This is a genomic window from Candidatus Kuenenia sp., assembly GCF_027493735.1.
GTDB lineage: Bacteria > Planctomycetota > Brocadiia > Brocadiales > Brocadiaceae > Kuenenia > Kuenenia stuttgartiensis_A.
This window is the reverse complement of the sequence record NZ_JAOSKF010000012.1, coordinates 47,747-105,417: the sequence shown is the minus strand read 5'-3', so window position 1 is coordinate 105,417 and position 57,671 is coordinate 47,747. Positions and strand designations below refer to the sequence as shown.

At 40.1% G+C, this 57,671-nt stretch carries 47 protein-coding genes and 2 pseudogenes (1 of these 49 cut by a window edge); 19 read left to right on the top strand and 30 right to left on the bottom strand.

The features are described from left to right. The 11 genes from M5U24_RS07065 to ffh form a co-directional block, all read right to left on the bottom strand. On the bottom strand, positions 1-1,087 hold the 5' portion of the coding sequence (locus M5U24_RS07065) for an Rnf-Nqr domain containing protein (protein ID WP_099324169.1). It extends 332 nt beyond the left edge of the window; the window shows 1,087 of its 1,419 coding nt (coding positions 1-1,087); the start codon lies at positions 1,085-1,087; the stop codon falls past the left edge of the window. After that, positions 1,081-1,764: an FMN-binding protein gene (locus M5U24_RS07060; protein ID WP_099324170.1), complete on the bottom strand. Its 684-nt coding sequence runs from the start codon at positions 1,762-1,764 to the stop codon at positions 1,081-1,083. The genes M5U24_RS07065 and M5U24_RS07060 overlap by 7 nt, the downstream gene beginning before the upstream one ends. A gap of 75 nt (positions 1,765-1,839) precedes the next feature. Beyond that, on the bottom strand, positions 1,840-2,943 hold the full coding sequence (locus M5U24_RS07055; RefSeq protein WP_099324171.1) for an RnfABCDGE type electron transport complex subunit D: 1,104 nt from the start codon (positions 2,941-2,943) through the stop codon (positions 1,840-1,842). Beyond that, positions 2,940-3,986, bottom strand: coding sequence for a 4Fe-4S dicluster domain-containing protein (locus M5U24_RS07050; RefSeq protein ID WP_099324172.1), 1,047 nt, complete (start codon positions 3,984-3,986; stop codon positions 2,940-2,942). Before M5U24_RS07050 ends, M5U24_RS07055 begins: the two co-directional genes overlap by 4 nt. 367 nt (positions 3,987-4,353) lie before the next feature. Continuing rightward, a complete protein-coding gene (locus tag M5U24_RS07045) occupies positions 4,354-4,842 on the bottom strand; it encodes an N-acetyltransferase (RefSeq protein WP_230405765.1) in 489 nt (162 codons plus the stop codon). Next, positions 4,829-6,202 (bottom strand): TatD family hydrolase, encoded by a 1,374-nt coding sequence (locus M5U24_RS07040; protein ID WP_164994745.1) that lies wholly within the window; start codon positions 6,200-6,202, stop codon positions 4,829-4,831. The genes M5U24_RS07045 and M5U24_RS07040 overlap by 14 nt, the downstream gene beginning before the upstream one ends. A 286-nt stretch (positions 6,203-6,488) precedes the next feature. Next, the gene (locus tag M5U24_RS07035; protein ID WP_099324174.1) at positions 6,489-6,938 is read right to left on the bottom strand and encodes a YraN family protein; all 450 of its coding nucleotides are present in this window, start codon (positions 6,936-6,938) and stop codon (positions 6,489-6,491) included. A 137-nt stretch (positions 6,939-7,075) separates the two neighbouring features. Continuing rightward, positions 7,076-7,423, bottom strand: coding sequence for a 50S ribosomal protein L19 (rplS, locus tag M5U24_RS07030; RefSeq protein ID WP_099324175.1), 348 nt, complete (start codon positions 7,421-7,423; stop codon positions 7,076-7,078). A 40-nt stretch (positions 7,424-7,463) separates the two neighbouring features. Next, a complete protein-coding gene (trmD, locus tag M5U24_RS07025) occupies positions 7,464-8,144 on the bottom strand; it encodes a tRNA (guanosine(37)-N1)-methyltransferase TrmD (RefSeq protein ID WP_099324176.1) in 681 nt (226 codons plus the stop codon). A 3-nt stretch (positions 8,145-8,147) separates the two neighbouring features. Continuing rightward, positions 8,148-8,405, bottom strand: a complete 258-nt coding sequence (gene rpsP / locus M5U24_RS07020) for a 30S ribosomal protein S16 (RefSeq protein ID WP_099324177.1) — start codon at positions 8,403-8,405, stop codon at positions 8,148-8,150. 21 nt (positions 8,406-8,426) lie between these two features. Beyond that, positions 8,427-9,779 (bottom strand): signal recognition particle protein, encoded by a 1,353-nt coding sequence (gene ffh, locus M5U24_RS07015; RefSeq protein ID WP_197705324.1) that lies wholly within the window; start codon positions 9,777-9,779, stop codon positions 8,427-8,429. A 405-nt stretch (positions 9,780-10,184) separates the two neighbouring features. Here ffh and rpmE point away from each other — a divergent pair, with 405 nt between their 5' ends. The 4 genes from rpmE to murA all read left to right on the top strand — a co-directional run bounded on the left by rpmE (position 10,185) and on the right by murA (position 13,870). Then, positions 10,185-10,415, top strand: coding sequence for a 50S ribosomal protein L31 (gene rpmE / locus M5U24_RS07010; protein ID WP_099324179.1), 231 nt, complete (start codon positions 10,185-10,187; stop codon positions 10,413-10,415). 12 nt (positions 10,416-10,427) lie between these two features. Further along, the gene (gene prfA, locus M5U24_RS07005; RefSeq protein ID WP_099324180.1) at positions 10,428-11,507 is read left to right on the top strand and encodes a peptide chain release factor 1; all 1,080 of its coding nucleotides are present in this window, start codon (positions 10,428-10,430) and stop codon (positions 11,505-11,507) included. A 136-nt stretch (positions 11,508-11,643) separates the two neighbouring features. After that, positions 11,644-12,615 (top strand): peptide chain release factor N(5)-glutamine methyltransferase, encoded by a 972-nt coding sequence (prmC, locus tag M5U24_RS07000; protein WP_099326971.1) that lies wholly within the window; start codon positions 11,644-11,646, stop codon positions 12,613-12,615. After that, positions 12,596-13,870: a UDP-N-acetylglucosamine 1-carboxyvinyltransferase gene (gene murA, locus M5U24_RS06995; protein ID WP_099324181.1), complete on the top strand. Its 1,275-nt coding sequence runs from the start codon at positions 12,596-12,598 to the stop codon at positions 13,868-13,870. The genes prmC and murA overlap by 20 nt, the downstream gene beginning before the upstream one ends. Positions 13,871-14,135: 265 nt before the next feature. Here the strand turns inward: murA and M5U24_RS06990 are convergent, their stop codons facing one another. The 3 genes and pseudogenes from M5U24_RS06990 to M5U24_RS06980 all read right to left on the bottom strand — a co-directional run bounded on the left by M5U24_RS06990 (position 14,136) and on the right by M5U24_RS06980 (position 15,882). Then, on the bottom strand, positions 14,136-14,462 hold the full coding sequence (locus M5U24_RS06990) for a hypothetical protein (protein WP_099324182.1): 327 nt from the start codon (positions 14,460-14,462) through the stop codon (positions 14,136-14,138). A 123-nt stretch (positions 14,463-14,585) separates the two neighbouring features. Further along, positions 14,586-15,077 (bottom strand): annotated as a pseudogene (locus M5U24_RS06985) (ISNCY family transposase); the annotation flags it as partial. A 184-nt stretch (positions 15,078-15,261) separates the two neighbouring features. Continuing rightward, the gene (locus M5U24_RS06980; protein WP_099324183.1) at positions 15,262-15,882 is read right to left on the bottom strand and encodes a Druantia anti-phage system protein DruA; all 621 of its coding nucleotides are present in this window, start codon (positions 15,880-15,882) and stop codon (positions 15,262-15,264) included. A 96-nt stretch (positions 15,883-15,978) separates the two neighbouring features. On the opposite strand from M5U24_RS06980, the pseudogene M5U24_RS06975 reads away from it, so the two are divergent. After that, positions 15,979-16,992: pseudogene (locus M5U24_RS06975) on the top strand (IS4-like element ISCku4 family transposase); the annotation flags it as partial. Between the two features lie 379 nt (positions 16,993-17,371). Here the strand turns inward: M5U24_RS06975 and M5U24_RS06970 are convergent. From M5U24_RS06970 to M5U24_RS06950, 5 genes are all read right to left on the bottom strand, one after another. Then, a complete protein-coding gene (locus M5U24_RS06970) occupies positions 17,372-17,935 on the bottom strand; it encodes an HAD family hydrolase (protein WP_099324184.1) in 564 nt (187 codons plus the stop codon). Then, positions 17,932-18,531 carry a D-sedoheptulose 7-phosphate isomerase gene (locus tag M5U24_RS06965; RefSeq protein ID WP_230405764.1) on the bottom strand — a complete coding sequence of 200 codons (600 nt, stop codon included), beginning with the start codon at positions 18,529-18,531 and terminating at the stop codon, positions 17,932-17,934. The genes M5U24_RS06970 and M5U24_RS06965 overlap by 4 nt, the downstream gene beginning before the upstream one ends. Positions 18,532-18,634: 103 nt before the next feature. Next, on the bottom strand, positions 18,635-20,158 hold the full coding sequence (gene rfaE2 / locus M5U24_RS06960) for a D-glycero-beta-D-manno-heptose 1-phosphate adenylyltransferase (RefSeq protein WP_099324186.1): 1,524 nt from the start codon (positions 20,156-20,158) through the stop codon (positions 18,635-18,637). Positions 20,159-20,195: 37 nt separating this feature from the next. Next, positions 20,196-20,825, bottom strand: coding sequence for a response regulator (locus M5U24_RS06955; protein ID WP_164994744.1), 630 nt, complete (start codon positions 20,823-20,825; stop codon positions 20,196-20,198). After that, positions 20,815-23,187 (bottom strand): ATP-binding protein, encoded by a 2,373-nt coding sequence (locus M5U24_RS06950; RefSeq protein ID WP_295102018.1) that lies wholly within the window; start codon positions 23,185-23,187, stop codon positions 20,815-20,817. The genes M5U24_RS06955 and M5U24_RS06950 overlap by 11 nt, the downstream gene beginning before the upstream one ends. 457 nt (positions 23,188-23,644) lie before the next feature. Between M5U24_RS06950 and M5U24_RS06945 the strand changes: the two genes are divergently transcribed. From M5U24_RS06945 to M5U24_RS06925, 5 genes are all read left to right on the top strand, one after another. Further along, positions 23,645-24,205, top strand: coding sequence for a hypothetical protein (locus tag M5U24_RS06945; RefSeq protein ID WP_128705479.1), 561 nt, complete (start codon positions 23,645-23,647; stop codon positions 24,203-24,205). A gap of 148 nt (positions 24,206-24,353) precedes the next feature. Further along, positions 24,354-25,868, top strand: coding sequence for an SUMF1/EgtB/PvdO family nonheme iron enzyme (locus M5U24_RS06940; RefSeq protein ID WP_164994742.1), 1,515 nt, complete (start codon positions 24,354-24,356; stop codon positions 25,866-25,868). 208 nt (positions 25,869-26,076) lie between these two features. Continuing rightward, positions 26,077-27,696: a murein biosynthesis integral membrane protein MurJ gene (gene murJ, locus M5U24_RS06935; RefSeq protein WP_099324191.1), complete on the top strand. Its 1,620-nt coding sequence runs from the start codon at positions 26,077-26,079 to the stop codon at positions 27,694-27,696. A 99-nt stretch (positions 27,697-27,795) separates the two neighbouring features. Beyond that, the gene (gene rlmN, locus M5U24_RS06930; protein WP_099324192.1) at positions 27,796-28,902 is read left to right on the top strand and encodes a 23S rRNA (adenine(2503)-C(2))-methyltransferase RlmN; all 1,107 of its coding nucleotides are present in this window, start codon (positions 27,796-27,798) and stop codon (positions 28,900-28,902) included. Between the two features lie 432 nt (positions 28,903-29,334). Further along, positions 29,335-29,520, top strand: a complete 186-nt coding sequence (locus M5U24_RS06925; RefSeq protein ID WP_099324193.1) for a ferredoxin — start codon at positions 29,335-29,337, stop codon at positions 29,518-29,520. A 68-nt stretch (positions 29,521-29,588) separates the two neighbouring features. On the opposite strand, the gene M5U24_RS06920 is transcribed toward M5U24_RS06925, so the two are convergent. Further along, entirely contained in the window at positions 29,589-29,726 is a 138-nt protein-coding gene (locus M5U24_RS06920) for a 50S ribosomal protein L34 (protein ID WP_099324194.1), read from the bottom strand. Positions 29,727-30,077: 351 nt separating this feature from the next. On the opposite strand from M5U24_RS06920, the gene M5U24_RS06915 reads away from it, so the two are divergent. Both M5U24_RS06915 and M5U24_RS06910 read left to right on the top strand, forming a co-directional pair. Next, the gene (locus tag M5U24_RS06915; protein WP_099324195.1) at positions 30,078-30,389 is read left to right on the top strand and encodes an HU family DNA-binding protein; all 312 of its coding nucleotides are present in this window, start codon (positions 30,078-30,080) and stop codon (positions 30,387-30,389) included. Between the two features lie 16 nt (positions 30,390-30,405). Then, positions 30,406-30,873, top strand: a complete 468-nt coding sequence (locus tag M5U24_RS06910) for a SoxR reducing system RseC family protein (protein WP_157820373.1) — start codon at positions 30,406-30,408, stop codon at positions 30,871-30,873. Positions 30,874-31,301: 428 nt separating this feature from the next. Here M5U24_RS06910 and M5U24_RS06905 read toward each other — a convergent pair whose 3' ends face one another. Next, positions 31,302-34,343, bottom strand: a complete 3,042-nt coding sequence (locus M5U24_RS06905) for an MXAN_5808 family serine peptidase (RefSeq protein ID WP_099324202.1) — start codon at positions 34,341-34,343, stop codon at positions 31,302-31,304. A 497-nt stretch (positions 34,344-34,840) separates the two neighbouring features. Between M5U24_RS06905 and M5U24_RS06900 the strand changes: the two genes are divergently transcribed. The 5 genes from M5U24_RS06900 (at position 34,841) to M5U24_RS06880 (ending at position 42,749) form a co-directional block, all read left to right on the top strand. Further along, positions 34,841-36,589: a SurA N-terminal domain-containing protein gene (locus M5U24_RS06900; protein ID WP_099324203.1), complete on the top strand. Its 1,749-nt coding sequence runs from the start codon at positions 34,841-34,843 to the stop codon at positions 36,587-36,589. A gap of 332 nt (positions 36,590-36,921) precedes the next feature. Next, positions 36,922-37,878 (top strand): bifunctional riboflavin kinase/FAD synthetase, encoded by a 957-nt coding sequence (locus tag M5U24_RS06895; RefSeq protein ID WP_157820375.1) that lies wholly within the window; start codon positions 36,922-36,924, stop codon positions 37,876-37,878. A gap of 486 nt (positions 37,879-38,364) precedes the next feature. After that, on the top strand, positions 38,365-39,402 hold the full coding sequence (locus M5U24_RS06890) for an IS630 family transposase (protein WP_164995463.1): 1,038 nt from the start codon (positions 38,365-38,367) through the stop codon (positions 39,400-39,402). A gap of 202 nt (positions 39,403-39,604) precedes the next feature. Beyond that, the gene (locus M5U24_RS06885) at positions 39,605-41,080 is read left to right on the top strand and encodes a nicotinate phosphoribosyltransferase (RefSeq protein ID WP_172953470.1); all 1,476 of its coding nucleotides are present in this window, start codon (positions 39,605-39,607) and stop codon (positions 41,078-41,080) included. A 25-nt stretch (positions 41,081-41,105) separates the two neighbouring features. After that, positions 41,106-42,749: an NAD+ synthase gene (locus tag M5U24_RS06880; protein WP_099324207.1), complete on the top strand. Its 1,644-nt coding sequence runs from the start codon at positions 41,106-41,108 to the stop codon at positions 42,747-42,749. A 435-nt stretch (positions 42,750-43,184) separates the two neighbouring features. Here the strand turns inward: M5U24_RS06880 and M5U24_RS06875 are convergent, their stop codons facing one another. The 3 genes from M5U24_RS06875 to M5U24_RS06865 form a co-directional block, all read right to left on the bottom strand. After that, the gene (locus M5U24_RS06875; RefSeq protein WP_157820377.1) at positions 43,185-43,436 is read right to left on the bottom strand and encodes a hypothetical protein; all 252 of its coding nucleotides are present in this window, start codon (positions 43,434-43,436) and stop codon (positions 43,185-43,187) included. A gap of 92 nt (positions 43,437-43,528) precedes the next feature. Then, a complete protein-coding gene (locus M5U24_RS06870) occupies positions 43,529-44,038 on the bottom strand; it encodes a paraquat-inducible protein A (RefSeq protein WP_298201955.1) in 510 nt (169 codons plus the stop codon). Positions 44,039-44,440: 402 nt separating this feature from the next. After that, entirely contained in the window at positions 44,441-45,853 is a 1,413-nt protein-coding gene (locus M5U24_RS06865) for a choice-of-anchor V domain-containing protein (protein WP_298201953.1), read from the bottom strand. A gap of 990 nt (positions 45,854-46,843) precedes the next feature. Between M5U24_RS06865 and M5U24_RS06860 the strand changes: the two genes are divergently transcribed. Next, the gene (locus M5U24_RS06860; protein ID WP_298201951.1) at positions 46,844-47,017 is read left to right on the top strand and encodes a hypothetical protein; all 174 of its coding nucleotides are present in this window, start codon (positions 46,844-46,846) and stop codon (positions 47,015-47,017) included. 736 nt (positions 47,018-47,753) lie between these two features. Beyond that, positions 47,754-48,029 carry a PqqD family protein gene (locus M5U24_RS06855; RefSeq protein WP_164994734.1) on the top strand — a complete coding sequence of 92 codons (276 nt, stop codon included), beginning with the start codon at positions 47,754-47,756 and terminating at the stop codon, positions 48,027-48,029. A gap of 209 nt (positions 48,030-48,238) precedes the next feature. On the opposite strand, the gene M5U24_RS06850 is transcribed toward M5U24_RS06855, so the two are convergent. The 6 genes from M5U24_RS06850 to M5U24_RS06825 form a co-directional block, all read right to left on the bottom strand. Further along, positions 48,239-48,814 (bottom strand): signal peptidase I, encoded by a 576-nt coding sequence (locus M5U24_RS06850; RefSeq protein WP_298201948.1) that lies wholly within the window; start codon positions 48,812-48,814, stop codon positions 48,239-48,241. 306 nt (positions 48,815-49,120) lie between these two features. Beyond that, positions 49,121-52,375, bottom strand: a complete 3,255-nt coding sequence (locus tag M5U24_RS06845) for a C25 family cysteine peptidase (RefSeq protein WP_298201947.1) — start codon at positions 52,373-52,375, stop codon at positions 49,121-49,123. 18 nt (positions 52,376-52,393) lie between these two features. Then, positions 52,394-53,536 (bottom strand): hypothetical protein, encoded by a 1,143-nt coding sequence (locus M5U24_RS06840; protein WP_099324217.1) that lies wholly within the window; start codon positions 53,534-53,536, stop codon positions 52,394-52,396. Positions 53,537-54,012: 476 nt separating this feature from the next. Beyond that, complete coding sequence (locus M5U24_RS06835; RefSeq protein WP_261341082.1) at positions 54,013-54,144, bottom strand: hypothetical protein; 132 nt, start codon at positions 54,142-54,144, stop codon at positions 54,013-54,015. 124 nt (positions 54,145-54,268) lie between these two features. Then, positions 54,269-55,144 carry a hypothetical protein gene (locus M5U24_RS06830; protein WP_099324219.1) on the bottom strand — a complete coding sequence of 292 codons (876 nt, stop codon included), beginning with the start codon at positions 55,142-55,144 and terminating at the stop codon, positions 54,269-54,271. A 535-nt stretch (positions 55,145-55,679) separates the two neighbouring features. Beyond that, the gene (locus M5U24_RS06825) at positions 55,680-57,011 is read right to left on the bottom strand and encodes a hypothetical protein (protein WP_298201945.1); all 1,332 of its coding nucleotides are present in this window, start codon (positions 57,009-57,011) and stop codon (positions 55,680-55,682) included. Positions 57,012-57,671: the final 660 nt, after the last annotated feature.

Genomic DNA, 57,671 nt, shown 5'->3' with positions numbered 1-57,671 from the left:
CGGCAATGGTTACAATAAATACTGTCAGGTAGAAGATTTTCTCCAGCCGTATTGACATGGATGAATATTTTGCTAAAACATCGCTTCCCATTATCAACACCTTATTATATACCACCCAGTTTAAAGCAGTAGAAAGCGTCATAACGATAATTACGGCAATCCCCATTTTCCATGCCGCATCTATTTGCCGTGATTTATTGAGCAACGGGCATATGCCTAAAAGTTTACTGAGTACTATACCATCAAAGAAAAGGGCATTTAATAATATTGGCAAAAAAATAAGAAACTGAGTATGCAATGTCGGGCTGGTACGAATGTGTACAATGATACTTATAAACAAACAGATGCCCAGCCCGATGGTAATTAACGATTTTCGGGAAATTTCAAACTTTGAACGCGGGGCAGGAACAGGGCCTTCTTCCGGTGTCTCAACAGCGGCGCATTCACATGAAGCCGCTTCCTGATAGACAATCCTTGCCTTGAGCAAGAAAGGACGCATCATGAGGCGAAATCCCGCCAATGCGAAAAATCCTCCCACGGGAGTTATCATTAACACAACGCGAGGAAACGTTTCCGGAATTACGGAAAAGCCCATAATCGTGCCAAAACCCAGCGGTTCCCGCAGAAAGGCAAGCAATATCAGCGCAAAAGCATATCCCATACACGCCTTTAAAATCTTTTTCTGCGCTTCCCAGAATGGCACCGTTAACCCTTCAGAAATTACGGCAAGCACTATACAATTAGTGGTAATAAGGTCGATATATGCCCTGATACTGGCAGCCACCTCCGGCACAAATGCCTGGGCAAAGAATGCAAAAATGGTCACAAACACCGAAACAATAATCATTAAAAGCGAAATCTTGTGGTGTGATCCCGCTATGGTTATTAATCTTCGAAATGGATAAATTAAGGAAAAACTCCCCATTGCAACAAACAACACACCAAGTCCCATCGTCAGAGAATTTTCGAGTTTATTCGTTACCGCCAAAGCAGAACAAAACCCTAAACCGGCGCCTGCGGTTAAAATAAGATTGTCTCTCAAGAAAAATTTAGAAGTTTTTCGTATATGTCGCTTTAGTCCTACCATTTCTGTTCTCCGGATTTTCTCCAAAATTCCTGTACTGCGTCATTGATAAACTCCTCAATACCCCTGCTTGTATTGGTAGCACCGGTTATAGCATCAAATTCATTATCACCCGTAGCTTTCCGCTCCTTAACCATCTTGATTTGCGGTTTTAATTTCATTCCAACAAATTGCTTTTTAAATATATCTTCCGTCATTCTTCCACCAAGTCCAGGAGTCTCGCTGTGATCCAATACTTCTATCCCTTTCAGCGTTTCCATGTCAGGTTTCAGGCAAATAAACAAAGACATGGCGCTTGATTTATTATATCCATATCCTATCCTTGACCTGATAAACCCTATCCCTTGCAACTCTCCGTCTTTAATGAATTTATATACCTTCCCCTCTTCTTCGTTTTTTGCCCCGACAGCTTCGGTTTCATCAACGGTTATCGACGTATCAAATACTTCTCTTATATTATCTTTATCGTACCCTTTGATAGTAAAACCCATGATGGTTTTTTCAGTTGTACGGTATGGAATTCCAAAGATATCAAGAACAGCACGTTTTTCCTTTATTTCATGATATGCGGCAATTTTCGGTGCTGTATAAAAATATACCAAAAACAATCCGGTACACGGAATAAATGCAATGAAAAGGATCGAGAAAATACGGAGTATAAACGTCTTAAATTCTTCCATAAATTATGTTTCGCTAAAACTTTGTGATAGTTAAATTAGTGGCTGTAAACTATTTTGCCGTTATCTTTTGTTATTTCAGGTGCGGTATCTTATTTTTACCATCAACGATTGAATGGGTATTGCAAGCAAATTCATAAGCAATATAGCATACATTGCTCCTTCAGACAGTGTGGTATAATTCCTTAGCAACACGGTAATAAATCCACACCCTATGCCATATATCCATTTCGCCTTCTGATTATAGGTTGCTGTAATAGGATCTGTAATCATATAAAAAGCACCCAATACTAACCCTCCGCTCAGGAGCTGAAAAATAGGCGGGGCAACATTTTCCTTTGACAGGAGTGAAAACATACCTGAAAAGATAAACACGCTGCCAAAATAGGACACCGGCAACCGCCAGTTCGCAACCTTCATTTTTACAAGCCATATACCGGACAGTATAAGTGCTAATCGGCAGGTTTCTCCCAAAGAGCCATTCGCAGTACCTATGAGCAGGGAAAAATAAGAAGTGATGGTGCCGTCTGTCTTAAACGCGGTAAGCGGGGTAGCGTGGGTAATGGTATCAAGCCCATACCGCAAGGTATGAAGATCAGGTATACCGACAAAAGGCATCTGGTAGCCTGTCGCCAAAAGTGACGGGAAACATATTGTCAGGAACAATCGGCTAAATAGCGCAGGATTCACCAAATTGTACCCAACGCCTCCCAATATATTTCTGAAGATAATGGCCATTGCTGCGCCAAAGCCTATCAGCCAGAGAGGCGCTTGTGGTGGCAGAATGGCGGGAACGAGCAGGCACGAAACAAACCCTCCTTCACTAATGTGATCTTCCCTGGCAATTATTGCCCATATCACATCAACAACAAACACCCCAACAACAAGTGAAACAATCAATTTCGAAATCACACACTGCAACCCGTAAAAATACATCGCAGGAAACACCCATCCCATTGTCAGCGCAATAAGCACAGCACCCATAAACTTTTTCGTGTCCGTGTTGTTTCGGATAAAGGGCTGTGTCTGCGCTGTATGTTTGGAGCTGCGCAACAAACCGTCAAACGCTTCAAAAACTGCCCCAAAAAGGAAATTGACTGTTTCGTGGGTATGGATAAAGGTCTCTATCCTGTCAAGATTCTTATTAAGTGGCGATTCGAGTTTATTGAGTAATTTCTTCATGCTTTTTGTACATCCGGCGATTTACATTCCTTGATGATCCGCAACAATTCAATTTTCGAAGGGCATGCAAAACTGCACAGACCGCATTCAATACATTTTTCTATATCATAACTACGCACCTTCTGTTTTTCTCCTCTGTTGTAGGCCTGGTGGTACAAAGCAGGTTCTAAATTAACAGGGCAAATATCATCACAGAAGTTACAATACACGCAGGCTCGCAATTCCCCAAGCAAATTAGTGGTAAAATGCAGCCTATCCGTGTTAATCATAGGAAACATCTCTTTCTTATCCTGCGCCGCCAGAACAACAATGTCATTTACCGTCCAGCCAATTTTTTGAGCAAAATCGTTAACTTCCATTCCTCTTAACGGACCGTTTATAAACACACGATAAGGGGCGGTCTCCTTTACCCTGTTTTTTAGTATTTTTTCAAGGGTTGTTCCCAACTGCACCTTGATAAACTCATTTTCCTTAAGACCTGTGCCCGAAAGGGCAATAAAGCGGGAATTTACACTCTTATTAAGAATGCGGCTTTTGTGGATTGCCAATGCCGTTTGCGCGTCGAAAACTAGAATACCCTGGGACAGCGTATCCTGCCCAAAGTTTATATCTTTGTTTAAGATGGCTTTTGATAATACCACAGGGTCATCGTAAGGATATTTCGCATCTATAACAAAAACTTCCAACCATTCATTCATAGCCGCGTATTCTTTTGCTGCTGAAATATGTTCGGTTTCGTTATTGGTGATAACAACAGAACATTTCGCTTCAGGGAAGATGGTAGTCTGTAGCTCTTTTATTTTATCGAAGAAAACCGTTGTTTTATGTCCCAATGTTACCCAATTAGGCAATGCCCATGGTTCCGTGGGGCATAGGGTAACAATAATGTGTTTCACCGATTGTTCCGATGGCAGGGTAAAATTGAATACTTCAGGGGGGTTGTCAGATGAAATTTCCTCAACAATATTACAAAAACGTATTTTGTAGGCGTCAAAAAGATTTACGCCACCCTTGAAAACCATGTTTTGCTTTTTTTTAATCACTTTCTTACTTTTTCAAATAAAATAGAAGCTCTTGGAAATTCCATAAAAGTGTCCGGATAAAATATCAATCCGGACATCAGAAGTCAAGGTAATATTTTAGAACTAAATTATGCCGCCGATTGAACGGGTGAAAACAGAACACATTATCATTCAATAAACGTATTCCTGAAAACTATGCTTATTAAAATCTATAACTGGCGGCATTAAATGCAAATCAAATATATAGGAAATACAGGAAAAGAAGCTAAATACAGAAATGCTAAAAGAGAACAGAACCGTTTGGCATGACCGTTAAGCAAGGAAGTTTTTTGGCAAGCGACGGGGCAAGGGCAAGAGAAACCAGCCTTTTCTTTAATGCCAAAATCCATTATTTGCTTATATCAATAATAAGCGGTATTTCTCCGCAATCAGGGAATTTATGGCACTTTACACATTCTGACCATATTTTTTGAGGGAGTTCCGCTTTTTCTATCCTGCAAAATCCGCATTTCTCAAAAAATTCCGGCGAATACGTAAGAACGAACATCTTGGCGATGCGGAGTTCCTTCGCCTCCTGCATACACGCCGATACGAGTTTTTTTCCTATTCCTCTCCGCTGGTGTGAACCCAGAACTGCCAATGATTTTATTTCCGCAAGATCTTTCCAAAAAATATGCAAAGCGGCGCAACCAATTAATTGGGTATCCTCCATAAATACATAAAAATCCCGTATATTTTCGTAAAGCTCACTGAGGGAACGCGGCAACATTTCATCCTTTGACGCGAAACCGTTGATAAGCCTATATATCTTCTCTACCTCTTCTATTGTTGCTTTACGCAATATTAGTTTTTTTTCTTTGTTATCAGCCGAGGACATCGTGTTTTCTCACCCTAAAATCTACGCCCAACTCCACTGCAATTTCTCTACATTTCTTTATATCGATACCTGGAATTTCTACAACAGAGACCTGAACATTTGGAATAACCTTTTTCGCATCTTTAACAAACTGTATCAAAGCAAAATAGGCTTTTTCGCCAAATACCGGCTTGCAGATCGCAGCATATTTTTCCGCAGTTTCCGCATTTAAACTGATGCAGATGGTATCAATAAGGCCTTTTAATTCATTCGCTATTGACCTGCCATTGATAATATCCCCATGGCCGTTTGTATCCAGCCGGATGCGTTTCCCTTTTGATTTTAAATCCGCAGCAACGGCTTTTAAAACTTCCAGCCGTTCGGTCGGTTCTCCATAACCGCAAAACACCACTTCATCATATCTGCCAGGGTCTCCTATCGACTGCAGTACTTCTTCAATTGTCGGTTCCCGCTTTAAATGCAGATTATGCCCCTTCACAAAAGGATAGGTCGTCCTCATGCAAAATGAACACTCCATAGAGCATCGGTTCGTTAAATTTATGTAAAGAGAGTTTCTGATAGCGTAAGCTATTTTCCCCTCCAATTCAGGCTCCCCTATGCCGAATAATGCGTACGCATTAAAAGAAGTAATGCGTGCAATATCTTCGGGGGAAAGCCCGTATATTTCAGCAAAAACGGGGATAACTAAGGATAAATACGACGGCTCATTACGCTCCCCTCTTTTCGGATGAGGTGATAAAAAAGGACAATCAGTCTCCAAAAGAAGCCTTTCGACAGGAACAGTTTTGGCAATATCCCTCAAATTTTGCGCATTTTTAAAGGTAATCGGCCCGGCAAAAGACAAAAACATGCCCAGATCCAGGCATGCCTTTGCCACTTCAGCCGTTCCGCTAAAACAATGAACAACCCCCTTTAATCCACCATTTTTATATTTATTCAGAATTTTTAAACAGTCCTCACTGGCTTCGCGGCAATGTATTATCACCGGAAGATCATGCTTTTTCGCAAGTGCAAGGTGTTTCTCGAATAGTACCTGTTGGTCTTCATGAGGACTCTTGTTACGATAATAATCAAGTCCGGTCTCGCCGACCGCGACAATTTTTGATCCTCCAATCAACGACTCAAGCTCAAGCCACGTTTCTTCTGAAACCTTTGTGGCGCTATGCGGATGGATGCCAACGCTTGCATAAATATTTTCAAAACGATGCGCCAAAGCAATGCACTTTTTACTCGTAGAAAGGCTTGTTCCCACATTAATAATACTTCCGACGCCTGCCTCTCTGGCACGTGACAAAACGGAGTCCAAATCTGTTTTATATTCCGGAAAATCAAGATGCGCGTGTGTATCAATAATCATCATATTATTAAAATTCTTTACCAAAAAAGCGCCACTTAAAAACATAACCTTACGGCGATATTATCAATATCCCTTAAACGCCAGGGAACTGAAACGGGTTCATCAATCATCAAAAACACTGCTACTATAGTCAAACAAATAAGGTTTTCAAAAAAATTTACACACCCCAGTCCCCTCTATAAAGGAATTAAGGGGCGTGCTTGTATAGTATGCTTAGTCAAATAAATCTGTTTTTTAGAAAGCCATTTTATCGCCAAATTCATAAAATCATATTTGTTTGGCTATACTTTTAGCTACATGTTTTTGTAAACGCATTTTTATAGAGTGTAATAGCAGGATGTTTTTTTGCTGGCGGGTAAAAAACAGAAACTACATCAAAACGCAAATCTATGCCCTCTACTTTTTTTTCAGCAATATAGCGGGAAGCCATCTTTATAATTTGCTTTTTTTTTGCTTCTGTTACGGCTAATTCAGGAGGTCCATAACTATCGGATCCACGCGTTTTTACTTCTACAAAAACAATGGAACCGCGGTCATAGCAAATAATATCAATTTCTCCGGTCTTACGCCGGTAATTCCTCTGTAGTATCTTATATCCCTTTTTTTTCAGAAATTTCGCAGCGACAACTTCTCCCTTTTTACCGAGAGCTTTCTTGTGCGGTTGTACGTCACTGGTTTTTTTGAGTATATTTTTCAGGAAAAAAAGGGAACCTATTAGTTTTTTGAAAAATCCGTCCATGAGTTAAACCCTATGCTTCACAGACTGGGCCAAATAGGCAATTTTATACTATTCCTAGATATTCATTCCCTGCTTTTTAGAAAACAAGTTCATTTGACCAAGTCTGTTCAGCATATGGAATACCTCTATATATGTCCTTAATCCACCCTTTTTTCTTTCAACCTGGTACCTTTACTGGTTCTGTCCCTCATGTAATACAACTTTGCACGCCGTACTTTTCCTGATTTTTTTACCTTAACATCCAAAACCTTTGGGGAATGAATGGGGAAAACACGCTCTACGCCTTCTCCCTGAACAATGCGTCTTACGGTAAAGGTTTCCCGTATCCCTCCGCCATTTTTTGCGATTACCAACCCACTGAATACCTGCGTACGTTCCTTTTCTCCTTCTTTGATTTTGATCGAGACATCTACCTGATCGCCAACAGAATACTTTGGTATTTCTGTTTTCATGTGTTCTTTTTCTATTACATCGATAACATTCATGATCCCACTCCTCATAATTTATTACAGGGTAAATATAATACTATTTCTTGTTTAATAAATCGGGCCTTTTTTCCCGTGTCCTTTTTTCAGCTAAATATCTTTGCCATTCCTTTATTTTTTGATGATGACCCGAACGTAATATTTCCGGAACTTTCATGCCTCTGTATTCAGCAGGACGGGTATATTGAGGATACTCCAATAACCCGTCATGAAAAGATTCTTCGGTTATTGAGTTCTTATCTCCCAAAACACCGGGTATCAGACGGACTACCGCGTCAATAACTACCATTGCCGATAGTTCTCCACCTGAAAGAATATAATCGCCGATGGACAACTCAAACACATCAAGGCCGGTTCTGATTCTTTCGTCAAACCCTTCATAATGGCCGCATATCAACATAAGATACGCCTCTTTTGCCAATTCTTTAGCGATAGCTTGGGTAAAACAACGCCCTTGCGGCGTTAGTAAAATTTTTTTAGCGGGTATGTTAGTTTGCCGCTCAATCGCTTCTACTGCATTGAAAACGGGTTCCGGCTTCATTACCATCCCAGGCCCCCCGCCATAGGGTCTGTCATCTACACAACGTTGATTTTCTGCATAGTCTCTGATATTGAAAATATTGTATTGTACAAGGGCCTTTTCTCTGGCGATTTTCAAGATACTATGCCCCAGTACGTTTTCAAAAATACCGGGAAACAATGTCAAAATATCAATGCGCATGTATTATTTTTTAAACGCAATACCAAGTTTTTTAAATATGCTGGCAACCGTTTCCGTTGGTTTTGCCCCAACGCTCAACCAGTAATCAACCCTCTCTCGTTTCAGAGTCACCTGTTTTTCGTTGTTTGATTCCATAGGATCATAAGTGCCTAAATTTTCAATAGACATGCCATCCCGTTCCTCATGTGCATCGAACGCGCCAATTCGGTAAAAGGGCCTGTTTTTACGTCCCATTCGCATCATCCTAATTCTTACTGCCATTTTTTCTCCTTTTAGATAAAATTACCGTATCATACCCTTGCCAAAGGGCATACCCCCGGGAAACATCCCCTTTTTCTTCAGCCCCTTCTCGTTTCCCTTAAAATGTTTCATTAGTTTTTTCATCGATTTAAATTGTTTAAGCAGTTGATTAACATCCTGAACGGTCGTCCCGCTGCCTTTGGCTACGCGCTGCCTTCTGCTTCCATTTATCATATCGGGGATCAAACGTTCCTGAATCGTCATTGATTTGATAATCGCTTCAACCTTTTCTAATTGTTTTTCGTCAAAATTAAGTCCGTCCATCTTGTTCCCCAAACCGGGAATCATACCCATGATTTCTTTGATTGGTCCCATTTTTTTTATCTGTTGAAGTTGCATGAGAAAATCTTCCAGGCTGAGCGTATCACTTTGTATCTTCCGGCTAAGGTTCTGCGCTTCTTCAAAATCAATGGCCTGCTGTGCGCGCTCCACCAGTGAAACTACGTCGCCCATTCCCAGTATTCTGGAAGCCATCCTATCAGGATGAAACTCCTCAAGACGGTCGAGTTTTTCGCCAATGCCCACGAACTTAATAGGTTTTCCCGTAACCGCCCTTATTGAAAGAGCCGCACCGCCCCGCGTATCACCATCAAGTTTAGATAAGATCACCCCGTCAAAACCTAATTGCTCATCAAATTCCCTGGCGCTATTTACCGCGTCCTGACCTGTCATTGCATCACAAACAAAATATATTTGATCGGGTGTGAGTGTATCTTTTATTTCCCGCAATTCAAGCATCAGTTCATTGTCGATGTGTAATCGCCCTGCAGTATCTAAAATTACCACATCATGTCCGTTTTCTTTTGCATATTTTATCGCTTCACTACATATCTTTGTTGGTGGTAAATCTTTTTCAAAATATACCTGTATATCCAGTTGCCGGCCCAGCGTCTTTAATTGTTCAACAGCCGCAGGGCGTTGTATATCCGCTGCGGCAAGCAACGGCTTTTTTCCTTTCGAAAGCATCAGCCTGGCAAGTTTACCAGCCGTTGTTGTTTTACCGCTGCCTTGCAAACCCACCAACATCACAACCGTCTGCCCCCCTTCCTTGAAAGGAATAGAGGTATCAGACTCCCCCATCAATTTAATCAGTTCGTCGTGGACAATCTTGACCACCTGCTGGCCCGGCGCAACACTTTTGATTACCTCTTCACCCACAGAACGCTCGGTAACCTGCTTAATGAAGTTTTTTACTACTTTATAATTAACGTCCGCCTCAAGCAATGCCAGACGCACTTCGTGCAAACCGTCCTTAATATTTCCTTCGGTTAATCTTCCCTTCCCGCGGAATTTACCAAGAACAGCTTCCAAACTATTTGTGATTGATTCAAACATAATCGAACGATTTTAAAACAATACTTGCCTTATTAAAACAGTGCCCATCTTAAAGCCTAATTTAAATTTAAAAATAAATCTTTGACGTTTCCTTTTACCGCTTACGTAATTTCACAGTATAATTTTACTGATTCGCAATAGCAAGATAACAAAATAATACTATAAATTTTTCATTTTATAAAATAATACAAGATATTCAAATGAATTTTATGAATACCGTATAAGACAAAATGGCGTTTAGCTATGTAAGTATGGGTGTGCAGTACGTTTGATTTTAGGGTTAAGTCGAATATTTCTATTGCACAAGATTTGTTGGTTTGCTAATATTTTCCGTTTGTGTTAATATATTTTATATTATTTTTTTTATATTTGCAGGCGCTTTTTTATTGAGGAGATAACGTAGCAATGAAAAGCAGTATTCATCCAAATTATATAGAGGCAGTTGTAACATGCGGATGCGGAGAAACATTTAAAACCAGAGCCACAAAACCTAAAATAGCAGTAGATATATGCTCAAAATGCCACCCGTTTTATACGGGGAAACAAAGATTTATTGATAGTGCCGGCCAAATTGACCGCTTTAACAAACGATTGAAAAAGAGCAAAATAATTCAAGACCCAGGTACAACAAAATAATAGTGCTATTTGATGAATAATAACTTATTAAAAAGATTGGAAGATATGCAAAAACGGTATAACGAGCTGGAAAACTTGCTGGCCGACCCGCAGGTTATAGCTGATTCCGGCCGTTATATGTCACTCATGAAAGAACACGGATGCCTTTCCAAAATAGTTCATAAATATGCCCAGTTGACAAAAACCTACATAAGAAAACAGGATGCGGAAAACCTGTTATCTGACGGGGAATTTGCAGATATGGCACGCATGGAACTGGATGAACTGGAAGGCCATGAAAAGGCAATTATGGATGAAATCAAGGAATTATTTATTGCCGAAGACAAAACCGCCAATAAAAACGTTATTGCTGAAATCAGGGCGGGAACCGGGGGAGAAGAGGCAGCCATTTTTGCGGCGGATCTGTTTCGCATGTATATTAAATATGCTGAAAGTCAAAATTGGAAAACAGAACTGTTTGATTACAACGAAACTGATTTAGGTGGTTTCAAAGAGGTCACCTTTTCCATAGAAGGTCGTAATGTTTACCAGAAATTACGTTTTGAAAGCGGCACACATCGTGTTCAGCGGGTACCGCAAACGGAAGCAAGCGGCAGGGTTCATACTTCAACAGCAACGGTAGCCATCCTTCCTGAAGTTGAAGAGGTAGAAATTGACATTAATCCGGCAGATATCCTGATAGAAACATTCCGTGCCTCCGGACCAGGGGGGCAAAAGGTAAATAAGACGAGTTCCGCCGTCAGGATTACCCATATCTCCACCGGTATTGTTGTAAAATGTCTCGATGAAAAATCACAGCATAAAAACAAGGCAAAAGCAATGCGCATACTACGAAGCCGCTTGCATGAATCGATTGAAGAAAAAAACCAGCTTGAACGGGATCAAGTAAGGAGAATTCAGATAGGAACTGGCGACCGTAGCGAAAAAATTCGTACGTATAATTATTCGCAAAACAGGGTCACCGATCACCGGATAAATTTTTCCGTGTATAATCTTGAACATGTCATGCTGGGATATTTGGACGAAATTATTGCTGCCCTTGCTAACCACTACCGGGAAGATCAATTAAAACAGTTGATCACAAGTACATAACCACGTTAAAAATATCCCGGAAAATAGAGGGTTCACCTTAATACCTTTTTTAATAACAATTTAGTTTTTTGATAAATCCGCCCATGCGTTAATCCGTTGCTTCCGCATGGGGAATAGTTGAGAGGTATTTTCTCACGTGAAACCTTCTTTTCCTTTTGTTTCAAATCCCAATGACAAAAGTACTAAAGTAGAAAACAAGACGTCCACAACTAAAAACACTGTCGGAAATATCATTCAATGGGCAACAAGGGAATTGCAACGTTCCGGCATTGATACTCCCCGTTTGGACGCAGAGGTTATACTGTCACATCTGCTGAACTGTGATCGCATACAATTTCATACACACCCCGACAAACCCGTACAACGCATAATAGCATCACGCTATAAAAAGGCCGTTCAGAGAAGAGCCAAAAGGGTACCGCTCCAATACATTACCAACCATGCAGAATTTATGTCCTCAGACTTTTATGTTGACGAAAGGGTACTTATACCGCGTCCGGAAACGGAATTACTAGTGGAAGCGGTTATTAAAAAGGCAAAAAGTTTCATCCATGAAAATGAAATTGTAATCATTGACATCGGTGTTGGAAGTGGGAATATTGCAATTTCCCTTGCAAAAAATATAAGCACTGCGGGAATAATGGCAATAGACATTTCCCCCGAGGCGTTGGATGTCGCCAAAATGAACACACAAAAACACCATTTGCAGGAGAAAATTACGTTTCTCTGCGGCAATGTATATGAGCCGTTACAATCATGCAGCATCAAAACAAAGGCACATTTCATCGTATCAAACCCCCCCTATATAGCTTCCACCGAATTATCTGAGCTGCAACAGGAAGTAAGGGATTATGAACCGTACACCGCTCTTATCAGCGGCAATAGTGGTTTGGAAATGTTTGAACGTATCCTGGCAGAAGCAAATTCGTGGCTAAGGCCGGCAGGTTTTCTCCTTTTGGAAGTAGCCGAAAAACAAGCGCGTCAGGTCATAAAAATGATAAAAAATACAAACATCTTTACATCGATACAGCGCATAAAAGATTACCAGAACATATCACGCATCATCATTGCACAAAGGGAGGGCAACATTGGACAAGATCGTAATTGAAGGTGGACATCGTTTGGAAGGAAAAGTACGCATAAATGGCGCAAAAAATGCAGCATTACCTATTATGGCTGCATGTTTATTACTCCATGGCCCCTCGCGTATAAAAGGAATACCCAATATTGTCGATATTCAGACGCAGATAAAAATATTGAAAAATCTTGGGGGAGATATCCGGCACATCGAAGACGGTTCTCTTGGAATAATATTTCGGGATGGCGAGCATAAAGAAAAGATTACAGCGCCTTACGATTTGGTAAGAAAAATGAGGGCGTCCGTCTGTGTTCTGGGCCCACTACTCAGTAAACGTGGCAATGCAAAGGTTTCATATCCTGGAGGATGTGTTATCGGGCAACGTCCTATAGATTTACATTTGAAAGGACTTAAGGCATTAGGCGCCAGGATTGAAACGGATGAAGGATATGTAATCGCCTCAGCAGGCACACTGAAAGGCACACGTATTTCTTTAAAAGGGCAATACGGCACGACGGTACTGGGGACATGCAATGTTATGACTGCTGCTGTATTGGCAGAAGGCACAACGATCATTGAAGATGCAGCTTGCGAACCTGAAGTGCAGGATCTTGCTTATTTCCTTAACAAAGCCGGCGCTAAGATTTCCGGCATAGGAGGCAGCATACTCACCATTGAAGGCGTTAAGGAATTGCACGGTGTGGACTATGAAATCATACCTGATAGAATAGAGGCAGGAACATTTATGATTGCCGGGGCGATAACGAAAGGAGAAATTACGCTGGAGAATGTCAGGAACGATCACCTTGTCGCAACAATCGAAAAATTGCGCGAAATAGGCGTGGAAGTAACTGCAAATGGCAATACCGCCGTGGTGAAAAGCAATAATACCTACCGGCCCGCCAATATAACAACGATGCCATATCCATGCCTGCCCACCGATATGCAGGCACAATTTATGGCCTTGCTTTGTACAATATCAGGGAAAAGTGTAATTGCCGAAAAAATATTCCCAGACAGATTTATCCACTCCGCGGAATTAAGAAGAATGGGGGCAGATATTCGGGTAGACGTCCCGTATGCCACAATAAACGGGTCCCCTTTTCTTTCGGGTACTCACGTCATGGTTTCTGACCTCCGTGCCGGCGCCGGGCTAGTGCTTGCAGGTCTTGTGGCAAAAGGCACAACCCACATCCACCGTATCTACCATTTGGACAGGGGATATGAACAGATCGAAAAACGTCTGTCTCAACTCGGCGCTCATATAACACGGGTAAGCGAGTAAAACATTTCCGGCGCTTTGTTGTTAGACTGCAACGAGAATAAAACATTTTCCTTGTAGTAGCAAGGCGCACCTTGCCACTACAAATCATACCCCTATAGGTAGATTCTTTTTCAAAAAACTAAAATATTACTACAATTGTGTTCTCAAAACAGTAGCTTGAGAACAAGAATGGAGAATCTACAAATATTTGGGAATGCTCCCGCTCTTTCGGGTACTCACGTCATGGTTTCTGACCTCCTTTGAAATAGTTTAAGTATAGCTTATTTCAATAAGAGAAATTCCATTTCCGTATGAAGCAAAACACCACCAAGATCAAATCGGCAAATAGCCTGACGGCGCTATTTGCGATGTTTAGAGCAACAAAAAAAGTACCCGCTTCTGCTTCTTCAGTAAAAAACACCTCCAACCACGGTTTCAATAAATACTTAGAGAAGAAATAGAGAAGAAAACCGGCGGCTGCAATATAAAAAATATTTTTGCCCCATAAAACATAATCCCTGATTCTCATCAAAGAATCTTTCTTTGAGCCTTTTGCATCACAAAAGCCAAAAGCAATGTCGCCTATTTTGTCTCTGACAGTAGCAGAATTCATAAGAAGATATGCGGCTAAAAAAAGGATTATAATTAAAACATCACCGCATATATCCGGCAGGCTGGGTGTATGGAATTCAAAATGATGGCCATGTCTCCTCCAAATTGTAAAACATTAAAAAGAATAAGTATCCGTCTTTATGCGTAACTTCTCCTCCCTTCCGTTCTTTGCCAGCCTCTGTCCTGCCTTTACCACCACATCATTAATCTTGCCCAACGTCTCCTCATCGAGCAATCTTACGTTATCCCTGATGCTTTGCAGCGAATACTTCTTACCCCTCCCAAATACGGCATCTACTCCCATTATCTGGCGAATCAGACTATGGTGATTCACCATATCTTCCAACCTGTCATAATCCGCATCTAATCCCAATCTCACCACTCCTATTACCATTATCTGCCATAACTCCATCCCATTACGCCCTGTCTCTTTCTTCCCACACTTTACCTTTGCTTCCAATACCCTGAATACTTCCTCTCGTAATTCCTCTGTAACAAATATGTATTGTAATGCCCTCAATATCGGCGCTAACTCATCCCTGCTCTTTTCGGGAATTTCTACCTCTGATATTGGTGTGCTTCCAAGTCTCCTTTGCGGCTCGAATCTTTTTCTCATGGCGTGGCAGTTCTCCTTTTGATGACTCTGTTTTTCTGATGTTTTGGGCGAATGTTTGTCTCTTTTCACCCCTTGGTACCCTCGCTTCCCTTATTCTACGCCCTAAGTTTAACATCTACTCACTATACTTTCAACCCTTCATGCAGACACGGCAACGTCAAAGTCACCCTACGAAAGACGCGGATCAAGAATTTGTGCCAAAAGCTCCCGTCAATAGTTGTTTTTGGACTTGTGCTTTCAATGAGCGAACAAAGACCATCTTTGGCTTATTGTGCAGAAGATAGCCTTGTGATGATCTGGCAAAACCGGTTGAATGTCCTAAAAAAATCCATCCTGCGGCCTTATAGCAGACGCCTTTAAAAAAACGAGGATCGACAAAGGTCTCCACAAGCCAGATTGGATGCCCATAGACCTTAGTCCAGTCTTGTGATAAGCGTTTAAGGTTAAGAGAAAGAATACGGGAGGCAAGGTTTGGTACGTGTATCTGAGGAAGGATCAGGAAACGTGAGTTGTTTGCTATGAGTTTCAGTCGTTGCGATTTTAAAAATGGCGGCCATCCAATCCACTTATCGCGAACGGTACATTTTAATGCTGCGGCAGCCCAGCCGATCAAGGCAAGCCATTGTCCCTGTGATTCTGCTACATAGCGAATTGATTCTCCTACGAGAGAATGAAATACAAGGTAATGATGCTGGCGCATCAGTATGTCCCAATTTGCCTGGTCGTTTTGTGAAACAGGACGAACGGTAATTGAACAAAGTAGTTCATTGTGTGTGTTATCGATTGGTGTTGTATGCTGGTTCATGCCCTATAATATAAAATATTTTAGGGGGAATGTCCACGTTTTTTTACATATCTTTGTATATTATGCGCTTATGGAAAACTTTGACAGCGCCGTGACATTATGGGCCATTCCTGTCAGGTTGTTTCTCTTTTAGCTGAAGCCGGGAAAAGTTGTTTTGCTATTCCACTGGTGAGCAGAATTCATAAAGGCGTTGTCTTTTCAAACAGAGACCAAAGAACCTTACTCGACAAAATGGTTTTATTGATTAATTCTCTGGAGCTGAAAGAATTGTTCTACTTTATTGCAGACGCCTATTACGCATCCCATGCTATTATTAATGGCGTAGTTGCCCGGGGCAGCCACTTGATTAGCAGGGTAAGGAGTAATGCCGTTGCATACTTTCCCGTGGAACCGACTCCTGAAAAGAAAGGACGTGGACGACCCAAAAAATATGGTATGAAAGTAAAATTAAAAACATTGTTGAATGATCGCGCATCAATGAAGGAGGCGGAAAGTCCGGTTTATGGAGAGCAAGGCATAAAAATAAATTATAGAACCCTTGATCTGCTTTGGAAACCCGTGGGTATTCTTATTCGATTTGTATTGGTGGATCACCCTCAAAGAGGGAAAATTATTTTAATGAGTACGGATTTAACTATTAGTGCAATGGAAATTATCTGCCTGTATGGATTACGTTTCAAAATCGAAGTGTCTTTCAAACAGGCGCTTAGAACCTTGGGCACATATGCCTACCATTTCTGGATGAGAAACATGCAGCCAATTAAAAGGCGTTCCGGCAATCAACATGTACACAAAAGAAGCGCTGAATACAGAAATGCAGTTCGCAGAAAACTTGCAGCCTATCACAGACATATACAGGCCGGCGTTATTGCACAGGGGCTTTTGCAATATATTTCTTCAGCATTTCCATCGCTTGTTTGGAATTCCTTCGGGTCATGGTTGCGGACTATGAGGCCGGGAATTTGTCCTTCAGAACAAGTGACGGCCATTGCAATGAGAAATTGCCTTCCTGAATTTCTCGTGGATTCATCTCAAAAGTCAATCCTTACAAAATTTATTCTTGAACGAATCGATTTTTCCAGGGCAGAAGGGGCTCGATTGGTCGCATAGTTGCTTTTACTACACTTTTTAACTATTTTATTTTCACTCACAAGGTATTTTTACTCGTGAGAATGGGATTAGTGCCTACTGTAAAATACGGTACTCTCAAGTTATATATTTTATTATGCTATTAAAAATTAAATGTCAACAGTAAAAAAAACTGAATGTATAGATCGAATCTTCGTTACGTATTTTATTAGTTGAAAGTGTTGCTAAAAAAGCGGAAAAATGTATTGGATATGTGAAAAGTTGTGTGCATTTTAATGATTTCAGCGATCGCTCCAGGTCAGAATTGTCTGTTTGCTGTGCCATAAAATACAGCGAAACAGGGGGAAACTTCCCGGATTAATTTTTGAAATATGGGAAGTGTTCCCCTATTTACTCCAATTTACTCGGGGATAAAAAGCCGGGCAGCCTCTAAAAGATCTTTCACTACGTAGTCTGCCCCAAAGGGCGCATCCGGGTCAGCTTCCTGTTCATGATTTGGATTTATAATGAGCGCCGATTTACAACCGGCTTCTTTGCCAGCAAGAATATCCGCAGGGGAATCACCAATCATTATTGATTGCGACAGGTCGATATTGTATTGTTGTGCAGCATCAAATAACATCTTAGGCCGTGGTTTTCTGCAATCGCAATGCATCCTGTATTGTTCGACTACGCCTTCTGCATGATGCGGACAATAATAGAAGGCATCAACCTCAGCCTTTTCTATGATTAATATTTTTTTCAGTTTTTCATGGGTTTGTATTAAAGATTGTTCGTCAAAATATCCCCTGGCAATACCTGATTGATTTGTTACAACAATAATCAGATAATCATGATCCTTGAAAAGGCGTATGCCTTCAACCGCATGGGGTAATAATTTCAACTGTTCCGGTGAACTTAAATAGGGCGTGTGGACAACTATGGTGCCGTCCCGATCAAGAAATGCGGCTCTTTTCTTTTTCATTCAGGAACATGTCCAAAAATGTCTTTCTCGATAAGAGAACACAAAATATGCCCGATGGTAATATGGCATTCCTGTATCCTTGGCGTGTTTGAGGAAGGTACTTTTATGCAAAAATCTACCTCATTTTTTAAGAGACCCCCACCCATTCCGGTAAAACCCACGGTTATTGCTTTTAAGTCCCGGGCAATTTTGACCGCATTCAGTATATTTTTTGAGTTTCCGCTTGTAGTAAATGCCAGAACAATATCTCCCGCCTTTACCAGCGCCTCTACCTGTCTGGAGAAACACAAGTCATAGCCAAAATCATTTGCAATTGCGGTCATTACAGAACTATCCGTTGTTATGGCGATTGCCGGAAGGGGCCGCCGGTTCATTTTGAACCGGCCTATCATTTCTCCCGCTATATGCTGCGCATCTGCTGCGCTCCCGCCATTTCCCATCAAGTACATAAAGTTGTTATTTTTAAACGCCCTGACGATAACATCGGCAACGTCTCTGACAATCTCAACGTGGGTTGACAATAGTTTTTTTATTGTATCGATACTCTCTTGTAATTGGTATTCAATATCATTCATAAATAGTTCTTGTGTTTTCATATAAATCAGGCTGCCTTTGGCAGCGTTTATTCAGTTGTTGATGCTAATGTAGAGACGCATGCAATGCGTCTCTACAAAAAAGTAAGGTATAACTGCCTGTTTTTTAATGCGTCTGTGTGATTACGCCCTGTAACAATTCATCCCGGGTATGCTTATTAATGATTCTTGAGACAATGTTGGTGGTTGAAATTCCTTCCACTAAAGGAGCCAATACTACCTTGCCTCCGTAGGACTCCACAAACTCCTGCCCCACTACCCCTGCATCTTTCCAGTCTTCGCCTTTTACTAATATTTCAGGTTTTAAGGACGTAATAATGCTCATAGGTGTTAACTCATCGAACAACACCACGTACGAGACGTCTTCTAATGCCGCAAGCATTTTTGCACGCTCGTCCTGAGAAACAATAGGACGGTTAGGCCCCTTCAGTTTTTTTATTGAACTGTCCGTGTTCAGCCCAACCACCAGCAAATCGCCCTGTTTTCTTGCAAACTTAAGATACTCTATATGACCAACATGCAAAATATCAAAACAACCATTTGTAAAAACAACCTTGTCATTTCTCCTTCGGTGTTCTTTTAAAATATTTTCAAGCATTTCAACGGTTTTAATTTTCCCGGATTTCTGATTCCCTTCGCTTGCAAGTTCATTAAGTATTTCGTCTTTACTTACCGGAACAACGCCAATTTTCCCGACTTCAATTCCTGCCGCGATATTTGCCAGCAATGTGGCTTCCTCAAAACTATAACCCTCCCCGAGCACCAGGCCAAACATGCTAAGCACCATATCGCCGGCGCCGGTTACATCATACACCGCTTTTGGAGTAGTAGGGAATACCCTTCCTTCGCCTTTTTTATGATAAAGAAACATGCCTTCTCTGTCTATAGTGATAACGCAATACTCCAATTCCAGGTCAGAGACAAATTTACCCGCAGCCCTATGCAAACTCTCACTGTCGGTAATTTTGATTCCGGTAGCACATTCTGTCTCATGCCTGTTTGGAGTAACGGCGGTAACCCCTCTATAGCAGGAGTAATCTCCCGAAAGTTTTGGATCTGCAATTACTACTTTTTTGTGTTCCCGGCAAAGATGAATTATAGCCTTCAGTAGCGAATCAGAAAGCAAACCCTTGTTCATATCCGATATCAGGACAGTATCACAGTCCTTTATCTTTTCGCTCAGATAACCATTTAATTGTTGTTCTTTCTCTTTGGAAATGTAGTGGGTTTTTTCATAATCAACACGTAATAATTGTTGTATGCCTTTTCCTGCAGTTTGTAGATGTCCCATTAAACGCATCTTCATTGTTGTTGGACGGCTATTGTCAACAATGACCCCGTCAACGTCACATTTCATATTTTTAAGTATTTGCAAAAGAATAGTGCCATACGAATCATCTCCAATAACTCCGCACGCAAGCACCTGTGCCCCTAACATTTTTAAATTTGCAATAACGCTCCCCGCGCCGCCGGGCCGTATATCTTCTGAAGAAACGTTAATTACAGGTATAGGCGCCTCCTGTGATATGCGCCTGACCTCACCCCAAACATACTTATCAAGCATCAAATCCCCGATAACCAGGATTTTCGGGGATCCCAAATGTGAAACGATATGAAAAAGCTTATCCATAATATATTTAAAACTCCGGCAAAATACACGTTATATACTAGTAAGTATCCGCAATAATTTCCGTGGGATTTTCTTCCAGGAAATAGGACAACTTAACATTAAGAGACGCCGATAATTTATCAAGCGTATTAAGAGATGCAGCGATTTGACCGTTTTCAATCTGTGATAATAAGCTTGGAGACAGACCTGTCCGGTTTGCTAATTGCTTTTGGGTGATCTTTTTACTTTTCCTCAAAAACTTAAGCTTTTTCCCGACATCGCTCTTCAGTTTATCCTTCGAATTTTTGATAAGACAGTACGTCTTTTGTGCATTATGTAAAGCCTTTCTCAAGTCATTTAAGTCGAATGGTTTTTTTAAGTAATCAAATGCATCGAGTTTCATCGTTTCAACTGCCGTCTTAAAAGAGGGATAACCGGTCAATATAATAACACAAATATTCTGGAACTTTGATTTTATCTCCTTAAGCAACTCGGTACCGCTTATTTGCGGCATTTTTAAATCCAAAATGACGATGTTAAATCGGTCTTGTCCCAGGACGTTTATGGCCTCTGAAGGCATTGTAATACCTTTGGCGATGTAACCCTCTTCGCTTAAAAATTTGGTTAAATATAAATTATAGTCAATATCATCATCTACAACCAATACCTTTACGCCTTTATCCATCATATGTCACCTTTTCAAAGTTTGTGGGTAAATTAATTTCAAATTTTGCGCCTTTTCCCACGTCGCTTTTCACATGAATAGCGCCATTATGCCTTTTTATAATGCCATAAGTAATTGACAACCCCAGCCCTGTCCCTCTCCCTACTTCTTTGTCCGTAAAAAACGGGTCAAAGACTCTTGAAAGTTGATTTTCCGGAATACCTTTACCGGTATCCTCAAAAGTAATAGTAATGGTGTTTTTATTTTTAATGCCCGTTGTTATGGAGATGGTATCGCCGGAATCCGTTGCATCATCTGCATTAATCAGCAGGTTCATTATAACCTGTTGTAATTGCTCTGCAAATCCTTTAATTTTCGGTAGCCGGGAGGATAATTTCAAAACAATTTTCTTATTCTTTTTCGTAAAGGGTTCTATGATAAGCGCGACAGTGTCCTTTATAATTTTATTAATATTGGCAGGCCTTGGTTGTTCGTTTCCTTCAAAATGAGATAATTCCAGCAGGGAATTAACAATCTTTTCTATCCTTTTCGCCACCTTTTGCATCGTTTTAAATTCTTTTATTGTTTCATTGCTAAATCCCTTTTTTCTTTCAAGAAAGCCTTGTGTCATACCCGAAATGATTGCAAGGGGGGTATTGATTTCGTGGGCGACGCCTGCCGCAAGCCTTCCGATGGATATCAATCTGTCCGAATGTATTAACTGCTGCTGTAATTTTTTTTGCCGTTCTTCTTCCCGTTTTTTTTCCGTTATATCCTGAATCAGTTCCAGTACCTGCACAACATTTCCCTCCTTATCGAAAATCGGCGAGCTGATCACATTGCAAAATTTCTTTTTATTATGGTTATAAACCATGCGCTCTGTCTGGTTAATTTTTGCTGTTTTAAATACTTTAAACGAAGGGCAATCAACGGGATCTTCCTGAAAATTGCAAAAGGTATCAAAACAGGTATGATTTATTATACTTTTGCCGAGGGGATGATTATTGATTAATCGTTTGTTTGCCCAGCGAATTTTTTTGTCTTTGCCGATAACGAGGAGGTCTGCACCGATTTGACTTACAATATCATCCAGTTTCTCCTTTTCCCTTTTCAATTCCAGCTCCAGATTCTTCCGTTCGGTTATATCCCGAAAATGTGCTAACATATAAATAATATCATTTCTTTCTCTAACGGCAATAATATCCAGTTCCATCACCAATATCTGCTTATTTTTGCTGATTACCTCAATTTCAGTTGTCGGCGCCTTCTTATTGACCGCCATCGACAGTAGTGAGATAACTGTTATTTTTGACGGTATAGTCAGAAAATCAAAGACATACTTATTTACAAGCTCTTCCATCTGATATCCGATAATTTCTTCCTCGCGCCTGTTCACCGTAAGTATCTTTCCATTCAAATCTAACATCATCATCGAATCTGCCGCATAGTTAAACAACATCTTGTATCGTTCTTCCGAGGTTTTAATCCGGCTGAATAAAATAGTGTTTTCAAGCACTATTGCGAGCTGAGGTGCTATCTGCCAAAGATAGAAATAGCACTGTTCATCAAAACTGTTGATCTCCTTAGCGCCAAATGCAATTGCCCCAAGCACTTTTCCCTTAAGTATCAGGGGAAAACCCAGCCGTGAAAGTATTCCTTCACTATGCAACACCTTATCAGTCCAGAAATGTCCGGTGCTTGTATCATTCACCATGATGGGCTTGCCGGTTTGAATAATTTTTTCCAAAAGGCTGCCACCCATGGGAAATGATTCCCCCGCATCAATTTCACTAAAATCATACTTTTTTGTCAGCGCAAACACCTGAAACCATTGACCTTGTTCATTTGAAATAATTAAGCAGGCGCGAACAAATGGAATAATCTTTTTCAGCTCGCTGCACACCATTGAAAAACTTTCACGAATGTCAATGCTGGTAGCAATCGATTTGTTTATATTATTGATAATTTCTTTATCGAATAGCGTCTTTTTCAGATTCCATTCCAACTGTTGTTTGTAAAGAGCATTCTCAACCGTCTTTTTCAGGTAATCGGTGTCGAAAGGTTTCAAAATATAGTCAACAGTGTCCATGCATAGTTTTTTGATTACATTACCAACCTTTGCCCGATCAACCATAACAATAACATTTGTATCCGGCAAGGCATTCTTTGTCCTTTTTACTGACAAAAACTCATGTTCATCGCACAGGCAGAGGTCGAACAAAACCAAATCAATGTTATATTCCTTTATAAGGAGAACAGTATCATAGCCGTGACACGCCATGTAAACAAGATATCCGCATTTTAAGAGCATCTCCCTGAGTGAATTACCTGCCGGATGTTCATCATCATTGTTGACAACAATAAGAATTTTTCGGACTTTTTCCATAGAAAACGCAACTGGCTATTATCTTGTAAACACTTTCATAATAAAAATTTATTAACGCCGCTCATCTTAATATCATAAAAAATCTATGTCAAGAATAAAGAATCCCACCGCGCCGGCGATTCAATATTTTAAATTGTGTTGGGTTTTAAAAGACAAAAACCCAAGGCATTCATTTTTACCCACCCCTCAATTCCCTGCCCCAGAGGGACTTATCAAGTTCCCTTCTGGGAAGGGTAGGGGGTGTCCATTGCTTAACTAAAAATATTGAAATTCCTATACATAAAATGCATTGGCGAAAAGGCACCATTTTTCATGAACTTTCCTATCTTTTATTTTGTTTACAAAGGATATGCTCGTCCAATTTTACTTCTAAAAGAATTGACAAGCCCCGCATTCTTATGTAATATTTTTTGATTATAATTTAATTGTGGATTTTATCAGCAAAAGGAATTTTATCATGAAGGTTAAATCGGGCAGATTAGTTACATTACGAACGATGTCTCTGTTAGGGCTGTTTGTAAGTGTTTTTGTTATTTTTGCGACAGAAAAATGCGTTCTGGCACAACATTCAGGCGGCGGTATAATTGATACAACGCGGCAGCCAGGGGAACCTCACCCCAGCTTCCATCAGTCATTTGCCCCATATAGTGGTACCATTCCAATACCATGGATGGACGAAAAACCAAATGCTGTCTCCATTAAAGTAACTGATATTATCACTTATGAAATTCCCGTGGACGAAAAGAAAATTACGGGAAATAAATTATCCTTTAATGATCTTGAATTAAAAGAGGTTAAAAATAGTTCTGAAATAAATTTTCATCAGGTAGATTGTCATTTTTTTAAAGTGATAAAGCAAACGCAAGTGCGAAAGGCAGAAGGGTTAACTTGTGTAAGAGAGCGGGAAGGCACACAATATTGGTTATCTGACGATAAAAAATATATCGAATGGGGAAAGTGGTCGAACTGGAAACGGAAAAAACCGGGTGAAGTCGAGGCTGAGATAACAGAAGATTAAATTAACCGCAGATATTGAAGAATCATGCATGCCTTTAAATAAATAATGGTATACAGCTATATTACATACAACATTAGTTTTCTATACACCTCAAAATAACATTTCAATTGTAACGAATATCTATCATTTCTGAATGGGGGTCTTTTCTTTGAAATCTTTTTATCTGGCGACGTTTTCTGTTATCCTCAACTTATTTTTATGTAATATCCTTTTCTCTCAAAGCACTGATAAGAATAATTTAGAAAATACGCCAATAACAAAAGAAAATACGTCTAAAAACAGGATGTGTCCTGAATGCGGCAGAATATATCCCGGAGACGTAAGCTTTTGCAGTATTGATGGCAAACAGCTTGTCGAGTATACTGCGGCAGATCTTATATGCCCGACATGCAAAGAAAAGGCAGCGCCAGGAGAAAAATTCTGCAAAAAAGATGGCATGCCTTTGATTGTTCAACCTCTTACAGAGCAGAAGGACCCCGAAGGAAACATTGTTAATCTTACCCCAGCCGAAATAGCACGAAAGATACAAACCCACATAGAAGAAGGAAACCGGTTTAAAAATGAAGAAAAATATACCGATGCGCTAAATGAATTTAAACAGGCGGTATTTTTACATCCGGATAATATAGGAATACACTTTAACCTCGGTGGTATTTACTGGAAATTAGAAAATCAAAAATTGGCATTGTTTCACATGGATACATGCAGAGACTTATTAGAAATGCTGCCTGAAGAGAAAAAAAATCAGGAAAATTATCAAAAGATAAGTCAGGATATATATCTCTATATATATAAGCTGGAAAAAGGGCTTTTGCCTGAGGAAAAACAGAAGCGCGAAGCGCTAGTTTTGGAAAAAAGAAACAAAAAAATGAGCGCAGCGCTGGAGAAAAACCGTGACAAATGGAGTGAAATGGTTTTAATTCCCGCAGGAAAATTTGTTATGGGGTCAGGTGGTGAAGAATTTATTCCCGAGGAATCACCAATACACGAAGTATATTTAGATGCATATTATATCGATAAATATGAAGTCACAAACGCATTATACTGGGAATTCGTACGATATATAAAAGAAACGGGAGACCACAGCAAATGCCACCCGGAAGAGCCAAAAGATAAAAACCATGTGCCAGGTACTGTGCATACAAACTGGGACTATCCCTATTATGATTATCCCGGTTATCCCGTATCCCGTGTTGACTGGTATGATGCGTATGCGTACGCTGCCTGGGCGGGGAAGAGACTTCCCACGGAAGCAGAGTGGGAGAAAGCCGCAAGAGGAACTGACGGGCGCAGATACCCATGGGGGAATGTTTGGGATGCAACATTGGCAAATGTAGGGCCTAGTGGATCCCTGATTGTAGGTAGTTATGATATTGGAAAAAGTATTTACGGATGCTATGACGTTATTGGCAGCCTCTCAGAATGGTGCAATGATTGGTACCATGCCGAATATTACCACAAAAGTCCAAGTATGAATCCAAAAGGCCCTGATTACAGCACAGGGGTGAGAATTATCAAAGGTGCTTCCCTCTTTGCCCCCTACGCCTATAAAATGAGATGTGCTGTCAGAATGTTTGGTAAGCCGGAAGACAGGAATAAGAGCATTGGGTTTCGTTGCGCAAAAGACTATGTTCCTGAAGACGAAGAAAACAAGGCAAAATAGCCACAGAAAAGATTTTTGCAATATAGTTTCAGTCCCTTCCATTAAATCCACACATAAGAATTTATCCCCAACCTCTCTCGCCAGATGGGGAAATGCAAAAAGTTCCTATTGTGAGGGTATTTAGGGGCGGGATAATTATTACAGATTTTTCGGCAACACGTTTTAATCAAAAATAAATACACGCCCCTTATACCTCCATCAATTTTCCATGTCAGACATAAAAAAATTAATTTATTCCGTAAAAACCATAAGCAGTTGCACTTTTTTAAGCCGCATACTGGGGCTTGGAAGGGATATTATCTGTGCCAGTATTTTTGGAACAGGCCTCGTATGGGACGCCTTTACCGTCGCCTTTAAAATTCCCAATCTCTTTAGGCGTTTATTTGGAGAGGGCGCCCTTAGCGCTGCTTTTATACCGGTATTCACCGAACATATAGAAAAGCACGGAGAACGGGAGGCCTGGAAATTTGCAAATATTGTCATAACGTTACTCATTATCATCTTAGGGGGGATTGTATTCATAGGTGAAGGATCTTTTTTTGTGGTTCCAAAACTATTCAACATTCATGAAAAATGGCAGTTAATTTTTAAATTACTAATAATCTTGTTTCCTTATGTTTTTTTTATTTGCATTGTCGCTTTTATGGGAGCAATATTAAACACGGTTCGCCATTTTTTCATCCCCGCATTTGCCCCCATGATTCTTAATATATGCTGGATAAGCGGGGCATTTGTATCCTTTTATACGGGGAATGTGACCGAGAAAATGGTCTTTACAGTGGCAATTGCCATCCTTTTTTCGGGCATTATCCAGATGTATGTCCATCTGCCCTTTCTCAGGCAGAAAGGTTTTAATTACCGTCCATCATTCCAATTTACACACCCAGGCTTAAAATCGGTTTTTACACGAATGGCCCCCATCGTCTTCGGGTTGGCAATCGTACAGCTTAATGTTTTACTTGACAGTATAATTGCCGTTGGATTTGCCTCAACTAGTGATGGGCAGGGCTCTTTTGCTTTTGCCGGAATGAACATACCGTTTCCCCTGAAAGTCGGGGCAGCATCCGTGCTGTATTACAGCGACAGATTAATCCAGTTTCCTTTGGGAGTTTTCGGCGTTGCCATGGCTACCGCAGTCTTTCCTTTTTTTTCCACATATGCGGCAAGAGAAGACTGGGAAAACTTTTCAAGAACCTTCAACAAAGCTTTAAAATTCATTCTCTTTATGGGTATTCCTGCATCGATTGGTATTATCATGCTCCGGGAACCTATTGTAAGCCTGCTTTATAAAAGAAACCAATTTGACGCCGAATCGGCATTAAGAACATCTCGCGTCATCTTGTTTTATGCTATCGGCATATGGGCGTATTGTGGTCTACATGTACTGATCAGGGCATTTTATTCTCTCAAAGATACGGTTACTCCCGTCAAAATCGGTACATTGTGTGTCGGCTTAAACCTGGTGTTGAATATTTCGCTCATCTGGACTTTACAAGAAGGGGGTCTGGCCCTTTCCACTTCAATTAGCGCCATAATACAAATAATTATATTAACCCTGATATTGCAAAAAAAACTAAGTATAAAAATACAAAAAGAAGTTTTTGTCTCTCTTGTAAAAACGATAATCATCTCAGTTGCGATGGGGTTTGTATGCTTTTTTACGCTAAAAATGCTTCCTTATTCAGAGGAAAACACCTCGCTTTACTTTAAGGGAATACGGCTTTTCATTCCAATGTTGACCGCGAGCGCTACTTTTGCTGTCGCTTCTTTCTTAATCAAATCAGAAGATTTCAGAAATCTCATTAAAGGAGTATTGAAAAAGCCATAACAGTACTTTTATCATAATATTTACCGATTATGCAGTTTCAATCTCGTTTCCAGTCTCCAGCCTGGAAACGAACGTTTTTATTTTTTCAAAAAATTGGGTATGAATAAATTACAGTTAACTTCAATTACCGAATTAGATTTATCTGAATCGGTGGAACTTTGCCGCTCATTGGGAGAGCCTTCTTACAGGGGGAAGCAAATTCTTTCATGGATGTATAAAAAAGGCGCAACGGATTTTAATCAAATGTCCGATATTCCCCTGCCGTTTCGAGAAAAGCTTGAAGAAGCACACAATGTTTTTCAAACCAAAATACACACAATAAACACCTCGCAAGACGGTACAGAAAAATTTCTGATCCATTTGCCGGACAACAACTTAATTGAATGTGTGCTTTTAAGAGACGGCAAGAGGAGGACGGCATGTGTTTCAACGCAGGTTGGTTGTGCTATGGGGTGTAGTTTTTGTGCAAGTGGTGTATTAGGACTTACCAGAAACCTTAAAACCGGGGAAATAATCGAACAAGTTCTACATATCAAAAACCACCTCCCCGCAAATGAACACATTACCAATATTGTCTTTATGGGAATCGGAGAGCCACTGGCCAATTATGATAAGGTGGTCAAGTCTCTCAGAATTATGAATGCTGATTGGGGTCTGGCGATAGGTGCCAGAAATATCACTATTTCAACCGTTGGCCTGATAGAAGGAATCAGAAGATTGGCAAAGGAAGGGCTCAAAGTAAATCTTGCTATTTCTCTTCATGCATCGAATGATAATACAAGAAATAAACTCGTCCCATCAAACAGTAAAACAGGGATTAAAAACATCCTGGGTGCTGCGCAGGAATACTTTAATGCTACCCATAGAGATATTAGTTTTGAATATACCATGATTGACGGCATTAATGATTCAAAACAGGATGCCAAATTACTTGCACAAATATTAAAAGGAGTTCAGTGCAACGTTAATATTCTTCCTGTAAATCCAATAAAGGAAGGCAATTTTGCCCCCCCGGTACAAAAAACAGTGGAAACATTCTGCACCGTGCTAAAAAATCATGGCATCGTCGCCACGGTTCGTCAAAGAAGAGGAATTAACGTAAATGCTGCATGTGGACAACTTAGGCTACAAATTCAAAAGCATTGTCATGGAGAAAAGATATTACATACACCACCGTCATTGTTTCTCCCCGCAAATTATAAATAAAAGTGTGAAAGATACGGATATCGTGTTTTTCTTTGCGGCAAAGACATATCAAACAGATACATTTTCCTCTTCAAAGTTAAAAAAAAAGATTGTTGTATTTTATCTAATAACATGATAATTATTATGAATGAATTTAAGAGAGATACTAACCCCTGCGTTTGCCCCATGCTAATGATTTACAACAACCATCTTACAGAAAAGGGGCAAAAATTGGGGGTTAATCAACAGATTTATTTACTGACGTAGAAATATTTCTTGTAAATAAAAAGTATTATAAGAACATCATTTTCTGGCAAAATAAAAGGGATGCAAACTTTTACAAAAAAAAGAGCATCATTAGGAAGGAGGTGGGGGGGAAACTTGATATTTCTTTATTTAAGGAATTTTTAATACTTTTAATCACATTATTTTGTTTTTTCAAGGAGGTTTTTTATGCATGCAAAAGTAGATGCAGATACTTGTACAGGATGTGAACTTTGCGTACAAACATGTCCTGAAATTTTTTATATGAACGGTGATCTCGCCGAAGCGAAGGATATTGAAGTGCCTTCTGAGTATGAAGATACCTGTAGACAGGCAGCGGAAGAATGTCCCGTAGAGGCCATCAGCCTCGATTAGTTTCTAAACAAAAAGAGACCCTAAATAATGTATTCAATTTTTAGGGTCTCTTTCTTTTCTTTGTTCGCTCAAACATTCAGTAGCGGCCTTCTCCCTATGCGGCGTCTCCTATTTAAAATAGCACGCCCTCCCTTTGTCCGCATTCTTTTTCTAAAACCGCACATTCTCTTACGTTTTATCGAACTTTTCCTAATTCTTACTTTCATAATCTATCTCTCCTTAAATCAAAATTAACAGGACTATATTATCGTATTAGCTGTTTTATTGTCAAGGAATTTTATGTAAAAATAATACGGGAGTATCTGGTTTTTTAACCATGGATTTTTGTTGCAGAATAGTCGTAAATTCTTATTGACATTGATCTTTTGAATTGATACTATGTTCAAACTAGTCATAAGTGGCATGCCTAGAAGTTAGTTAAGATTAGGTCACAGCCTTTCAGTAATCCCCTAAACCCGAGAAAGAGATAATTTTTTTATTTTTAACGTATTCGCTCAGTTAAATACTTCTATAGGTTGCCAGTAATATACTTACCGTTATAATTAAGGAGATATGTAATGCAAACAACGACAAAAAGGGATCTGTGCGAAAAGATTGCCAGGAAAACAGACAACACGCATATGGTGGTAAAAAAGACAATTCAAATGTTTTTGGATGAAATTATAGGGGAGCTTTCACAGGGTAATCGCATTGAATTGCGCGACTTCGGCGTCTTTGAAATTCGCCAGCGTGCGGCACGCAAGGCAAGAAACCCAAGAACCGGAGAAGTTGCTTTTGTACCGTCAAAAAATGTCGTTGTGTTCAAGGTTGGAAAACTCATGCGGGAAAAAGTTGGCAACTCACCACAAACACAACCCCCGGCACAATAAATATATTGGAGCTTCCATGTTTAAACAAACACAAGTAAAAGAAGCAGGTATCATAAAACGTATTAACGGCAACAGAACTACCATCGAATTACTAAAACAAACAGCGGAGAACTGTAAGAGTTGCAGTGGTTGTGCAGAGGTAAAAAGTAGTCCGCACTATTTGGAAGTTGAAACAGTTCCCGGCACAAAGGAAGGGCAATTGGTAGTTACGCAAAAAACAATCCATTCACCTTACAAAAGTATAATACTCGTGTTTGTCTTTCCCTTAATTAGTTTAATAGCGGGTAGTTACGTAGGGCAAAATTACAACTTTTTTGGTATAACATCAAAAGACATAAGAATTATAGTTTGTGGATTTATTTTTTTTATATCTTCATTGGTTATAGCAGCTATTTACGACAAAATGTCAAAAAGTAAAACAACCACACCTCAAAAAATCATTCCTTATAATCTCCACAATAGCTACGACACCATTTTTAAATAGATTCCACTCCTTATGTTTAAATTTAAAAGGAGAAGGATATTTGATTGAAGCATTAGTTGTTGCATGTCTCTAATTATTTAAGACTTAGTTCTTATTTTGATTAATGTTGTTTTTGTATGTGGTAATGCTTTCTCAGCAACCAAAAAGAGACCGGTTGCAAAAGAACTTCCACATCGTTCCTTTTGCAACCGGTCTTTTTTATCGTCAAGATGTTCACAAAATGTGAATTTTATACAGGGTGGCACTGACACAAACTATGTTTATCCGTTACGAACGACAGTGAAAGAATCGTAAGTCTTTTTAGAACAATAGATTGTTTCGGGCCCCCCCTCACAAAGGTATTTATTTTTACATATACATTTCACCGAAACTTTATACGAGCGTTCCTGCTGTACACAAATGGCATAGGAAAAAAGCACAGTAACCCATTACATGCCTTTTGCTACCGTTATGCCCTTTGTTGCTACAAATGATTTTATGCTTACCAGATCATGATCATCGCGGGCGATGATAGTAATCACGTTTGGACCTTCTTTTAACGAATGTTTTGTATCAATCTTCAATGACGATTGTTGTCTTGGGCTTACATGTTTGTTTGATTTGAAAAAGATTTTATCATTGTTTATCAGTACATAAGCATGTTTTACGTGGGTATCGTCTTTTACAAGTGCAGAAATGGATAATTCTTCCTCGCCAAATAAAATGTTTGGCACGCCATCCAGAGAAATGGTGGGGGGGATTCGCTGTATAAACATTTCGAGTTCGTCGGATGATTTTCCGGCATCATTATTTACCGCAGTTACGTCCTTTGCAGAAACCCATCCGTATCTATTATTAGGAAGTTCCGCCCTGTACCAATCAGCGTTGCTGACGTCAGACTTGAGAATTGTGCCCTCGTTCATCATTGATAAAACAGGGGTGTCAAATGACATTCCACCATACAGTGGAATATGGTTTTTGTTTATCTTCAAAAGTTTGGAACTGGCCGTCAGCTTTTGGGGGACACCGGCAACCACGGAGAATTTTAATGTATTACTTAAAAAAGCGCCGAAGATAGAGTCGGAAATAATAATATCCACATTAAATTCATTAGAAGCAATTGTTTCTTTGACGTTAAAAGTTAATTCCGCCTCCTTGATTTCTCCCGGATTTAATTGACCAATTTCAACCCTGCCTTTTTCTACAAACACCTCTTTGTCACTCAAATTTCTGAGGGTAACAACCGTTTTTTCGGAAATCCCATTTCCCATGTTTTTTACCATGACAAGGAGATTAATATTTTCGCCTTTGTTTATTAATCCATCACCGTTATTTTTGCCTGAAGAGTTTGTTGCCTGATCTAAAATCTGATAAGAAAAGGCAAAAAGCGGCTGAGGCAATGCCTCTATTGCCACAGTTAAATTAAGATCTGCCGGGTTGTTTTTATTTAACTCTTCAAATTTAATAGTAATTTCATCTTCCCGATCAAGTGAATTTTTTGGTATTTCTATCGTTTTGGTGTACGTCTTTTTACTTCCTTTGCCTATTTTACCAAAAATAAATTCATGTTTATCGTACAGACCGTTTTTGCTGGAAGAAATTCCGCGCAATTGATAGAGAGGTTTATCCCCCGTGTTTTCAATAGTTACCGTAAGCGTAATTTTTTCTCCGGCCTTTACCCGTTTATTAATGGGGTTTGTTAAAAAAGTAACATTTGTTGCGGATGCCCCTTCATTTATCCCTTCAGACCAGTCAATACTCAAGCTATCAAGCGCCTGTGCTATTTTCTTTTCTTCCTCTTCGGAAATTGCGTCAATTACTGAAAGAGAATTTTGCAGAAAACCTTCCTCTTTTTTCCATGTAGAAGTGTTTGCCAGTAATTTTCTGGCGAAGACAATATGGAAATCTTTATCAAAATCAGGCAGTTTGTAAGGGTCTTCGTCTTCCGCAGGTTCCACCTCCGCCTCTTTCCCGGCAACCGCGTCCTCTTTTTTTTCCTTTATTTCATGGAAGTACTTAAGGGTAGCAAAGGGAAATGCATCTTTGTGGTGGTCGTCCAAATGTTTTTTCAGATCTTCTTCCCTGATTGCCGTGATGCCATGAAAAAGATTGATGTTGTCCTTTTCTACGGTCACCGGAACAAGCTGTATGTCCGGTGTAATGCCAAAAGATTGAATGTCGGTAAAAAGAGGGGTAAGATATTTTGCGATGGTTAATTTTAGCGCCGAACCGTCCATTAACTCTATAAGCTGCTGGACAGACCCCTTGCCAAATGTTCTGTCTCCGACGATTATCGCACGGTTATTTTCCTTTAGAGCGCCGGCAACAATTTCAGCCCCTGAGGCGCTTCCTGCATCGACAAGCACCACTATGGGGTACAGTTCCTCGTCAGTATCCGTTTTTTTTGCATCGATCACTTCTCTGGGATGGCCTCCAGGCCCAACGGTAACAACAATAGAGCCACTTTCCAGAAATTTGTCAGACACCTTGATTGCCTGGTCTAACAAACCACCCGAATTGTTCCGCAAATCGAGAATGAGTCCTTTCATTTTATCATTGTTTTTGTTTAATTGTTTTAACTGCTCATTAAGGCGCTGAGAGGTATCATCCTGAAAATTCCTGATTCTTACATAGCCATAACCTCCTTCAATAGATGCGGATTCTACCGTAGGAATTACTATTATTTCCCGTTTGAGGGCAAAAAGTTTTGTCTCTACTGCTTTATGTTTTAAAATGGAAAGTGTGACGGTTGAACCCTGATCACCACGCAGTTTCCCAACAGATTCGGTAAGGTCCATATCTACGGTCGATTCTCCATCAATTTCCACAATTTTATCTCCTGCCTTTATTCCTGCCACTGCAGCAGGGGTTCCTTCAATGGGAGAAATTACCGTCAGAACGCCATCTCTTATTCCTACCACCATGCCGAGTCCTCCGAACTTGCCGGTAGTGCCAATCTTAAATTCGGTAAATTGTTTTGGCGGTAAGATAATGGAATGCGGGTCAAGCTGCGTCAACATGCCGTTGATTGCCGTATATTCCACATCGCTGGCGGTAAGTGATGCGTTCTCTTCCCGATGCTTATTGATAAAATCCAGGGCATCCTGCAGCACTTTGAAAACATCCTTGGACCGGTGAACTTCTGACAAATCAAATGTCTTTGAAACAGTGTCAACCGTAACGGTGTTTATCTTCTTCTCCTCAGAGTAGTCTACCAAGACTTCAGGTATGACTCTTTCCTGCCAATCAAGAGCTCCCTTAACCATTTCAACATTATCAATACGGTCAGGGTCAACATACAGGCGGTTAATATAGGAAAGTACAATTCCGGGAAGGCGAAATTTATATTCAGTATCTTCTTTTACTGACAGATTTTCAAAATGGGGTTCCAGACCAAATGTTTTATTGAAAACAACAAAAAAACCGGAAATGGAAGATATAGAAATTATAATTATTATTAACACATACTTAAACGGATGCTTTAATCTCATGAATATTTCCTTTTTGATCAAAAAATCAAAGTAACTTTACACAATGTAACTAAACCCTTACTCAAAAATATAAAGATACGCCGTAAACTGTTGAATAGCAATGATTCGCTCATTAAAAAGGCGAGTAATACGGCAAGAGACCATGCATAACAATTACGATAAATGTAGTATCGATTTCATTTTTTGTAAAAGTCCAATACATAACATAATTTTAATGCATTGTGGGAGCTAATCCATGAATTGCCGCCACATAAGGCCAAAATAGTGTTTTCCGGTGGTCGATCTCCTTGAAAAACAAAACTCTCACTAACTGGCACTACTGTACACAAGTAGCAATTTGAGTATAGAGAGAAGGAACAGATTTATCAAGGAAATTTGCCTTGCCCAGTGATTATGAAAAAAGCATTTGATAATTATAGGAAGAACAGATAAAATGCTACGCTTGTCATAAATTTAGCTTCATTCATAGAGTTTTTAGAAAATTTAAGAGGGAAATAATGGTATCCACTTCCTGGCTACAAAAGAATAAAAAAATCGTTTATATCATAATGATATTTGCCGTTTCTGTTTGGGGCATAAGCTTTTCCGCGATGGAATTAATTCCCAAAAAACCTATCGCCAAAGTATTGGGAAGGAAGATTACACAGGATGAGTTTACCGAAATGGCAATCAGGTGGCAGAGGTTGTTTTTCCCTCAAACGCAGGAATCAATTATCCCTATAGTCTGGAAGCAGTTTCTGATGGTTGAAAAGGCAAATCAAATGGGATTAATGATAACAAGCCCTGAAGTTGAAGACGGTTTACGGAGAATTGCTTTTCAGGTTTTCGGGCAAACTCCTGAGCTTGAAAAAAGAAGACTAATGCAGTTTCTGTGTAATACTTTTAAACTTACTCCGGATCAAATACAACGTACTATCAGGGAAGCCCTGCTGGTTGAAAAGCTGGAATCTCTGTTGCGTTCATCCACAAAAGTAACAAGTGAGGAACTTTGGTACCGGTTTTCTCTGGAAAACGAGCAGGTAAAGTTAAAAATCATGGCATTAAAGGCGAGTGATTTTGCCGATACCGTTCAGGTAAATGAAGAAGAGCTAATAGCGTTTTATAATAAATACAAGAACAAAGAATATGATGCACACAGTGGAACTCCAGGCTACATGCTTCCTGAAATGGTAAAGATTGAATGCCTTATTGCTAAATTTGACGATATGCAGGCGCTTGTTGATGTTACGAAGGAAGATATAAAGAAGTATTATGAGGATAATAAGGAAACGCAATATAAAATCGATCCCGCAGAAATAACAACCGAAGAATCTTCTGTTCCTGAGGATAAAACGGAGACAATGTCAGAAGGCGACACAAAGGAAAAGGACCTTAGCCACGTTTACAAATCGTATGATGCGGTAAAGGATGAAATTCGGAAAATACTTGCAGGACAAATGGCAAGGGAAAAAGCATCAGAGGTGATACATAAGGTGGATGAGGAAATTTACGCAACAATAGACAAGGAAGACCGCCCGAATTTCAGCGATCTTGCCGTAAAATATAAATTAACCCGCACCATTCCTGCCGGAAAAGAATCGAAGCGCGAGTTTCTTGCAGAAAGCGATTTGTGGGAAATCTTCCCGGGGTCTGATAAGATTTCGAAGGTTGCTTTTGACAGGGAAAAATTTGAACCATCTATGCCGCTGGAGTTTGTTGAGGGGTTTGTTATTTTTCAGGTAATCGATAAGAAATATCCCGCTCCTGCCCCATTTGAGGAGATCAAAAATAAAGTTTTACGGGACATTACAATAGAAAAGGGATTGCAAAAATCGATAGAAATCGCAGAAAAATACACAAGTGGTTCCAATTCAGCCACTGCGTTTGAAGATATTGTAAAATTAATTGCTGGTGAGTATAGTCAAAAAGATTTTCTGGTATGTGAAACTGATTACATCAAGCGTCCTATGAAACTTTTTGACAGGGATTCGCGATATATAGAGGCGCTTGATGCAGACCGCCCTAACCTCACAAATAAGGCCTTTGAATTAAAACCGGGCGAAGTGGCCTTTGCTGTAGAAACTCTTGATGAAAAGGCGTGTTACATAATAAGTGTAATAGAGAGAAAACCTGCCGATACCGCTCTTTTTGAAAAAACCAGGGAAAACGTCATGAAAAGGTTTTTGTACGAAAAACAGGAGGCCTTTTTGACCGCATGGAAAGCCGACATGAACAAACAGATGGAAATTTACACAAAATTTCAATAGAAACGTACTTGTGGCAAAAATCCTGTTTGTGATGAAACCTTCATAATCTCTGGCCACAAAAGGAGGAGAAGATATCTCCTTTGCGGTCATTCTGGACATATTCACTTCGTTTAGAGTAACTCCGCCGGGCGTCTTTCAAGATTCCCCAATACAGTCTGGAGTAGCGAATAAATTCCAATTTCTTACCTTGTTACTACGTAAATGGTACTGCTTTAAATAACAAAAATTTGGGGGATATGACGATAGCTGATGGACATCCTTGTTTTTTTTAGTCCCTTCATCTCTCGTCCGTCGTTTTCCATGTGTTATGGCATATATTGGGGGAGCTATCATTGGAAAAGATTTACCGTATAAGCGAATTTAAAGGAAAAATTCATAATCCGGTAGTTACACTTGGTGTTTTTGACGGCGTACATCGTGGACATCAGAAAATTATTGAATACACAAAAAGTTTAGCCTCTAAAAAGAGCGGAGACTCTGTCATTATCACCTTTGACGTACACCCAAGAGTTCTTTTGGAAAACAAAACCCCTTTTTTCATCACTTCCCTGTCGCATCGTTTGGTATTGTTTGAAAGGCTGGGTGTTGATTATACGTTAATATTGCCATTTAACGATTCCCTTGCACAAACAAACGCAAAAGATTTTATAGAAAACATACTCGTAAAAGAGTTAGATTCAAAATGCATAGTGCTTGGTTTTAATTGCCATTTTGGAAAGAATAGAAGCGGGAATATCAAACTCGTAAAGGAATTGGCGGGCAAATACCATTATGAAGCACACGAATGCCCACCGGAAACCTATAAGGGGCAGGTTATCAGCAGCACTGTTATCCGTAAAGCCATTCAGGAAGGCGCATTAGAGAAGGCGGAAGCCATGCTTGGAAGGCCTGTCTCTGTTTTAGGCACTGTCGTAAGAAAATCCGGCAGAGGCGTAACTATGGGATATCCCACCGCAAATCTGGATTTGCACCACGAAATCAGGCCACCACAAGGCGTATACGCCACAAAGGTATGCTGGAAGGAAAGGGAATATCTGGCATTGACCAATATCGGCTCCAGGCCTACTTTTTTCAAAGAGTCCTTATCAAGCGAAGACGAAACCATGGAGATAGAGACACACATACTGGATTTTCACGAATCAATTTACGGAAAAAACCTTGAAGTGCAGTTTCTCTTCAGGATCAGAGACGAAATACCCTTCGGTTCCATTGAAGCATTAAAACAGCAAATAGAAAAAGATAAAGAAATGTTGTTGAAAAAGATGCTCTCTGGAGCCTTGACGAAATAGCCATATTCAAATATGTCGCTCCTAGAAATTTTCCCAAGAACAACTTGGCGCGGCCTTTGGCCGCAACCAAATTCAAAATACGAATATCGAAATACGAAACAAATTCAAATGACAAAAACCCAATGCTCCAAACTTTACGTAATCCTCATCTAATCAATGCCTTACGGTTATGCATTTTGAAAAACGAGCATAAAAAACAAGAAGTTGATGGATAGTAGTACAAAGAATAGCAAAAGAGATTGGTGTACCGTGGTAGGCATTTAAGAAAAAAATTAGCTGAAGGAGATTTGTTATACGTAAAAATTTTACTATTGATATAGAGAAAGACGGAAAGTTTTATATTGCCCAATGCAGAGAACACTCAAATTGTTTTACTCAAGGCAAGACCACAGCAGAAGCTAACCGTAATATAGTAAAAAGCATTTATTTTTATAAAAATCTGTTTTTTTCTTGCATTTGAATTGTTTCTAGAGTATTAAATTCTGCATGAATCCATTTCTCAGTGAAAAAACCCGAATAGAATTTAAAAAAGCACATAAGAAAGAGCCTCATAGACGTCATGCCGACCGAATCAAAGCTATACTTCTTCTTGATTCAGGATGGAGTTATGAAGAAGTAGCAGAGGCGCTCTTGTTAGACGATCAAACAATCAGGAATTACGAAAAACTATACAAAGATAAAGGTTTTGACGGGCTTTTATCTGACAATTATATTGGCTGTGTGCCAAAACTCACCTGCGAACAAGAAGAACAATTAAAAGATCATATCAGGAAAAACAACTATAGCGCGGCAAAAGAAATTGTTGAATATGTAAAACAGACATTCAATAAAATCTATACACCCGAAGGAATGGTACATACCCTCGATAGATTAGGCTTTACTTACAAGAAAACTACAATAGTTCCATGCAAAGCAAACCCTGAAAAACAAAAAGAATTTGTCGAAAAATACAAACAACTCAAAGAAGAGAAAGCCCCCGGAGATAAGATACTTTTTATGGATGGAGTTCATCCACAGCACAATTCTACGTCTGCATATTGCTGGATAGAGAAAGGCAAAAAGAAGGAAATACCCTCTAATACCGGCAGGAAAAGAATAAATTTAAACGGTGCTATTGACATAGAAACCTTTGAAGTAACAATCCGGGAAGATGAAAGCATCAATGCTCAATCAACAATAAAGCTTTTCCATGAAATAGAGTCAAGGTATGCTCAAGCCGGTACTATTTACATAATCTCTGATAATGCTAAATATTACAGGTCTAAGTTGGTCAAAGAATACCTTGCAAATTCGAGAATAAAGATCAAATTTCTCCCTTCCTATTCACCCAATTTAAATCTCATTGAAAGATTATGGAAATTCTTTCGCAAAAAAATATTGTATAACAAGTATTATGATACTTATGAGAAGTTTAAAAACAAATGTTTAAGTTTTTTCAAAAATATTAACGAGTATACAGATGAATTGTCTACTCTTTTAACTGAAAATTTTCAAATTATTGGCGAGCAAATTTCGAAAACCTGATTTGTTTGACTATATAAAAGAAGTAATAGGGCTTATCCTTGAAGTAAAAACTTATCAATATACACTATGATGGTGCGAAAAGAGTTAAATATTGACAAAAAAGGACTACTTATACCCTGCAATCAAACACGGATGAGCACTGCTAATCACAGATAGAACAAATAGTTATGCTTAGATGGTATTTCACCAAAAAGGTGATTTATTGTTTATACTTAACTCTTTGAAAGATCGGTGCAAATCTTACTGTCCGAATGCCTTTTTTAACTGGTGTAAAAATACGGACAAATCCTTTTTCCCTTCCATATCCATGAAAGAACCAAAATCCCTTTTTCTCTCCGAAGACTCACTTGGTATTGTTACTGATTTTTATCAGCTTACTATGGCTGCCGGATATTTTGAACACGGCATGCATGATATTGCCACGTTTGAATTTTATATTCGCCACCTGCCGGAAAATCGCAGTTACATAATTACCGCAGGACTAGAACAGGTGCTTCACTACCTAACCCATATCCGGTTTTCACCTGAAGCTATCCGGTTTATCAGGAAACAACCGGCTTTCAGTCATGTAGGTGATGCATTTTTTGCATATTTGAAAAAATTTGCCTTTAGCGGCGATGTATTTGCCGTTCCTGAAGGGACGATTGTATTTGCGGAAGAACCTATACTTAGGGTAACAGCCCCCATAATTGAGGCGCAAATTGTCGAAACATATCTGCTTTCCACCATTAATTTTCAGAGTTCCATTGCAACAAAGGCGTCGAGAGTCGTCTATGCTTCCCGAGGGCGTGATGTTATTGATTTTGGAACACGCCGCGCCCATGGTCCGCAGGCAGGCATCCTTGCAGCCCGCGCTTGTTTTATCGGAGGATGTAAAAGCACCTCTAACGTTTTTGCAGCATATGAGCTGGATATTCCCCCTGCCGGTACAATTGCCCACTCATGGGTAATGGTTTTTGAAAACGAAGCGGAGTCGTTTCGTAAATATCATGAGACATTTCCTGATGATACGGCGCTCCTTATTGATACCTATGACACACTCGTCGGGGCGAAACATGCCGCCGCTATAGGTGAAAAACTGAAAGGCGTACGTATCGATAGTGGAAACTTATTGGAACTAAGCAAAGAAGTAAGAAAAATATTGAATAGTCAAAGGATGCATCATGTTAAAATAATTGCAAGCGGCGATCTCAATGAGGAACGTATTGACGACTTGCTAAGAAATGGGGCTCCTATTGATTCCTTTGGCGTGGGCACTGAAATGGTAACGTCAAAGGATGCGCCTGCATTGGGAGGAATTTATAAACTGGTCGAACAGGAACATGACGGAAAGCCTGTCCCTAAAATGAAGTTCAGCAAAGATAAGCTTACTTATCCGTACAAAAAACAAGTCTACCGTCGTACAGACAAAGATACTCATTTTGTTGAGGATATAATAGGGCTTGAAAATGAGCAGGGAGACGCCATTCCTCTTTTAATACAGGTGGTAAAGGGTGGCGAAATATGTTATGCCCTGCCTGCTTTACAGGAGATTCAAAATAATGCACTGTGTAATATTGTCAAATTGCCGGAGCCATACAAACGTCTTAGAAATGCTGAAACCTATCCTGTTAAAAAAAGTCAGGCATTAGAAGCAAAAAAACGAGAGGCAGAGCAACTCCTGAGAAGGAATAACTGAAAAGAGGATCTTCAGGTGAAAAAATATGAAAGTAGCGCTGGCACAAATTAATACTGTCGTTGGTGACTTTGAAAACAATGTACGGAAAATATGTTCATTCATAGAACAGGCAAAAAGGAAACATGCAGACCTTGTTGTTTTCCCCGAACTTGCAGTTACTGGTTATCCGCCGAAGGATTTTCTTGATATTCCTGCCTTTGTAGGCCACAATTTGAAGGCGTTAAGGGACATAACTCAACAGGTATCAGGTATTGCCGCTATTGTGGGATTCGTTGACAGAAACAGGCAATCATACGGCAAACTCGTCCATAATGCAGCCGCATTTATTCAAGACAGACAAATTGTGTCGGTGCACCACAAGTCGCTTCTCCCGACATACGATGTTTTTGACGAATCCCGCTATTTTGAATCTGCATGTTCCATCGCCCCAGTCCAGTTTAATAACTATACGCTTGGAATATCTATTTGTGAGGATATATGGAACGATGAAGAATTCTGGATGCGTCCACTTTATGAAACTGACCCCATTGAAAAGCTCATATCGAAGGGTGCGAATGTTATTATCAATATTTCCGCATCTCCTTTTACGGTTGAGAAGCACGAATCAATACGGCTGAGGATGCTTACGCATGATGCAAAGAAGTACAAAGTCCCTTTCATTTACGTAAATCAGATCGGAGGCAATGATGAACTTGTTTTTGATGGGAGCAGTGCTGTTATCAATGCGCAAGGCAAGCGTATTGCTCAGGCAGCGGCATTCGGGGAAGATTTAATTGTCGTTGACCTTGAAAATACCGCAACACAGGTTGTCCCGCAGACCTTTACTCCAATCGAAACAGTTCAAAAAGCACTTCTTCTTGGGCTTCGGGATTATGTCGTAAAATGTGGTTTTGAGAAGGTGATTATTGGGTTAAGCGGCGGTATAGATTCCGCAGTAACCGCTGCCCTTGCCGTAGAAGCGCTGGGAAGCGAAAATGTAATGGGCATAATTATGCCATCTCAATTTTCTTCACAGGGCAGCGTTGATGATGCGGTGCAGCTTTCAAAAAATCTTGCCATTGACTACAGAATCTTTCCCATTAAAGATCTGTTTGATGGTTACCAAACGATCCTGCGTGAAGAATTCAGGGGGCTGCCTTTCGATATAGCGGAAGAGAATTTACAGGCGCGAATCCGCGGAAATATTATCATGACCTTGTCTAATAAGTACGGGTATCTGGTGCTTTCTACGGGAAACAAATCTGAGATGGCGATAGGGTATTGTACATTGTACGGAGATATGAACGGGGGGCTTGCGCTCATTTCAGACGTGCCAAAAACGATGGTGTATGAATTGGCTAAATACATGAACCGGGAAAAGGAGATAATACCGCAGGAAACACTGTCCAAACCACCTTCGGCGGAATTAAGACCAAACCAGCTCGATCAGGACAGCCTGCCTCCTTACGATATTCTCGATAGTATATTAAAGGCATACATTGAAGAAGCTAAATGTATAGAAGAAATTGTACGTATGGGGTTTGATGAAACAACCGTACGTGACGTTATTCAAAAAGTAAACAGAAATGAATACAAAAGGCGTCAGGCTGCGCCGGGGATAAAAGTAACGTCAAAGGCATTCGGCTCCGGCAGACGCATGCCAATAGCACATAAATTTACCGGCGAGTAAATGGCCATTAATAATGGGACACTTCCCATATTTCTTGCTTGATTTGTTGTGAAAATAAGGGAAATGTCCCCACATTTACAGTTCCTTAGTTGAAGGGGTGTATTCCCGATTTTTTGTAAAAAAGAAAGCCGTTGACTGATATTTTACTTGTGCAACAAATAAAAGTTGCCGAAGGCCTAATTAAAAGAAGGGTAACATTTTAGTTCTTTGAAAAATCCCAATAATCCCGAAGGGATGAAATGATTATAGAAATTATGCGAAAAACCCGTAATTAACCCCGAAGGGGTGATATAATTTTATCTGTGTTGCCTTTCATAAAATACCTAACCGTGGCGATTATATCATCCCTTCGGGATTAGGCGTGGTTTTACTGTGTTTTCTATAATCATATTACCCCTTTGGGGTTCTCCTTTTTTCCTGGAATTTTTCAAAAAACTAAAGTGTTACAAAGAAGGAGAAGTCGGGGGCAATACAGGAAGTTAAACTAAAATTGATCAGGAGATCGAAAAACTGGCTATTGTTTAAACAAAAATCATCTTTTATTTCAAAGACAATGTTGTCACCTTCTTCAAAATGAAGTCTGTCTCTAAAAGATATAGGGAGCATTCCCGTTTTTTTGTAACCGTTAATGATGGGGTCAGGACGAAACAACCCTGACAGGGTTTGAAACCCTGTCAGGGTTAACACTACTGCAACGTTTCATTAAAACATAGCGGAAGTTACAAAAAATCAGGAATGCACCCAAAGATATAAGAGTTCCGGAGAATCTTAAGGCTTTACTATTCAGTTGTGCCGTCTTTTAAAGTTACCATCTTTTCTATCATCATTGTAGCCGCGATAGAAAGCATAATTGCACAGGCAAAAAAATAAATACCTATCTGCGCGTTGGCATCTGCGATATCCCTGGTCTTGATCAGTATGACGAGTATTGCAACGATGAAAACATCAAGCATAGACCATTTTCCTAAAATACCCGACCAGTAAAGAAAACGTTTTCTCCCTTCCGGTTCTAATGGTACGAACCAAACAAAAAGTAGGCCAATAAGTTTTACACAGGGAAACATGATGGAAAAAAAGAAGATTATTACTGCCAGACCGATGTGGTTCGACTTCCATAATTCCCACACACCATCCCAAATAGAATACGTATTGGTGAAGAAAATTACTTTTGCCAGCTTGAGTGTTGGAAGGTTCAGCCCTGCAATGAGGAGTCCCAATGCTACCACTACCATCACGGGTATATCCCATCGATACGGCTTCAAGCGATAAATTGACTTTTTTTGCGGCATAATATAAGGGTGTACATTAAACAATTAGTTCGTTTATTAACTCTTAGGCATCCTGTCTGCATTCACTACTATACAGGCAGATGGTTGGTGCGGTTATAATGAACGTGTTGATTCGGGGGGGGAAATCGCTAATGCCGGGGTTATTAATATGCTTCTACTCGTCTTTAAAGACCTCAAATCCTTTCAGGTAGTCCTCATACTCTATTGGTGTTTCTATTCCGAGGAGGATATGGTCACATTTTGATTTGCGATTAAACCTATTAAGGAGGCACGTTGCAGCGTTCCACTAATATTATCCCATGTGTAGCGGAAATGCATTGGGTTAACTTCAGGGCTAAAGTCTTTTATTGTATTAACCCCATGCCAAAGCATGGGGTTAACACCTCGTTATCAAAGATTCTCCTATTCCACAAGCACTACTTTCAACGTTGTTTTTAGATTATTGTACTTAAATTTCACCTTTGAGGTTCCTTTCTTCTTTTTTGCAGTAATGGTAAACGCGGCCTCACCGTAGGTTTCTCCTGCAATTGTCATTGTTTTACGTGGAGACGCGGACACCTTCTTTTTGCCATCTTTATTTTTCTTCACAGTTGCTTTAACCTTCTCGCCTGATATTGGCAGACAACCTTCGGGGGTTATCAAATACACGGTAACTTCAGCCGTTTGCCCCTTCTTCAGCTCTATCTCTTCGGGAGAAACTACTATAGAGGTAACTTCACACTCCGAAGGGGTAGAAGTCTCAGTTGGGCTTGGAGTTGGGCTTGAGACTGGAGGTGTTGGTGTAACAATCGCTGCTGCTACCAATTCAAAGTTATGGCTAATGGTATCGCCTGCTACTATCGCCACTCCTGAAACCGGCGACCGGATATATCCTGCCGCAGAAACAATAAACGTATAAATTCCTTCCGGTATATTTTCTAATTGGTAATACCCTATTGTATCAGTGGTCGTTTTATATATACCCGAAATGCTTGATACCGCAGCTCCATTAATAACACCACCCGTGTCTTTGTCAGTTACGAATCCGGCAAGTACACCCAATGTTTCATCGGGAGGCGTAGGAGTTGCAACCGTCACCGGTGTTGATTCCGTTGTCGGCGTCGCTGTTGGAGTTGGAGTTGGAGTTGGAGTTGGAGTTGGAGTTGAAGTACTGCCACCACCGCTGCCACCGCCACCACCACCACCGCTGCCGCCATCGCCGCCGCCATCGCCGCCGCCGTTTGTTGGGGTAGGAGTTGGGGTTGGTGTAGCTGCCGGCAATTGGGACATCGTAAAGGTGTCGGTATAAACATAGTCTCCTTCATGCCCATTTTTATCACCGTTTTCTAGTACTCCTGCCGCATACAAGGTGACAGGATCATCTATTGTCGTAGAGGGCGGATTCCATAGTAACGTCACCGTCCGACTGCCTACTGAAAAATTTTGCGATATGTACTGGTCTGATTTAGCAGACGAGGTGCCAATAAGGGGGGTAAAAGTGCCAATGTAATTATTATTCGCATCTAACGCTGTCATATCATAGCCATAATTAGGGAAGGTACCGGAGTTTTCAAAGGATACCGTAATCTCTACGCTTTCCCCCGGAACATACGTTTCGGGGGCAGATATTGAAAATTCGGCACTTCCTGAATTCAGTTCAAATGCATTATGACATTCAGTACAATCGCCACCTTTAGGGGAGCCTGTATAGTCTTTCCACGCCTCCTCCAACGCCATCGTTGACTTGCAGATTTGTCCAAATATAGGACTTACCACAATGCACAACACACTACATGAAAGGATAAAATACATACACTGCATAAACTTGTTTCGCATGGTTCGCTGCACCTCCTTTAAAAAATTGTAATAACTTCCCCGGATAAAAACGGAAAGAAGGTCCTGTTGATTAAGCCTCCCCAGAACTCCCCTTTATGAAAAAACCGGTATCTCCTACCTATCGATAATGCCACATTTTATCGATAACATTTTTGGGAAACCGGAGTAGATCAATAGTGTCATATATCGTCTTGTAATCGAATCCTTCTAAAACGCCTTTTTTGTAACGCTCGTAACAAAGTAATCGCTTAGTTCTACAACTCTTGCAATCGAATCATTGTCGAGCCTTTTTTTTGCAACTATTTGCCTACCTGTGAAAAATATGACAACTGATAAACAACTATTGTGCCATTAACGAAATATTGTTTTTAAAATATCACAAGTCTTATTTTCAAAAGCAGTTATTAATAACATTGCCCCCTATGTGATAAATGAATCACAAAGACCTCCTGATATAACAAAACTAACACACGCAATATTTGCGCAAAATAAAACACGAGGTTTTCGTTTGCTGTAACACAGAGATTATAACCTCTTCGAAGCCTGCAAACGCAGGTTCTTTGTTTGTATAGCCAAACAAATTAGGTTTTATAAACATAAAAACATTGCATGCGCATTGAACAAGGGATTGCAGCCCCTTGTTTAAATTCAATTTTTTTAAACCTATACGCTTGTGGCTATACGCAGTATTTGCGTAAGGTACACAAAGGTGCATTCCTGATTTTTTGTAAATCTTCACACCTGCCTGTTGTCAGATATTGAATGGTGGATTCGCTATCGCTTCATCCACCCTACCTTTAAATTTTTTCACAAAGGATCGGGGATGCACCTGGATCAACCCCACAAGGGCATGAAAGCTGCGAGGGATGTGACAAGCCTGTCCCCCGCTGACGGGGGATTAAGGGGATGGAATTGTTTGTGTAGGAAATATTGTGAGGGTCTCGGCTTGTCATTGCATGGTCCTCCGCTTGTCATTGCGAGGGTACCCGCTTGTCATTGCGAGGGTCTTTTCCGAAGCAATCAGTATACTACGAGATACTTTGTGGCGTAAGAAACGCCATATCGCGGGAGAAACAAATTAAGGGTGGCGCAAGGGCTAAAAAAATAGAATTAATTAATGGAATGAATGATGCAGGATGGAAGGATATCTATGACGGTTTATGAGATTGCTTCGGAAAAGACCCTCGCAATGACAAGCTGAGACCCCCTTGCAATGTGACAAGCAGAGACCCTTGCAATAATGACAAGCTGATACCTTTTGGATGGCCATATACATTTGAACCGGTACAGAAACAGAAATGCCAGATGTTTCCGACTCAAAAGCAAGACTACAAAAAATAGCTTGAGTACATATACTACAACACGATATGGTTATAAAACCATTTTCATCGTTTCTGGGTGTTGCAAATGAAACATGATGACTGTTTGGAATTTTGGAATTTATTTGTCATTTGTTCTGCCAATAAAAGGCGGGATTGAAAGTATAAAACGTTTGGTTCAGGTTACAAACCTGAACCCACGAATGTAGTTTCCATTGCCATTACGTACCCAAACAGATACTTCACTATGTTCAGTACAAGGTTTGGGAACGAGTTGTGGTTCGCAAGTTTAATAGATTACGCTGAATAGTTGCGAAAATTGTCCATTTGTCCCAGTCTGCGGAGCATGGGAAAGAGGTGTAAATTTGTTTTCGTAATAAAGGGGGTAGTTGAATCGATGGAGAAAACAGATCCCCCCCCGCTCCCGCCAGCGGGGGACATAGTTTTAATCCGGATCATTGCCCCTCTGCCCCTCACTGTTTCCATTTTTTGGAAGCACTTGAATTAACTATTGTTTTGCATTAAAATTACGCCATTATTTTATTTCTTATAACCGCGCCAATTAAAGTGAAGACAGAAAAATGAATTTTTCAAAACCAAAGAATAAACAGAAAGGTGTGATAATACAGGATATTGGCAAAGAAGTAGTCCTTCGTAATGTTGATGAAAAAACGATTCATGTACTCAATACTACGGCAAGAATTATATGGGAACTTTGCGATGGCGAGCATACCATCGGGGATATGGAACGTCAATTAAGAGAAACGTTTTCAATACCCGACAATACAAACATTTGCAACGATATAGTAAATACGCTGACGGCCCTATCAGAAAAAGGCATGTTGGAAGAATTATAAAGAAAATACTCTTTTGTAATACTTTAGTTTTTTGAAAAAGCAAAACGCTCGTTCCCAAGTAGCGGCAAGGCACGCCTTGCCGCTACTTGTGGCGGCTATAATATTCGCTGGCAATTAAATATGTTACAAAAACACTTGTCCGCAAGCATGCATTAAAAAAACGAAAATTCCTACACTATTAAATTAGGCGTCGATTTATAAAAATGCTCTTATTTTCTGGCACTTTCCCTCTGCATAAAAAAAAATATCACTTTACGGAACAGTAAAAAGAGAAAACGTGTGCCACGATTCACAATTGTTTTATTACGATCCTGTTTATTTCCTGTGAATATGTTTCTTTGAAATCCACACAACGCGCGAACAACAGGGGTACTCCTTACGATCAACCATCCTGTTGATCTGCCGGCGAAAGTGTCAAGAGAGAGCATCTTTTCCCCTCGTTTAATTGCGGATACCTTGCCTATTATTTCACGATGACTCACTACCGGATCGGCATGCGGTACATTGTCTCCTTTTGTAATGAAGGAAAAGCCCGTACCCTTTTCTGAGATAGTTAATACCCTGTGTACAATAAGCTTGTTCTCCGATCTGAAGGCTATAATATCGCCACGCCGTATCTGTGAATAGCCACACTCAACCAGGACATTGTCCCCTTCCCTTATGAGCGGATACATACTCCTGCCAACAATGGGGATAGTAAACATTTCATTGGTTTGATCCCATACATTGACGATAGCATGCAGCACTTCGCCTGAAATATTGTTATGATTTTCTTTTTGCATCATATTAGAATCTTATCAGGAATTTCTTTGCATTTTTTTGGCAACATATTTAATGATCCCTTCTGCAGTCGGCAATCTACAGTCGGCAGTCGGCAGTTGACTAATGACCTCAAGCCTGTATCCCCCTTTATTAAGGGGTGACTTTTGCGGCCGGTCGCTTAGCTTAATGACATTGGTTTGCAACCTGGGCCCCACGTTTTATGCTGTTCCTGATTTTTGTAGAGGTGCATTGCATGCGTCTCTCTGTGGTGTCAACATTTTCTTTATGCGCAGCAGTTTCCGGACGCATGCAATGCGCCTCTACATTTATTACTTTATTTTTACCCTTATTTTTTCGGCAATATTATTCACACTGAATACCACAACCGCCTTTCCCTTTTTCTTTGCGGTAATGACAAAAGATGCTTGTCCATCTACATCAGTTACAGCAGTTTTGTTTGCAATTTTTGCAATTTTCTTTCCCTTTTTTATGTTTGCCTTTATCTCAAAACCCTCCGTATTGCCATTGGTTTCGCATGTTATTGTTATGAGGACTTCCCCTTCTTCTCCTTTCTTAAGCACTAATTTTTTAGGTTCTGCTTCAATAGCACTTATTGTACATTCCTGTGGTAAAGGAGTAGGCGTAACGGGTATTCCGTCGTCAGCAACAACATGCAACCGTGTTGCTGGATCCCCAAACAACACAAAAGTCTCTACCAATTCACTCCAATAACTACTCTGGGAGTAAGCATCCAGTTTTGCTTCTGTGCTGATCTCGCCTAAACCATATGAAGAACCGGTAAAGACCGATTCATAAAAAGAAAGCATAAGTAATCTGTGTCCCGATGTATAGCTCAGGGCGGTTGCCGCCCATACGGCGATTGCCCCTTTATCCTGTAATCTCTGAAATTCTTCAGCAACTGAAACCTGTGTGCTTTTCCCCGTAAAAAATCCGTTAAGGCAGTTTGCAACCGTGACAACAGGCAGTTTATACCAATTGTCCAGCAACGCAATGTCATCTGTGGTATAAATAGATGTGCTTTCATTCAGTCCCCACATATTTACAGCCCCGTGTCCCGTGTAATTCACCATAAAACAACCGTCATTTATATTCCGGGTTATGTTAGATGCTATATCATCGCTTGCAGTATAATCGCCTACATAAACCCTTTTTGCGGTATAGTTATCAGGTAATAATTCGATGATTTCTTCCGAAAGACTTTCAAAAGAAGATTGATCGTCATCCGCTACGAGTAAGACGTTTTTTGCCCAATCTTCATCAGACGGATGCTGGTCATAGAGTATTACCTTATTAATAATATCTTCCGCCTGTTCGATTGTTTGCGCACAGAGCCGTCCGATATGCATGTCAGGGAGGATATCATTGCCACTTACAAGTACAAACCAGTTATCCGAAGGCGTCTCTCCCAATTCGTCAGTTTCTATAATCTGGGAAGGGACGTAATTTATCGTGCCTGATGCTAAGTTATCGTTGTAATCCTGATACGCGTCTCCTATTAATACAACGTATGCAGGGGCGGGTTCCTGCCAATTGTTATACGTGTAAGACAGGAAATCCCGTATTGCCTGCGGGGAAAAAATACCGTCATTAAATTCATCATAAATATCGCCAACCTTCACCGTAACCACTCTTAAACCATCATCGATGCGATGGCTGGCCAATGCAAGCGCATTATCATAAAAATCTTCATGCGTGATAATAATATAGTCCGCTCCCTTATCGGATGATTTCCATGATGATGTTTCATCCTTTTCAATTGCAAAGGGAGTTTTATATTGCGCTAATGTCAATGCCAGAAATCTTGTATCAGATTGGGCAACCCCTTCGAATTGTAATGTATATCTTTTGTTGTCGTTTACAATATTTGTGTTAATTACGCGCACAACTGCGTTGTGGTCTGTAATGTCAAATGCCTCCATATCACTGCCGGTGAAGGAGGATACTTCAAATTGATAGACGCCTTCAGAAGGCGCACGGAAAAATAGCTCATCATTTTCTGCAACATACGTATCAAGGTAGTCTATCTCTGCCCAGTTGATCAGCAATTGATCAACCGAAGCCCCTGTATCACCCACGGTTTCTACCGTAATGGTATTTTTCCCATTGTTTAAATACTCATGGGATACGGTTGCTTCATGATTGAAGACTATTCGTCCATCCCAGTATTGATCGTCTATCTCTTTGTCATTTATATATATCTTTGTATGGTGATCCGGGTCACTCTTGCTGACGTCTGTATATCCCTTTAATTGCACCCGTATAGCAGCGGTCTCTGGACCCGAAAGGATATTTTTTATATTCAGGGTAAGCTCTTTTGTTTGCGGTGCAGTCAGTTTGCCGCCCCAGAAATAATGATCCTGTCCTTCACCCTCCGGCATTGTTTGCCAGTAATATGTATTTTCTTCAACATGGATCGTTGCTGGAAAGTAATCAGGAACAATAGCGTTGCCCGAAGTGGCGCCGTCGTGGATATTCATACGGACGCCACTGGTAGCGCCGGCGGTTAGCCAGTAAACATTTTTATCGGTATAGATATCGGTATATTCTTCGCCATAAAAAACGATAGTATCCGAAGTATTAAATACACCATCCTCTTCACCTTCAATAAATATGGCAACGTCCTCTCCCTTATTTGTCATAGTCAAAGTGCGGGGATCTATTGCGTCCACATCAAATCCGGCATCGATAAGATCATTGTAAGTTAATGTATACATGCCTTCTTCTTTCACGGTTATTTTAAGCCTGGGGGAAACCTCAGCGCCGGAACTGTCCATTTTTCTTTGAACGGGGGTACGGTATGAATTCTCCGCAATCACAGGGCGTTTTATATTGTGGTAATTTATGATTTTCTTTTTAAGAAGATTTTCAAAAAAAGGACTTGCCATTGAAGTTTTTTTTTCAGGAGAAAGGTGACCCTCTTTCCATGAAACACGGGCGACAATCTTTCGGTAAATGCGTACCTCGCCAGTGACGGGATTGAACTGAACAGGCGTGAAATGTACTTGTGCGACCGGTTGATCGCGCAGGTATCCTTTATTGCCCATTTTTACCGGTGTGTCTGGAAAGAAGGCGTTAGAGGTATATATATGCTGATTTTCAAAGAACGTCTGCTTTATACTGCCGGAGGGGAATGTATCCTGGTTTTCCCCTTCTATCCCGGATTTAGGGGCAGGATATATATTGTATCCCTGCAAGGTTTCGTATTGTGCATCTAAAATATCAAGAGAGACGCCATGAATGACCGGCAAACCAACCATTGTTCCGCACTGTGGCAATTGTGGTTCCCCAGGCATGGCGCTTTGTATGGTGTCTTGTATACAAATACGCTGATATGTTTTTCCCTCATGTTGTAATGTTTCGGTATGAAAGCCGTCTATAGTAAATTCAAGTTCAATTGACCGGCTGTCTGATGGCAATAATGTAACAGAGGCGTTGCACAATCCTGTATACCACAGCATCAGGAAGGATAGTATGGCGACTAGAGGTGCAATGACCATGCACAGTGAATAATAAGAACGGTTGCGGCGTACGAAAAATATTTTTACTATCCATCTTCTTATCATCTTTCTCCCCCTCAAGGACTATGTACACACTTCGGCGCATACTATATCCGCCATATCTTGTAAGCGACCGGCAGTTAAGTGGTAGCATCGTGCTTTTGCGATAATATTTGATAATTCCATGAACAATCGAATCGAACTGCCTTTAAATTCGTCCAGCAATATTTTTGATTTATAACTGCCCTGGTAATTCCCCAGAAGCGCAAGAGCTGCCTGGCTAACGGGTATGGGAAGAAGTCTTGCATTGCCGTTGAACGAAGCGTGTCCTTCTGTTCCCTTGAGGACGTCTAGCACAAGTATTTTGTGCATGGCGCATATTGTCTCTATTTTAGAAAGAATTTTATTTGCCTTGTCCGCACGTAGTATGAGTGCTGGAAAACTACCATTTACATCAACGTACATATTCCGTACCCCGGCAATGTTTTCTATGAGACGCAACACTTCATCATTCATTTTATCAACGAGAATGGTTAAGTCCTGTTCGTTGTTTTTCGTAATTCCCTTCTCATTCTGCAAAAAGAAAATATACTCAACGGGCACTTTCGTGCCAGAACTGCCCGGCAGTATTTGATCAATATCCAAAAGCAGTTTATCCAGCCATTCCTCTCCGCCGATAGTATTGTCCGGAAATCCAACCAATGATAACGTATCCTTTCGAACCCGCAGGCTTCGGGGAAACGGGTACACTAAATGGTCGTGTCTCCCCAGGGCAGCCATTTCATCAGAAAGAAATTTAAACCCTCTCTTCAGAAGTGTTAGTACTAAGGTAGTCTTGCCATACCCGCCATCTGCCACGATAAGCACGCCGTGGTTATCGAAGGAAACTACACCGGCATGTATTAAAAAATGGCTTTTTATGCGGGTAATAATTGACATGAGTATGCATTCATAAGCAAATCCGTCTAATAATTTAGGATCATTAAGCGGCCATATCTCATCATTGCACATTAATACCGGCTTGCCAAAAATGTTGTCAGGATGTGTAATTAAAGAGAATTCTATCTGCGATGCAGGAAGAGAGGGAAATTCATTCTTCAGAAACCGACTATACATCTTTGTAAAAAGGTCAATAAATTCAATGGAATCAGATTTGATTGTTACCACCAAATCAAAGAAATAGAGCGTTACTTTGTTAAGAAGATACGGTTTTTGTAATAATCCCATGGGGTATTTATATATTAAAAAAAAGGTAACACTTTAGAGTTTTGAAAAACCATAAAAGCAAAATCATGCAGTTCAGCAGTCATTCAGCATACCCGCTCTTCAATTCCACCCCCTACACCCCCGCCAGCGGGGGACAGTTTATGCAACTGCTCTTGTTCTCAAACTCCGGCATGGAAACGAGCGTTTTTAATTTTTCAAAAGACGAAATTGATACAAAAATATTGTATACTCAAGATGCTCACAATTTGTGATTTGCCCCCCCGTGAGTAAGAAAGCCCCGTTCGTGAGAGCAATGCCTCTTCCAGATTTTCTAACGGGGTTTATAGACAATGTCGTACAAGTTCAACACGGACAAACAAAGTTTGTCCGTGCCACCCAGATATCAATTTAAAATTCACATTTTATGCGCTTCTTGAGTATAACCATTCATGTAACCGGCATGGGCAGTTACCAGGATGCCCTATCCACCTGCTGTGCTATCCAAGAATATTGCCGCCATTTACATAACCAGTATGGGCAGCGCCTAATTTCTCAAGCAGTTCTTCATCTGTATAAGTTTCAATCTTTGGCGGCTCATACGTCAACACGGGTCCATTTTGTACATTCATGTGCAACCTCCTTTCAAAAATGTGTCTGATGTTCATGATTTAATGGTATCTTAACTTCTACACTTCCCAGAAGAGATAGCGCTCTCTCTGGAAAAAAACTATTCCTTACAATGTTTTCCACGTTTTACTCCGACACTATTACCCGCACCTTAATTGGCCCATGCATGGTGCTCTTGCCATTTGTATCAATATCTTCCAATGTGTAAAAGTATCTGCCACTGCGATCAAGGATGTCTAAATAGCTGTAGCTTGCACCATAGACCGCATCGCCAGATGCTTCGATTAATTCATCATTAATTCTGGTGTACGGACCTCCCCTCTGCTTTGCGCGGTGAATGTTGAAGCCTGCGTTGTATATTTCAGTGACAGTTTCCCATTCCAGCATGATTTCTTCTTCAAATGCGGTAGCCGTAAAAGAGGTAAGCTCTACTGCGGTAGTTTCACAAAGAACCTCCAAATCTATCGCACTGTCATCAACTGCGGCAGTTTGTTTTTTGCCGTTTACAGATACCTGAGCATGTATATTTAAATTGTCATATGTACCTTCTGAAAGAGACACTGCAGCTTCCCATCCCTCAGCTTTTCCGCTGTTAAGTCCTATCCACGCAAAATCCGGTGGTGTGCCATCATTGTTATCATCACCATCAACAAGTTTGGTGGATTTCCCTGACTTTATAAAATTGTCATCCGGCGATGCCAACACTTTCCCAGTCACACCTAATACCAAAGCATACAGAATTTCATTTGTACAATCATAACGAAGATAAAGCTTTGCATCGATGGAAGGATTTTTCTTATCAGATCTACCCGCTCTCCACATATTGGCAAAAAAATCGCCGCTCCCATCTTCTGCCAGATTCCATTCACTTTCATCACCATCTACCGTCGCCGTGCCAAAAGCTGGCACTGGAGGACTCGCGGCAAAGGCCGATGAAATAAAACTATTATTCATTATTACACACACTATTAATGCAAATAATGTTATTCCTGCTTTAAACATGTATTGTTTCCTTATAAATAATGTTATTGGGATTAGCTCACAAAAAAGCTGTTTATTAAACTCCATGCGCTTGGCAAGGGTCTGCACGTTGTTGAAATAATCAATTGATATGCCAATATGATCTAATAATTTCAGATTTATTGTAATTAATTGCCTAACAATACTTTAGGAATAATATTTTTTTCAGATTATGGTAAACCTGTCAAACAACGAAAGGATAAACCATTGTATATTTGTTTTTTTTGCAAAATTTGCAGAAAATCAAACACAGCTCGAAAGCATTGTGATTTGAGGGATTATACAGGCAAAGAGAAAATGTGAAAAATGAAGTCACCTTTTTCATTGTATTGGGACGCAATATTTGCGTATAAATAGGGGGATTATTGGTGGAAAGGGCTTGGGTGGCGGAGGTGGTTGTTTTCTGTGACCGTTACTTTTGTGGCATTGATAAAAGGTATGTATTTTAGATGTCTCAATTAAGCATCGGAGATGATACTGTTGGTTGTATTTTTACAAAAATCTCACTTCATAAAAACTAAAAGGTCAATCCCAGGCCAAGAGATACCGCATTTTTCAATAAATCGCCGGAATCAAAAGTATTATCTCTGTTCGCATATGAATAATCAAACTCTGCAAACCACCATTTTTGAGGGCGATATTTAACATTTAAATGCACATGAAAACTGTCAACATCTTCAACCACACCCGACGTACCAGTCGATTCTGCAAATCTCATGTTCCAATAATACACATCAAGGTATCCATCAATACGGTCATGTTGGTTAATATATTTTATACCGACTTTTGTGTAAAAATAAGAATTATTATTTGCCTGCCGTTGTTCTTTCAGACTCCTTTCACCATAAATTTCAATCGATGAAACGGGATTAATGAGATAGCGATCTCCCAGCACAACATCCCATCCTTCAAAATTTTCTATGTTACTCTGCTTTTTATATTTTGAAGTTCTATAGTTCGTATTTAAATATATTTCATTTTTCTGATTAATAGTCCAGGAAATGTTTAACGGTATGTCGTTTTTATAATTATCTCTGTTCTTAGAGGTCTCAGCATCATATCGTTGAATGGAGTAAACGAACCCCGAAGACACCTTAACAGGCAGGAAAGGATAATTATATTCTATGATTGCGCCCAGAGTATCAAGATTATAGTCGTCACTCTTAAATTCGTCTTTTTGATAACTCACATCCTGGTTATTATAACGTATCAGAAAATCAACGTTAGGAAAGAAATCAGGAAAATCCATTTCAAAGGAAGCAAAATTTGTGGTAAGGTCTCTTCTCCCAACGAAAACATTCGGCCCCTGATCTTCAACAGGGATGTCCAGTTCATCAATATCGCCGAAGAACCTTCTTTGAACACCAGGAGGAATCACATATTTTCTAAACCGGTCACTGAGAACAAACGAAAAATCATTTGCGAAATAAAATCCAAGCGAGCCTTCCCACGATTGATTCACGCGATCCCTTTCCTGTTCATGCTCGTAATCATAAATCTCTACATCATATTTGAAATGTGAAAGCAAGTAATCTGAAAAAGGTGCTGCAATCAATAATGATGGCCGATGCAAGGTATAAAGATCAGAAACCTCTTCCTCTGCCGCATCATATACATTGTCATCATATATTTCATTTACCTGATATGAGGGCTTTATACCGACAGGCCCAATATGAATATCGTTATATAACAACGAAAGCTCATCCATAATATTAAATTTTGATGCGGCAGAAAGCCCATTCATTTCATAATTATCAACATCTATTTCTTCAGACAACCCACAGGGATATCGATATGCCGCAGAAAAAAAGACCAATAATAGTATAAATCTCAAATATTTTACGCCCAAAACATCTCCTTAGAGTATTACCTTGTAAAAACTTCTTTTTTTGTAAGTTTTTCTTCGTGCCGCACTAGTACATCGTTTCGTTAAAATGTGTACGTAAAAAAATATCATTGCGAGGAGTGGAGCGACGAAGCAATCTCTTGTTCCCAAAAGACTTAAGATTGTTTCGCTGTAGCTCGCAATGACGGTATCAATGTACACATTTTAACGAAACGATGTACTAGGTTCTTCGTGGTTAAATCCTCTACATTTTGGTCACAGCTTTGCTGCGCTATGTACAAGTATAGGAATTTCAATATTTTTAGTTAACCAACAAACAAACCCCTTAATCCCCTCCCAAGAGGGGAATTAGGCAAGTCCCCTCTTGGGAGGGGATTAAGGGGTGGGTAAGAATGAATGTCGTCGGATTTTTATATCTTTTAAAACCAAACCTAATTTATAGCCGATTTAACGAAACAGGCCTTTTAAGGGAATGCCAAATAACACGGATAATAATTAAGTCGGAAAATATTTGCAAGTATTAAATATGGGGCGGATTCTACACTCCCAAATTCGGCTTATCAACGAAAACATGGGGGCTGTCCCCCATAAGCGCTAACTTGTTTTATTGACAAATTTTATTCATCATGGTATTTTTATGTTAATTATCCCGCTAATCACTCT

Bases quoted from the DNA above. Each gene is read 5' to 3' on its own strand.
- M5U24_RS07060 (WP_099324170.1), bottom strand. From the start codon at position 1,764: ATGGAAGAATTTAAGACGTTTATACTCCGTATTTTCTCGATCCTTTTC.
- M5U24_RS07055 (WP_099324171.1), bottom strand. From the start codon at position 2,943: ATGAAGAAATTACTCAATAAACTCGAATCGCCACTTAATAAGAATCTT.
- M5U24_RS07045 (WP_230405765.1), bottom strand. From the start codon at position 4,842: ATGTCCTCGGCTGATAACAAAGAAAAAAAACTAATATTGCGTAAAGCA.
- M5U24_RS07040 (WP_164994745.1), bottom strand. From the start codon at position 6,202: ATGATGATTATTGATACACACGCGCATCTTGATTTTCCGGAATATAAA.
- M5U24_RS07035 (WP_099324174.1), bottom strand. From the start codon at position 6,938: ATGGACGGATTTTTCAAAAAACTAATAGGTTCCCTTTTTTTCCTGAAA.
- rplS (WP_099324175.1), bottom strand. From the start codon at position 7,423: ATGAATGTTATCGATGTAATAGAAAAAGAACACATGAAAACAGAAATA.
- trmD (WP_099324176.1), bottom strand. From the start codon at position 8,144: ATGCGCATTGATATTTTGACATTGTTTCCCGGTATTTTTGAAAACGTA.
- rpsP (WP_099324177.1), bottom strand. From the start codon at position 8,405: ATGGCAGTAAGAATTAGGATGATGCGAATGGGACGTAAAAACAGGCCC.
- ffh (WP_197705324.1), bottom strand. From the start codon at position 9,779: ATGTTTGAATCAATCACAAATAGTTTGGAAGCTGTTCTTGGTAAATTC.
- rpmE (WP_099324179.1), top strand. From the start codon at position 10,185: ATGAAAAGCAGTATTCATCCAAATTATATAGAGGCAGTTGTAACATGC.
- prfA (WP_099324180.1), top strand. From the start codon at position 10,428: ATGAATAATAACTTATTAAAAAGATTGGAAGATATGCAAAAACGGTAT.
- M5U24_RS06990 (WP_099324182.1), bottom strand. From the start codon at position 14,462: ATGAATTCTGCTACTGTCAGAGACAAAATAGGCGACATTGCTTTTGGC.
- M5U24_RS06980 (WP_099324183.1), bottom strand. From the start codon at position 15,882: ATGAACCAGCATACAACACCAATCGATAACACACACAATGAACTACTT.
- M5U24_RS06970 (WP_099324184.1), bottom strand. From the start codon at position 17,935: ATGAAAAAGAAAAGAGCCGCATTTCTTGATCGGGACGGCACCATAGTT.
- M5U24_RS06965 (WP_230405764.1), bottom strand. From the start codon at position 18,531: ATGAAAACACAAGAACTATTTATGAATGATATTGAATACCAATTACAA.
- rfaE2 (WP_099324186.1), bottom strand. From the start codon at position 20,158: ATGGATAAGCTTTTTCATATCGTTTCACATTTGGGATCCCCGAAAATC.
- M5U24_RS06955 (WP_164994744.1), bottom strand. From the start codon at position 20,825: ATGATGGATAAAGGCGTAAAGGTATTGGTTGTAGATGATGATATTGAC.
- M5U24_RS06950 (WP_295102018.1), bottom strand. From the start codon at position 23,187: ATGGAAAAAGTCCGAAAAATTCTTATTGTTGTCAACAATGATGATGAA.
- M5U24_RS06945 (WP_128705479.1), top strand. From the start codon at position 23,645: ATGAAGGTTAAATCGGGCAGATTAGTTACATTACGAACGATGTCTCTG.
- murJ (WP_099324191.1), top strand. From the start codon at position 26,077: ATGTCAGACATAAAAAAATTAATTTATTCCGTAAAAACCATAAGCAGT.
- rlmN (WP_099324192.1), top strand. From the start codon at position 27,796: ATGAATAAATTACAGTTAACTTCAATTACCGAATTAGATTTATCTGAA.
- M5U24_RS06925 (WP_099324193.1), top strand. From the start codon at position 29,335: ATGCATGCAAAAGTAGATGCAGATACTTGTACAGGATGTGAACTTTGC.
- M5U24_RS06920 (WP_099324194.1), bottom strand. From the start codon at position 29,726: ATGAAAGTAAGAATTAGGAAAAGTTCGATAAAACGTAAGAGAATGTGC.
- M5U24_RS06915 (WP_099324195.1), top strand. From the start codon at position 30,078: ATGCAAACAACGACAAAAAGGGATCTGTGCGAAAAGATTGCCAGGAAA.
- M5U24_RS06910 (WP_157820373.1), top strand. From the start codon at position 30,406: ATGTTTAAACAAACACAAGTAAAAGAAGCAGGTATCATAAAACGTATT.
- M5U24_RS06905 (WP_099324202.1), bottom strand. From the start codon at position 34,343: ATGAGATTAAAGCATCCGTTTAAGTATGTGTTAATAATAATTATAATT.
- M5U24_RS06900 (WP_099324203.1), top strand. From the start codon at position 34,841: ATGGTATCCACTTCCTGGCTACAAAAGAATAAAAAAATCGTTTATATC.
- M5U24_RS06890 (WP_164995463.1), top strand. From the start codon at position 38,365: ATGAATCCATTTCTCAGTGAAAAAACCCGAATAGAATTTAAAAAAGCA.
- M5U24_RS06880 (WP_099324207.1), top strand. From the start codon at position 41,106: ATGAAAGTAGCGCTGGCACAAATTAATACTGTCGTTGGTGACTTTGAA.
- M5U24_RS06870 (WP_298201955.1), bottom strand. From the start codon at position 44,038: ATGCCGCAAAAAAAGTCAATTTATCGCTTGAAGCCGTATCGATGGGAT.
- M5U24_RS06865 (WP_298201953.1), bottom strand. From the start codon at position 45,853: ATGCGAAACAAGTTTATGCAGTGTATGTATTTTATCCTTTCATGTAGT.
- M5U24_RS06855 (WP_164994734.1), top strand. From the start codon at position 47,754: ATGAATTTTTCAAAACCAAAGAATAAACAGAAAGGTGTGATAATACAG.
- M5U24_RS06850 (WP_298201948.1), bottom strand. From the start codon at position 48,814: ATGATGCAAAAAGAAAATCATAACAATATTTCAGGCGAAGTGCTGCAT.
- M5U24_RS06845 (WP_298201947.1), bottom strand. From the start codon at position 52,375: ATGATAAGAAGATGGATAGTAAAAATATTTTTCGTACGCCGCAACCGT.
- M5U24_RS06840 (WP_099324217.1), bottom strand. From the start codon at position 53,536: ATGGGATTATTACAAAAACCGTATCTTCTTAACAAAGTAACGCTCTAT.
- M5U24_RS06835 (WP_261341082.1), bottom strand. From the start codon at position 54,144: ATGAATGTACAAAATGGACCCGTGTTGACGTATGAGCCGCCAAAGATT.
- M5U24_RS06830 (WP_099324219.1), bottom strand. From the start codon at position 55,144: ATGTTTAAAGCAGGAATAACATTATTTGCATTAATAGTGTGTGTAATA.